The 57,671-nt window shown below is 31.5% G+C and carries 60 protein-coding genes; 41 read left to right on the forward strand and 19 right to left on the reverse strand.

The window, feature by feature from the left end:
- The first annotated feature begins 183 nt into the window (after positions 1–183).
- The 10 genes from VW161_RS02680 (at position 184) to VW161_RS02725 (ending at position 12,167) form a co-directional block, all read left to right on the forward strand.
- Positions 184–411, forward strand: coding sequence for an AbrB/MazE/SpoVT family DNA-binding domain-containing protein (locus tag VW161_RS02680; RefSeq protein WP_304163180.1), 228 nt, complete (start codon positions 184–186; stop codon positions 409–411).
- Positions 408–848: a type II toxin-antitoxin system VapC family toxin gene (locus tag VW161_RS02685; protein ID WP_304093829.1), complete on the forward strand. Its 441-nt coding sequence runs from the start codon at positions 408–410 to the stop codon at positions 846–848. Before VW161_RS02680 ends, VW161_RS02685 begins: the two co-directional genes overlap by 4 nt.
- A 295-nt stretch (positions 849–1,143) precedes the next feature.
- On the forward strand, positions 1,144–1,389 hold the full coding sequence (locus tag VW161_RS02690; protein ID WP_304086139.1) for a DUF5654 family protein: 246 nt from the start codon (positions 1,144–1,146) through the stop codon (positions 1,387–1,389).
- Positions 1,390–1,531: 142 nt separating this feature from the next.
- Positions 1,532–2,323 (forward strand): zinc ribbon domain-containing protein, encoded by a 792-nt coding sequence (locus tag VW161_RS02695; protein ID WP_325192687.1) that lies wholly within the window; start codon positions 1,532–1,534, stop codon positions 2,321–2,323.
- A gap of 403 nt (positions 2,324–2,726) precedes the next feature.
- Positions 2,727–7,232 (forward strand): hypothetical protein, encoded by a 4,506-nt coding sequence (locus VW161_RS02700; protein WP_304102227.1) that lies wholly within the window; start codon positions 2,727–2,729, stop codon positions 7,230–7,232.
- Between the two features lie 328 nt (positions 7,233–7,560).
- On the forward strand, positions 7,561–8,280 hold the full coding sequence (locus VW161_RS02705) for a (5-formylfuran-3-yl)methyl phosphate synthase (protein WP_304102230.1): 720 nt from the start codon (positions 7,561–7,563) through the stop codon (positions 8,278–8,280).
- Positions 8,281–8,409: 129 nt separating this feature from the next.
- Positions 8,410–9,903 carry an IMP dehydrogenase gene (gene guaB, locus VW161_RS02710; RefSeq protein ID WP_304094447.1) on the forward strand — a complete coding sequence of 498 codons (1,494 nt, stop codon included), beginning with the start codon at positions 8,410–8,412 and terminating at the stop codon, positions 9,901–9,903.
- A 244-nt stretch (positions 9,904–10,147) separates the two neighbouring features.
- On the forward strand, positions 10,148–10,396 hold the full coding sequence (locus tag VW161_RS02715) for a hypothetical protein (RefSeq protein WP_304086129.1): 249 nt from the start codon (positions 10,148–10,150) through the stop codon (positions 10,394–10,396).
- Positions 10,397–10,579: 183 nt separating this feature from the next.
- Positions 10,580–11,347, forward strand: a complete 768-nt coding sequence (locus VW161_RS02720; RefSeq protein WP_304094446.1) for a hypothetical protein — start codon at positions 10,580–10,582, stop codon at positions 11,345–11,347.
- Between the two features lie 91 nt (positions 11,348–11,438).
- Entirely contained in the window at positions 11,439–12,167 is a 729-nt protein-coding gene (locus VW161_RS02725) for a molybdenum cofactor guanylyltransferase (RefSeq protein ID WP_304094445.1), read from the forward strand.
- Positions 12,168–12,218: 51 nt separating this feature from the next.
- Here VW161_RS02725 and VW161_RS02730 read toward each other — a convergent pair whose 3' ends face one another.
- The 3 genes from VW161_RS02730 to VW161_RS02740 all read right to left on the reverse strand — a co-directional run bounded on the left by VW161_RS02730 (position 12,219) and on the right by VW161_RS02740 (position 14,678).
- Complete coding sequence (locus tag VW161_RS02730; RefSeq protein WP_304086123.1) at positions 12,219–12,782, reverse strand: methyltransferase domain-containing protein; 564 nt, start codon at positions 12,780–12,782, stop codon at positions 12,219–12,221.
- 38 nt (positions 12,783–12,820) lie between these two features.
- Positions 12,821–13,378 (reverse strand): UbiX family flavin prenyltransferase, encoded by a 558-nt coding sequence (locus VW161_RS02735; protein WP_304086121.1) that lies wholly within the window; start codon positions 13,376–13,378, stop codon positions 12,821–12,823.
- 79 nt (positions 13,379–13,457) lie between these two features.
- The gene (locus tag VW161_RS02740; protein ID WP_304086152.1) at positions 13,458–14,678 is read right to left on the reverse strand and encodes an HD domain-containing protein; all 1,221 of its coding nucleotides are present in this window, start codon (positions 14,676–14,678) and stop codon (positions 13,458–13,460) included.
- A 476-nt stretch (positions 14,679–15,154) separates the two neighbouring features.
- Between VW161_RS02740 and VW161_RS02745 the strand changes: the two genes are divergently transcribed.
- Together VW161_RS02745 and VW161_RS02750 are read left to right on the forward strand one after the other, a co-directional pair.
- Positions 15,155–15,361, forward strand: a complete 207-nt coding sequence (locus VW161_RS02745; RefSeq protein ID WP_295607146.1) for a TOBE domain-containing protein — start codon at positions 15,155–15,157, stop codon at positions 15,359–15,361.
- 55 nt (positions 15,362–15,416) lie between these two features.
- Positions 15,417–15,623, forward strand: a complete 207-nt coding sequence (locus VW161_RS02750; protein ID WP_304094444.1) for a TOBE domain-containing protein — start codon at positions 15,417–15,419, stop codon at positions 15,621–15,623.
- 269 nt (positions 15,624–15,892) lie between these two features.
- On the opposite strand, the gene VW161_RS02755 is transcribed toward VW161_RS02750, so the two are convergent.
- Positions 15,893–16,330 (reverse strand): molybdenum cofactor biosynthesis protein MoaE, encoded by a 438-nt coding sequence (locus VW161_RS02755; RefSeq protein WP_304086118.1) that lies wholly within the window; start codon positions 16,328–16,330, stop codon positions 15,893–15,895.
- A 148-nt stretch (positions 16,331–16,478) separates the two neighbouring features.
- Positions 16,479–17,015 carry a nicotinamide-nucleotide adenylyltransferase gene (locus VW161_RS02760; RefSeq protein ID WP_304086117.1) on the reverse strand — a complete coding sequence of 179 codons (537 nt, stop codon included), beginning with the start codon at positions 17,013–17,015 and terminating at the stop codon, positions 16,479–16,481.
- A gap of 339 nt (positions 17,016–17,354) precedes the next feature.
- Here VW161_RS02760 and cofH point away from each other — a divergent pair, with 339 nt between their 5' ends.
- Positions 17,355–18,476, forward strand: a complete 1,122-nt coding sequence (cofH, locus tag VW161_RS02765; RefSeq protein ID WP_304086115.1) for a 5-amino-6-(D-ribitylamino)uracil--L-tyrosine 4-hydroxyphenyl transferase CofH — start codon at positions 17,355–17,357, stop codon at positions 18,474–18,476.
- A 651-nt stretch (positions 18,477–19,127) separates the two neighbouring features.
- Here cofH and VW161_RS02770 read toward each other — a convergent pair.
- Positions 19,128–19,766 carry a DUF447 domain-containing protein gene (locus VW161_RS02770; protein ID WP_304086113.1) on the reverse strand — a complete coding sequence of 213 codons (639 nt, stop codon included), beginning with the start codon at positions 19,764–19,766 and terminating at the stop codon, positions 19,128–19,130.
- Positions 19,767–20,003: 237 nt separating this feature from the next.
- Between VW161_RS02770 and VW161_RS02775 the strand changes: the two genes are divergently transcribed.
- The 6 genes from VW161_RS02775 (at position 20,004) to VW161_RS02800 (ending at position 24,923) form a co-directional block, all read left to right on the forward strand.
- Positions 20,004–21,713: an ATP-binding cassette domain-containing protein gene (locus tag VW161_RS02775; protein WP_304086112.1), complete on the forward strand. Its 1,710-nt coding sequence runs from the start codon at positions 20,004–20,006 to the stop codon at positions 21,711–21,713.
- 82 nt (positions 21,714–21,795) lie between these two features.
- A complete protein-coding gene (locus VW161_RS02780) occupies positions 21,796–22,206 on the forward strand; it encodes a universal stress protein (protein WP_304086111.1) in 411 nt (136 codons plus the stop codon).
- Positions 22,207–22,310: 104 nt separating this feature from the next.
- A complete protein-coding gene (locus VW161_RS02785) occupies positions 22,311–22,469 on the forward strand; it encodes a rubredoxin (protein ID WP_304086109.1) in 159 nt (52 codons plus the stop codon).
- A gap of 54 nt (positions 22,470–22,523) precedes the next feature.
- A complete protein-coding gene (locus VW161_RS02790; protein WP_295607161.1) occupies positions 22,524–22,679 on the forward strand; it encodes a rubredoxin in 156 nt (51 codons plus the stop codon).
- Positions 22,680–22,762: 83 nt separating this feature from the next.
- Complete coding sequence (locus VW161_RS02795; protein WP_304086107.1) at positions 22,763–23,260, forward strand: ferritin; 498 nt, start codon at positions 22,763–22,765, stop codon at positions 23,258–23,260.
- 706 nt (positions 23,261–23,966) lie between these two features.
- A complete protein-coding gene (locus tag VW161_RS02800) occupies positions 23,967–24,923 on the forward strand; it encodes a malate dehydrogenase (protein ID WP_304086105.1) in 957 nt (318 codons plus the stop codon).
- 118 nt (positions 24,924–25,041) lie between these two features.
- On the opposite strand, the gene VW161_RS02805 is transcribed toward VW161_RS02800, so the two are convergent.
- The 7 genes from VW161_RS02805 to hisS all read right to left on the reverse strand — a co-directional run bounded on the left by VW161_RS02805 (position 25,042) and on the right by hisS (position 32,873).
- Positions 25,042–26,067, reverse strand: a complete 1,026-nt coding sequence (locus VW161_RS02805) for an acyltransferase (RefSeq protein WP_325192694.1) — start codon at positions 26,065–26,067, stop codon at positions 25,042–25,044.
- A gap of 118 nt (positions 26,068–26,185) precedes the next feature.
- Positions 26,186–26,620 carry an acetolactate synthase gene (locus VW161_RS02810; RefSeq protein WP_304086101.1) on the reverse strand — a complete coding sequence of 145 codons (435 nt, stop codon included), beginning with the start codon at positions 26,618–26,620 and terminating at the stop codon, positions 26,186–26,188.
- A gap of 14 nt (positions 26,621–26,634) precedes the next feature.
- A complete protein-coding gene (locus VW161_RS02815; RefSeq protein ID WP_304086099.1) occupies positions 26,635–27,936 on the reverse strand; it encodes a phenylacetate--CoA ligase family protein in 1,302 nt (433 codons plus the stop codon).
- Positions 27,937–28,023: 87 nt separating this feature from the next.
- Complete coding sequence (locus VW161_RS02820) at positions 28,024–28,794, reverse strand: sugar phosphate isomerase/epimerase family protein (protein WP_304093384.1); 771 nt, start codon at positions 28,792–28,794, stop codon at positions 28,024–28,026.
- A 77-nt stretch (positions 28,795–28,871) separates the two neighbouring features.
- The gene (locus VW161_RS02825; RefSeq protein WP_304093414.1) at positions 28,872–30,950 is read right to left on the reverse strand and encodes a PINc/VapC family ATPase; all 2,079 of its coding nucleotides are present in this window, start codon (positions 30,948–30,950) and stop codon (positions 28,872–28,874) included.
- A 169-nt stretch (positions 30,951–31,119) separates the two neighbouring features.
- A complete protein-coding gene (gene hisI / locus VW161_RS02830; protein ID WP_304093386.1) occupies positions 31,120–31,533 on the reverse strand; it encodes a phosphoribosyl-AMP cyclohydrolase in 414 nt (137 codons plus the stop codon).
- A gap of 29 nt (positions 31,534–31,562) precedes the next feature.
- A complete protein-coding gene (hisS, locus tag VW161_RS02835; protein ID WP_304102236.1) occupies positions 31,563–32,873 on the reverse strand; it encodes a histidine--tRNA ligase in 1,311 nt (436 codons plus the stop codon).
- 417 nt (positions 32,874–33,290) lie between these two features.
- On the opposite strand from hisS, the gene VW161_RS02840 reads away from it, so the two are divergent.
- The 13 genes from VW161_RS02840 to VW161_RS02900 all read left to right on the forward strand — a co-directional run bounded on the left by VW161_RS02840 (position 33,291) and on the right by VW161_RS02900 (position 44,407).
- Positions 33,291–33,854, forward strand: a complete 564-nt coding sequence (locus VW161_RS02840) for a DUF2115 domain-containing protein (RefSeq protein ID WP_304093390.1) — start codon at positions 33,291–33,293, stop codon at positions 33,852–33,854.
- Positions 33,855–33,914: 60 nt separating this feature from the next.
- Entirely contained in the window at positions 33,915–34,445 is a 531-nt protein-coding gene (locus VW161_RS02845; RefSeq protein ID WP_304093392.1) for a DUF2115 family protein, read from the forward strand.
- Between the two features lie 104 nt (positions 34,446–34,549).
- On the forward strand, positions 34,550–35,452 hold the full coding sequence (aroE, locus tag VW161_RS02850) for a shikimate dehydrogenase (protein ID WP_304086087.1): 903 nt from the start codon (positions 34,550–34,552) through the stop codon (positions 35,450–35,452).
- Positions 35,453–35,489: 37 nt separating this feature from the next.
- Positions 35,490–36,248, forward strand: coding sequence for an ATPase (locus tag VW161_RS02855; RefSeq protein ID WP_304093394.1), 759 nt, complete (start codon positions 35,490–35,492; stop codon positions 36,246–36,248).
- 111 nt (positions 36,249–36,359) lie between these two features.
- Positions 36,360–36,773: a hypothetical protein gene (locus VW161_RS02860; RefSeq protein WP_304093396.1), complete on the forward strand. Its 414-nt coding sequence runs from the start codon at positions 36,360–36,362 to the stop codon at positions 36,771–36,773.
- Positions 36,774–37,097: 324 nt separating this feature from the next.
- On the forward strand, positions 37,098–38,708 hold the full coding sequence (gene pyrG / locus VW161_RS02865) for a glutamine hydrolyzing CTP synthase (RefSeq protein WP_442919851.1): 1,611 nt from the start codon (positions 37,098–37,100) through the stop codon (positions 38,706–38,708).
- A 257-nt stretch (positions 38,709–38,965) separates the two neighbouring features.
- Entirely contained in the window at positions 38,966–39,544 is a 579-nt protein-coding gene (locus tag VW161_RS02870) for a ribbon-helix-helix domain-containing protein (protein WP_304086081.1), read from the forward strand.
- Between the two features lie 453 nt (positions 39,545–39,997).
- On the forward strand, positions 39,998–40,858 hold the full coding sequence (locus VW161_RS02875; protein ID WP_304086146.1) for a prepilin peptidase: 861 nt from the start codon (positions 39,998–40,000) through the stop codon (positions 40,856–40,858).
- Positions 40,859–40,871: 13 nt separating this feature from the next.
- The gene (locus VW161_RS02880) at positions 40,872–41,321 is read left to right on the forward strand and encodes a hypothetical protein (protein ID WP_304086079.1); all 450 of its coding nucleotides are present in this window, start codon (positions 40,872–40,874) and stop codon (positions 41,319–41,321) included.
- A 270-nt stretch (positions 41,322–41,591) separates the two neighbouring features.
- Positions 41,592–42,416, forward strand: coding sequence for a hypothetical protein (locus VW161_RS02885; protein WP_304086077.1), 825 nt, complete (start codon positions 41,592–41,594; stop codon positions 42,414–42,416).
- Between the two features lie 24 nt (positions 42,417–42,440).
- Entirely contained in the window at positions 42,441–43,022 is a 582-nt protein-coding gene (locus VW161_RS02890; protein WP_304086075.1) for a zinc ribbon domain-containing protein, read from the forward strand.
- A gap of 42 nt (positions 43,023–43,064) precedes the next feature.
- A complete protein-coding gene (locus tag VW161_RS02895) occupies positions 43,065–43,748 on the forward strand; it encodes a TIGR00289 family protein (protein WP_304086073.1) in 684 nt (227 codons plus the stop codon).
- Positions 43,749–43,855: 107 nt separating this feature from the next.
- Positions 43,856–44,407, forward strand: coding sequence for a hypothetical protein (locus VW161_RS02900; protein ID WP_304086071.1), 552 nt, complete (start codon positions 43,856–43,858; stop codon positions 44,405–44,407).
- 57 nt (positions 44,408–44,464) lie between these two features.
- On the opposite strand, the gene VW161_RS02905 is transcribed toward VW161_RS02900, so the two are convergent.
- Positions 44,465–45,037 (reverse strand): hypothetical protein, encoded by a 573-nt coding sequence (locus VW161_RS02905; RefSeq protein WP_304086070.1) that lies wholly within the window; start codon positions 45,035–45,037, stop codon positions 44,465–44,467.
- 280 nt (positions 45,038–45,317) lie between these two features.
- Here VW161_RS02905 and VW161_RS02910 point away from each other — a divergent pair, with 280 nt between their 5' ends.
- The 3 genes from VW161_RS02910 to VW161_RS02920 all read left to right on the forward strand — a co-directional run bounded on the left by VW161_RS02910 (position 45,318) and on the right by VW161_RS02920 (position 47,849).
- Positions 45,318–46,199 (forward strand): DUF1002 domain-containing protein, encoded by an 882-nt coding sequence (locus VW161_RS02910; protein ID WP_304086068.1) that lies wholly within the window; start codon positions 45,318–45,320, stop codon positions 46,197–46,199.
- Between the two features lie 257 nt (positions 46,200–46,456).
- Entirely contained in the window at positions 46,457–46,978 is a 522-nt protein-coding gene (locus VW161_RS02915; protein WP_304102245.1) for a hypothetical protein, read from the forward strand.
- A 274-nt stretch (positions 46,979–47,252) separates the two neighbouring features.
- A complete protein-coding gene (locus VW161_RS02920) occupies positions 47,253–47,849 on the forward strand; it encodes a thymidylate kinase (RefSeq protein ID WP_304104837.1) in 597 nt (198 codons plus the stop codon).
- A 92-nt stretch (positions 47,850–47,941) separates the two neighbouring features.
- On the opposite strand, the gene VW161_RS02925 is transcribed toward VW161_RS02920, so the two are convergent.
- Both VW161_RS02925 and VW161_RS02930 read right to left on the reverse strand, forming a co-directional pair.
- Positions 47,942–48,484 carry an AAA family ATPase gene (locus tag VW161_RS02925; RefSeq protein ID WP_304086062.1) on the reverse strand — a complete coding sequence of 181 codons (543 nt, stop codon included), beginning with the start codon at positions 48,482–48,484 and terminating at the stop codon, positions 47,942–47,944.
- Between the two features lie 147 nt (positions 48,485–48,631).
- The gene (locus VW161_RS02930; RefSeq protein WP_304086060.1) at positions 48,632–49,378 is read right to left on the reverse strand and encodes a 4-phosphopantoate--beta-alanine ligase; all 747 of its coding nucleotides are present in this window, start codon (positions 49,376–49,378) and stop codon (positions 48,632–48,634) included.
- A gap of 205 nt (positions 49,379–49,583) precedes the next feature.
- On the opposite strand from VW161_RS02930, the gene VW161_RS02935 reads away from it, so the two are divergent.
- Positions 49,584–50,078, forward strand: a complete 495-nt coding sequence (locus tag VW161_RS02935) for an SseB family protein (protein ID WP_304086057.1) — start codon at positions 49,584–49,586, stop codon at positions 50,076–50,078.
- Positions 50,079–50,132: 54 nt separating this feature from the next.
- Positions 50,133–50,474: a hypothetical protein gene (locus VW161_RS02940; RefSeq protein WP_304086056.1), complete on the forward strand. Its 342-nt coding sequence runs from the start codon at positions 50,133–50,135 to the stop codon at positions 50,472–50,474.
- 81 nt (positions 50,475–50,555) lie between these two features.
- Here the strand turns inward: VW161_RS02940 and uvrC are convergent, their stop codons facing one another.
- A complete protein-coding gene (uvrC, locus tag VW161_RS02945; RefSeq protein ID WP_325192688.1) occupies positions 50,556–52,400 on the reverse strand; it encodes an excinuclease ABC subunit UvrC in 1,845 nt (614 codons plus the stop codon).
- A gap of 225 nt (positions 52,401–52,625) precedes the next feature.
- Here uvrC and VW161_RS02950 point away from each other — a divergent pair, with 225 nt between their 5' ends.
- On the forward strand, positions 52,626–53,681 hold the full coding sequence (locus VW161_RS02950) for a hypothetical protein (protein ID WP_304086052.1): 1,056 nt from the start codon (positions 52,626–52,628) through the stop codon (positions 53,679–53,681).
- A gap of 40 nt (positions 53,682–53,721) precedes the next feature.
- Here the strand turns inward: VW161_RS02950 and VW161_RS02955 are convergent, their stop codons facing one another.
- On the reverse strand, positions 53,722–54,576 hold the full coding sequence (locus VW161_RS02955; protein ID WP_304094916.1) for an ion channel: 855 nt from the start codon (positions 54,574–54,576) through the stop codon (positions 53,722–53,724).
- Between the two features lie 345 nt (positions 54,577–54,921).
- Between VW161_RS02955 and VW161_RS02960 the strand changes: the two genes are divergently transcribed.
- Entirely contained in the window at positions 54,922–55,953 is a 1,032-nt protein-coding gene (locus tag VW161_RS02960; protein ID WP_325192689.1) for a hypothetical protein, read from the forward strand.
- 206 nt (positions 55,954–56,159) lie between these two features.
- Here the strand turns inward: VW161_RS02960 and VW161_RS02965 are convergent, their stop codons facing one another.
- On the reverse strand, positions 56,160–56,411 hold the full coding sequence (locus VW161_RS02965; RefSeq protein ID WP_304086048.1) for an NADH-quinone oxidoreductase subunit I: 252 nt from the start codon (positions 56,409–56,411) through the stop codon (positions 56,160–56,162).
- Between the two features lie 149 nt (positions 56,412–56,560).
- Here VW161_RS02965 and VW161_RS02970 point away from each other — a divergent pair, with 149 nt between their 5' ends.
- Complete coding sequence (locus VW161_RS02970) at positions 56,561–56,920, forward strand: hypothetical protein (RefSeq protein WP_304086046.1); 360 nt, start codon at positions 56,561–56,563, stop codon at positions 56,918–56,920.
- 184 nt (positions 56,921–57,104) lie between these two features.
- Entirely contained in the window at positions 57,105–57,587 is a 483-nt protein-coding gene (locus tag VW161_RS02975) for a tetratricopeptide repeat protein (protein WP_304086045.1), read from the forward strand.
- Positions 57,588–57,671: the final 84 nt, after the last annotated feature.

Below are 57,671 nucleotides of genomic sequence, written 5' to 3' on the forward strand. Positions count from 1 at the left end.
TTTTTACACATTTGTGTTTATTCACAATTTCGCACTTTAAAAATTTTTATAATGTCTAAAGTCTAATATTTCATTGTAAAATAAATTATTTTTGACTAGTAAAATAAAATCATCATAGTAACTTTTATAAAGTATAGTAAATATAATATTACATAGCAATAATTAAAAAGTATGGTGATTTTTATGGTTATTGAAACTAAAGTCTATAAAAAGAATCAAACTACAATTCCCGCAGTATATAGAAAAAAGTATGATGTTCAGCCGGATGATATAGTTGAATGGGAAGAGAATGATCGTGGAGAAATTGTAGTTTCTTTCAGGAAAAAATTATCCTTTAGGGACATGATGGGATCAGGAACTGTAAAGACTAAAACAAATGCAGTTCAATTGGAAAAGGAGTTATATGAATGAGCAAATTATTATTGGATACTAATTTCATTGTGGCTGCCATTCTACCGAATGATGAGTTGCATGAGAGGGCAGTTAAATTGGAAATTAAAGAGAATTTAACTGTTTCAAATGAATGTTATGTTTCCAATCAGATTGTATCAGAAGTAATGAACATATTAGGTCAAAAGGATAGTGTTGAAGTAGCTAAAAATACCTACAATATGATGAAAGATAATTTCATTTGGATCAATGAATATGAAATTCCAGATTTCAATGATTCAGTGCTTAGCACATATAAGCGTCTTAATCGAAGAAGAGATAAGGATTTAAAGGCAAAGCATAAATTGGGATTCACTGACTGCTCAATTATAACTACTGCAAAATTGTTTTCGTTAGATTCCATAGTCAGTTTTGATGAGAATTTTCTAAGAAATGATATGGTGGATATTATTTATTAGATTATTTTTTATCAAATTTTACAATATTTATCCTAGTTAATGTTTTTATTTTATCATTTATGTTTATAATTTTCACTTATTTTTAAAATCTTAACTGAAAATTAAGCAAATCTTATTTTAATGTAATAATATAACTGTATTTTAGTAATAACTTTATATATGGATAAATTGCATAATATTAAATAACTAAAAATTAGTCAATTCTATTTAACTGAAATTTTATGAGTGAATTTCCTTATTGAAGTTAAAATTGCTAATTTTAGTTGTTTTTTTAAAAATATTATGGAGATATATTATGGTAGCAAAAACTGTTATGAAAACTATTATTACCTTAGTAACCACTGCATTCGGTTTAGTTGCAGGTTTAGCATGGAACGATGCAATCCAAAAGTTAATTGAAACTTTAGTAGGTACTGGAGACGCACTTAGCGGATTATTCATTTATGCTATTATTGTAACTATCTTAGCTGTTGTTGTAACCATCATTCTTGCTAGAATGGCCGCTAAAATGGGTATTGAAGTAGATGATGAAGTTAAATGAGAATAAGTAGTTTTTATTATTCTCTTTTTTTTTACTTTTTTGATATTATTTTATATTTTTTTAATGTTTTTGAAAATCTTTTTTTATAATTATTTTTTATAATTTAGTATTTTGTTGAATTGTTTGTTTAAGGGGGTTGAAAATGGCAAAATATTGTGGAAACTGTGGCAGGGAACTTTCTGATAATGCAAAGTTTTGTCCTAATTGCGGTTGGGAATACATTCCAAGATACAAGGCCGATCACTATTCAAACTCACAAGCAAAAGAAGAGTTTGATGGTCCATTTGATGATTTTGATAACAGAAGCTCTACAAATCCTTTTGAAAGCTCTTCCAAAAAGAGTTCTGGAAATGATAAGGGAAACATTGGAAATGAAGAGAAATTTCCTTTTAAAAAGGTATGCATAGCTCTTTTCATTCTATTGATGCTCTTTTCAATAATAACATTTTTTGCCTATGACAGCAATAATTCAAGCGATTATGACACTTCAGTTCTAGAGGACAGTGCAGACAATATCTCTCTTGATAAATACAGCTACAATATGAATCCTCACGAAAATTGGGGCAATGAGCCTTATAACCTGTCAATAGATAGGAATGCTTATCTAAGCGGAGAAGGTGAAGCTCAGCTGATTGACTCAAACCATTCATACAACATTGAATCAGATGGATTCAACATCACAGAATATGAAACCTATTACGTGAATGTGGATGATAATGACTGGTATGTATTGGACATTTTCAAATGCGAATTCGAAACTCCTTCCCAAAGGCAAGTCTATTCAACAGATATGGATAATGGAGATCCAATTCTCATTTATGCTGGAAAAGGAGAATATTCTGGCTATGGAATCATAATTCCAAGTTCAAGTGATAATTCCACTTATAAGAATCTTGACTTCTTGGAGTCTATTTTCTATTATGAGAATGAATAATCCTAATTTTTTTACTAAATTAGTTTATTATTTATAATTTTTTTAACTATTTTTAATTTTAATTTTAATTTCAATTAATATTGATTTAATTTAATTAATTCTAATTTAAATACAACATATCATTTATTTGATAAATTACTCTTTAATTATAATCTTATTTTAATATTAAAATAATATTTTACTTTTAAATCAATTTTAAACCTATAAAAACTGTTTAATTTATAAATGATGACTAACTATCTATTTTTGAAGAGAAATATTTTCTAAAAATTCTTTTTCAATATTTTTTTAATTTCAGTCATTTTTAAGATTTTTATTGTTGGGAATTCTTTAGGGTTATTTTTCTTCTAAATTTTATGAGGTGTTATGTACATTGAAATTAAAAATTATATGTTTAATTTGTATGATTCTCTGTGTATTTTTAACATTTTCAACTGTTAGTGCAACTGATTTGGAGGATTTAAGCTTTAATTCAGTTGCAATCGATTCACAGTCTGAATCTTCCTTTACAAATTTAAATGAAGATATAAGTGATAATATTGTAAATAGCAATGAGGATGAGGATTGTGTAGGATCTATGAATGAATTATCCAACTTGGATGGGGATTACAGTCCCAATTTAAGTTCTATTAATTCAGATGAGAGTTCTCTAAAATCTAGTATCAGCCCTAGTGGAAATACATTCAGCAGCATTCAAAGTTCAATCAACAGTGCAAAATCCGGTGATACAATCAATCTAAACGGAAAGACATTTACCGGAAATGGGACAGTCATTATAGTTAACAAATCCGTAACTATAAGTGGTGGTTCTGGAGATGTTAGAGCAACTTTAGATGCAAAAAAGCTATCTGGAATTTTTAGGGTCACCGTTCCTAATGTAAAATTAGTAAACTGCAATTTCATTAATGCAAATGACAAGGCAGTCTACTATCTGGAAGGCAATGGACAAATAAGCAACTGCAATTTCAATCATAATAATGCAAGCACATTCTGTGCGCATATTTATGTTTATCCAAACACTACAAATTTCCTCTTGGAAAACTCTAATTTCTATAACGGATTTTCATGGAAATATTCGAATGTGGCTATAGCTGCAAACAATGTTACAGTTAGAAATTGCACATTCATTAACAATACCGTTAGGAACAATGAGAGCATTCAGGCTTGCGGTGGAGGATTGCAAGTAGGGGTTTCAGAAACAATGATCAATAAGGGGACTGTTGAAAATTGTCTATTCATCAACAATTCAGCCATTTCTGACAATGAAACCACTCATGCAGGTGCATTTTGCTTCCGTCCTGGAATAAAGGTTTCAAATTCCACTTTCATCAATAATTATTGCAATAGAGTGGGAGGAGCCACCACATTGCATTCAGATGGTGACATAATCGATTGTATTTTCATAAATAATAGTGCTGGAATTTATGGAGGTGCTATAAGTACTGGTTTTGAGGTAAACAACATTAGCGTAAATATCAATTCATGCATTTTTGAAAACAACACTGCTCCTATGGGCGGTGCGATTCAAGTAAAAGGAAACAATGTAAGGGTTATTAACTCTACATTCAATGAGAATAAGGCTACTGGCACTGATGGTGGCGCATTGTTCATAATGGGAAATGAGGCAATAATAGTCAATTCCACATTCAATGAGAATTTCGCTAAAAACATTGGTGCTGGAATATTGATTAATGGAACAGACGTTTCAGTGTTGAATTCAAGCTTTGATGCAAACCGGGCAAGCTATGGAGCTGCCGTTTATGTGGTTGGATCAAATTCGAATATTTTCAGTTCTAATTTCACAAATCATAAACTGGTGAATGGTTCTGTATACATTAAAGGGCCTAACACATATGTTTATGACAGCAATTTCAAAAACAATTCATGTGAAAATGGAGCTGCAATTTACATTAAAGGCTCTAACAGCAATCTGATATTGAATAATCTAAGCTTCAACAATGTAAGCAAGAAGGGAGGGGCAATCTATATTGAAGGTTCAAATGCCAACATAATTGCTTCTGATTTTTCAAATAACTCTGCAATTCCGAATAAGTCTGATATCATCAGCGGATTAGGTGGAGCCATCTACATTAAAGGAGATAACAATACTGTTGATTCATCTAATTTCATATTCAATACCGCTCGTAACGGTTCAGCCATTTATACAGATGGGTCAAAAATGACATTATCCAATACCAATTTTGATAAGAATCAAGCTTGGTCATATATTTTGGATTCATATGTAAACCCTGCTATCAGCTATTTCAATGAAAGCGACATTTTAATTAACTTGACTTTAATTGGAGGCAATAATATTGCAAATGCAATCTATAATACTGCATCAATAGATGAAATCTACTTCTATAATGTGAGTTACATATCTTCAAAAGGTCAAAAGATAACAGGAAATGATGAGATACATCCAGTTGATGGGGCGCAAAACAGCTTGAACGGCAGTCTCTTGTATCAGGATGATAGAGAGGATAACCAATTGGTTAATATAATCATTTATAAAGAGATTTCTGATAGTGAACAAGCAGGATTATCTTCTATTGATGAAGTTTCTGATATTATTTCAGGCAATGAGATTATCTTGAATGAAACATTTACAACTGGCATTCTTGGAGATATAAAATTCAATATTAGTGATTATATTGACAATCCATTAAGTCCTGGAAAATATCATCTCTATGCTGAACATTTTGAAGATGATTATTACAAGGAAATAGATGAAACAAATGAATTTGAGGTCATTCCTATTGTTGATGTAGCTATTGACATTGTATCAAGCAGAGTGAATGTTGATTTCAACAAGACAGTTAAATTCACTATTAAAGTCAAGAACAATGGTCCGAACAATGCAACTGGAGTGAATGTAAGTGCAATCATTCCAGAAAGGTTGGTTTACTTTTCTTCTGTTTCTTCAATAGGCACATATAATCCTGATGATGGCATTTGGGATATTGGAAACTTGGGTGTTGGTGAAAATCAAACTTTGGCCATCAATGTTCAAACCAATAAAACAGGACTTATTGACTATCCTGTAAATGTATCATCCATTGAAGAGGATTCCAATCTTACAAATAATTTGGACAATAAGACCATTAGGGTTCTTATGGCAGACTTGGCGATTACAGTCAATGCATCTGAAGAGATTGTAAATCCTGGTGATGTTGTCAATTGGACAATAACCGTTGTAAACAATGGGCCAAACAATGCAAGCAAAGTTGTTGTCTTATTGGATTACCCAGATGAGGAATTGATATATTTAAACAGTTCTAATGACACTTTCAATCAGACTGAGAATAAATTGGAGATTCCAAACTTATTGGTTGGAGATGAAATCAGTTTTGTTATTTCAACCAAAGTGAATTCTTCTGATAAACCATTGGTTCTCAATGCAAATGTAAGTGCAGATACATATGAGCCTATTGAATCCAATAATCATGATTCAGATAGCGTTGATGCTTTGCCTATATGTGATTTGATAACTAAAGTGAGTGTATCTGAAAGTCCTGTAAATAAGGATGATGTTGTGGAGTGGATTGTTGTAGTTTCCAATGATGGCCCTGATGATGCAGTTAATGTCACCCTTTCGTTGTCTGATTTGGAATCATTGGATTTGATTGTTTTGAATGCTTCTGATGATTCATTTGATTTGAGAGATTATGAATGGATAATTGGTGATTTAGAGAGTGGTGAAAATGTTTCATTGATTATCACAACAAGAGTCAATAAATCTGATGAGGCCATAACAGTAACTGCTGATGTTGAAACAAGCACATTAGAGTCTGATTATGAAAACAATATTGATAATGACTCATTGATAATCAATCCTGTATGTGACTTGATAATCAATATCGATGCATCTAATGATACAGTTAACTATGGAGATGTTGTGGAGTGGATTGTTGTAGTTTCCAATGATGGTCCTAATGATGCTTCCAATGTTTCAGTCTCATTGTCTGATTTGGAATCATTAGGATTGATTGTACTAAATTCTTCTAATGATTCTTTTGATTTGGAAAATTATGAATGGATTATTGGTGATTTGGAGAGTGGAGATGAGATTTCATTAAACATCATCACAAAAGCTAACAAATCCAATGAGAACATCATCGTTCTCGCTGATGTGGAAACAAGCACTTATGAACCAAATAAGGAAAACAATCATGACAACGATACTTTGGAAATACTTCCAATTTGTGATATATCTGTTACCAAAATAGCAGATAAGAATCCTGTTTACGTTGATGAGGTTGTAAATTGGATAATAAATGTCACCAATAATGGCCCGGATAAGGCAAGTGAAGTGATTGTAAACGGCAGTTTTCCTGAAAGTTTGGAGTTTGTCATATATGAATTGACTAAAGGCGATTTGGAAACCGTTACAGATGATGGTAATATCGTTGAATTAATTTGGGAAGTCGGTGACTTGGAGAGCAGTGAGTCTGCTTTATTGGTCATATCATCTAAAGCATTGGAGGAAGGAACAGTTGTAAATAGCGTTAGTGCAAACTCTTTCACTCTAGATAGGAACCAATCCAATAACTTTGATTCAGCAAGTGTTGATGTTATTTTGAATGAAAGTGATGATGATAATCCTGATGGTCCTGAAAATCCAGATAATCCTGATGATGTAAAACCGGAAGGCACTGATGATCCTGAAAGCGATCCAAAAGAGGGTGAGGATTATGATGAGTTCTCATGGGATGACTATTTCCCAGATGATCTTTTTGGAAATGATGATAAAGGTTTAGATAAGAATTTAGATTCAAAATCAAATGGAAATCATGTCAAAAATTCTAAAAAGCCTATAGATATTCATAAGAAAAAGACAGGGCATCCATTAGCTTTAGCTATTTTATCTATATTTGCATTGTTTTCATTAGCTATTAGAAAAAATTAAATTTTATTTTTGGAGTTATTTTTAACTCCTTTCTCTTTTTTTAGTGATTTTTTCACATATTCCTTACAATGGTCATTTCCATTTTTTATCTAAAGTATTTAAAGGAATATAAAAATAAAAAGTATTTATATTATTATTTATAAATATATAAATAATCTAAAATATTTATATGATATTATTTTTTATAAAATTAATAATAATTTCATTATAAAAATTTTAAATAAAAATTAGTTAATTTTAAATAATTAAAAGGTTAACTAATTGTAATAATTAAATATTAATTAAATTAAGATAACTAATGAAAATTATATAGTTTGGAGGAATATATTTGCTTTTATTAATTAGTCCTATAAATCATGATGAAGCTATTGAATCCATTGAAGGTGGAGCAGACATAGTTGATGTAAAAAATCCTAAAGAAGGTTCCCTTGGTGCAAATTTCCCTTGGGTTATTAAGGATATCAGAGAACTTACTCCTGATGACATGCTTGTAAGTGCAACTTTAGGAGATGTTCCATACAAGCCTGGAACCGTATCTTTAGCTGCTATGGGTGCATTGGTTTCTGGTGCAGATTACATTAAAGTAGGATTATACGGTCCAAGTAACTATGAAGAAGCTTTAGAAGTAATGGAAAACGTAGTTAAAACTGTAAAGGATACAGATTCTAATGCTATTGTTGTTGCTTCCGGTTATGCTGATGCTCATAGAGTTGGAGCTGTAAGTCCATGGGATATTCCTAAAGTGGCAAGAGATGCTGGAGCAGATTTGGCTATGTTAGACACTGCTGTTAAAGATGGGCACACTTTATTTGATTACTTAGATATTGATGATTGTAAAAAATTCACTGAAGAAGCTCATGGCTATGGATTGAAAGTAGCTTTAGCAGGTTCTGTTAAAAAAGACCAATTAAAACCATTATATGACATTGGATGTGATGTAGTTGGTGTTAGAGGAGCTGCTTGTGTAGGTGGAGACAGAAACACCGGACACATTGATAGAACTGCTGTAGCTGAATTAAAAGAGCTCGTTAAATCCTTTGAAGAATAATTTCAAATATTTTTTAAATATATGCTTATAATTATCTTAATTTTCTTAAATTAGGATAATTTTTTTTAAATCATTTTCATTAATTTTTAATTACACTTTTATTTTTTACAATTTTTAGGAGGAAAAAAATTGCAATTTTCAGATAAGATATATAATGCAAAACCTGGTTACACTTATGATGATTTTTTATTAGTTCCTAACGCTTCCTGGATTGAAGCAAAGGATGTAGAAACTAAAGTAAACTTAACTAAAGACATCCAATTAAATATCCCTATTATGAGTGCTGCAATGGACACAGTTACTGAAGCAAATTTAGCTATTGCACTTGCTCAAGAAGGAGGAGTCGGTGTTATTCACCGTAACATCACTCAAGAGGCACAAGTGGAAGAGGTTAAAAAAGTAAAAAGCGCTGAAGACATTACCGTACGTGATGTAGTGACAATCAGTCCTGAATCTTCCATTGAAACTGTCCAAGACATTATGGAAAACGAATCAGTTAGCGGTCTTCCTGTTATTGAAAACGAGAAGATTGTTGGAATCATCTCTAAAAGAGATGTAAGGCCTTTCCTAAAATCTGATTCCAAAAAATTAGTCAAGGACATAATGACCTCTGAAGTTGTTACAATCAAAGAGAACACCCCTTCTGAAGAGGCATTGGATATCGCTTATGAAAACAAGGTTGAAAGATTGCCTGTTGTTAGTGAAGATGGTGATTTGGTAGGTATTCTTACCATTAAGGATATCTTAAATCAAGATCAACACCCTAATGCTGCACTTGATAAGAATGGTAAATACTTAGTTGCAGCAGCTTGTGGTCCTTTCGATTTGGACAGAGCTATGGCATTGGATGAAGCTGGAGCAGACATCATTTCAATCGACTGTGCTCATGCTCATAACATGAATGTAGTTAAATTTGCAGAAACCATCAAGGACAATATCGATGCAGACTTATGTATGGGTAACATTGCAACCCGTGAAGCTGCAGAAGACTTGATTGCTCATGGTGCAGACGGTCTTAAGGTAGGTATTGGTCCTGGTTCCATTTGTACTACCCGTATTGTCGCAGGTATCGGTGTACCACAGGTTACAGCTATTGCAGAAGTGGCAGATATTGCTAGCGAAGCTGGAGTTCCTGTCATTGCTGACGGAGGACTCAGATACTCCGGTGACATTGCAAAAGCTATTGGTGCCGGTGCAGATGTTGTAATGCTTGGTAACTTGCTTGCAGGAACCTTGGAAGCTCCTGGTGACATAGTTACCATGAATGGTAGAAAATACAAAACCTACCGTGGAATGGGTTCCATTGGAGCTATGACTGGTGGATCCGGTGGTGGAGCAGACAGATACTTCCAAGAAGTGGATAAAGGCACCCACATGAAACATTCAAAATTAGTGGCTGAAGGTGTAGAAGGTGTAGTTCCATATAAGGGAACTGTGGCTGAAGTTGTATTCCAATTGGTTGGAGGATTAAAGTCTTCCATGGGTTACTGTGGTGCTCGTGACATCCAAAACATGAAGGAAGTTGCTCGTTTCGTTAGAATCACTGCAAGTGGTATCAAGGAATCACATCCTCATGAATTGATGATCACTAACGAAAGTCCAAATTATCCAAATTTTGAATAATTGGGACTATTAATTTGAATTTAGAATAATCTATCATTATTCTTTTTCAATTATTTTTTAAAGATCATTTTTATTTTGATTTGTTGTTTTTTAAATCAAATAATTATTTTTTACAATTCTAAATAGAATTGCTTTTTAAAGTCTTTAAATAGTAGATAAAATATTTTAAAAAAATTATTTATTCTATTTTTAACAGGTTTTATAAAATATTTTAAAAAATTTACTATAAAGGAGAGATTATATTATGTTAGATTTTATTAAAAGACTTTGGAATCCTGTTGCATTTTGGATTAGTTTTATGATGAGCATTATTATGCCAATCATTTTTGGTGTACTTCCATTTTATTTAACTGGAAATGGAATTTCAATGGAAAACTGTTTAATCTTATGGCCTTTAAGATGGCTAGTGGCTTATTTATTAATCAATACTTTTGTTAAGGATACTGGTTTGAAATTAGCTGCTAAAGTTTTTAAATTTGACCCTGGTTATTAAATACTTAACGAATTTAATTTCCACTTCTTAAAACGAATACTTTATTAAATTAAAGGAATAAACTACTATATAAATTAATTAACAATTATTTGCTTATTTGATTAAAAAGTCTTATACTGATTGATAATTTGTATAATTTGTATAATTTTTATAATTTTTATAATTTTTATTGGAGTTTATAAAATGAGAGAAAACAACGAAAGAAGTTGGAAAATCAGATTTGCAATAATCATGTTTGTCTTGGCAGTTGCCATCTTTTTAGCAAGATATCTTATCTTTGGAGATGGTGAAGAGATTATTGCTTATCTTTGGAAACATATAGGTTTCATTCCAATTGACATATTGATTGTCGCATTCCTGCTTGAAGGCATAATGGGCAAAAAGGAACATGAAGCTATTTTAGAGAAAATAGACATGCTTATGGGTACTTTCTTCTCAGAAATTGGAAATGATCTTTTAGCTGAGCTCAGCAAAGTCAATAAGAACAAGATCAATACCGAAAACCTAAAGGATATCAGAAACTGGGATGAAAAGGATTTCGATAATAAGATGAAGGAATTGAAAGAAAATGGGCTTGACTTCAAAGTGGATATTCCGCCAGAAGAAAGAGAGGAGTTCTTAACAAATTTTCATTCAATTCTTGTTGAAAAAAGGGAATTTTTAGTAAACCTCATCAACAACCCTAATCTTTTGGAAAAAGATGAATTCTCTTCACTCTTGCTTGCTTTATTGCATTTGGATGAAGAGCTTTCCCGTAGAGGTGAATTCTCAGACATTAAAGATGCTGATTTCAATCACTTAAACGGTGATATGAAGAGAGTATACACTAAATTGGTGTATGAATGGGTTTATTATTTAAAATACCTTAAAAAATACTATCCTTACATGACTTCACTTGCTATCCGTACCAATCCATTCGATAGCGAAGCGGATGTTCATGTAAAGGAATAGATTAATTCAATGATTAATTGATTTTCAAATTTCAATTAATCAAACTTTTCTTTTTTTAATTTAATTCACTTTTATTTTTATAGTGATGTTTATGAATGGTCAAAAATTGTATTCTTGCATAGTTTTATCAGGAGGAATGAGTAGAAGAATGGGTCAGGATAAGGGGTCTATGATTATTAAAGAGAAACCTATGATTTTACACATACTTGAAAGATTAAACTATAAAATAAATGATGCTACAATTGTTTTAAATGATGCTCAAAGGATAGCTGATTATCAGTCATTACTTAATCAGTATTGTGATGATGATATTGAAGATAATTTTGATTATTCATTAAATTTTGTTGAGGATGAGATTAAGGGAAAAGGTCCAATATCAGGAATCATGACTGGGTTGAAGAATATAAAAACAGATTATGCACTTGTTTTGCCTTGTGATTCCCCTTTTATCAGTGAGGAAAATATAGATGCAATGTTTAAGCTATTGGATGAAAACTTGGAATCTGATATTGATGCAATCATTCCATTTCACATAAAATCAAATAAGGACAAGTTCAAGGATAATGATGAATTTAATTTTGATGATGCAAGTGAAATGACCGTTGACATGAAAATAGCAAACTCTGAGCCATTGCATGCAATATATAAAAAAGAGAATTTGAATAAGATTGATGAGCTTTTAAAAGAAGATAACTTATATGTAAAGTCATTCATTAAAGGCTTGAAAAATCCTTGCTTTATAGAAGTTGACAATAGGGTTCTCTTTGAAAAGGACTTTAGAAACTTTAACAGAAAAGAAGATCTTGATGATTTAGAGTAATATCAATTAATGTCTTTTTAAAGCTATTTTTCATATAACTTTTTTTTACAATCATCTTTTTTTAGCAAAAATGATAGTCATTGGATTTTGACTTTCCATTTTTATTCCCTTATACAATAATTGCCCTTTTGTAATGTTTACTTGGGTGATTTGTGGATTGTAATTCAATTCATCCAATTTATTGACTACATTCACTTCAATGTCAAGGAAATTGGTTAAAATAAGTATTCTGCCTTTAGAATTAATTTTTTCATGGACAATATCTAAGATTTCATTGTAATTGTCATTCTTGGCATGTAGTATAGCAATATCAAAATTTTCTATTTTTTCAATTGCAGATAAGTCATTCTCATTCATCAATTCAACATTATCGATATTTCCATGCTTTTTAATATTATTTTCACTTATTGTGATGGCTTGTGGACTTTCATCTATTGCATATACCTTTTGAGCAAGATTGGAAAATTCTGATGAGATCTCTCCAACACCGCAATTGATGTCTAAAACAATATCTGAATCATTTACATCAGATTTATAGATTATGATTGATCTGATTTCCTCTTTTAGGAATCCTGATATGTCACATGTTGTTAATAAATCAAAGTCATTAATCATATTTCCAACTCAAAAGAAATTATTTATTGGGTATTTGATTATGGTTTTTCCCATCTTTTAAACATTTCATTGTCTATTCTTAAAACATCCAATACTTTTCCTACAATAAAGTCAGTCATGTCCTTGATGTCTTTAGGTTCATGGTAGAATGCAGGCATTGCAGGTAGGATAATTCCTCCCTCTTTAGAGATTCTAAGCATATTTTCAAGATGAACATCCCTTAATGGGGTTTCTCTTGGCACTAAAACAAGGTTTCTTCTCTCTTTCAATGCAACATCCGCTACACGGCTAATTGAGTTGGATGCATAGCCATTAGCTATTGCAGATACGGTTTTCATGGAACAAGGGATGATAACCATGGAATCGAATTTAAATGAACCGCTGTTGATGGATGAATCGATCTCATTCGCTTCGAAATAGTGGTCTGCCAATGATTCAATCTCTTCTAAATTGCAATCGTTCAATTCATATTTCATCACTATTTTAGCTGAATCGCTGATTAATAATCCTGTTTCTACATTAAGTTCTTTCAGTGCCTTTAGCATTTCAACTCCGTAGATTACTCCACTTGCACCTGTAATAGCTATTACTATCATCTTATCCTCTCTTGAAAATAATATTAATCTTATTTATGATATAATTATATTTTATTTATTGTTATTTTTATTATTTAATTTAAAACAATGTAGACTGTTCAAAATGAATTGTATCAAATTTATTCACTCTTTCTGGCAAATCAATGTAATTGTCTAGCTTTAACCTATTTATTTTTCCCATATCTTCCTTAGGAACATAAAGTGCAATATCTGCTGAATTGAACCTTGCACTGCTTAAAGCACCCACTATGCTTGAAATCTCGTTAAGATGGTATAGGTTTTCTCCAAAGGACACCCATGTTTTCATCTCATCAAAACTTGGATATTCAGATATGTTTAAGATAACGTAATTTCTGTCTAAACCGAAGTCTTCACTGATTTCCTCTTCTGCCTTAGCCAGTTTTTCCTTTTCAATCTTAAATATTTGCTCAGGGTTTTCAAATCCATTTACAGGTTCTGATCTGGCTACCTTCAATAACTGTCTGTTGTCAATGCGTTCCATTATGTCTCTTGAAAATCCTTCAGAGCTTCTGCACATGCTTATCATGTCTGAATCATCGTATTTGTACATCTCATTAGGATTTACAATGTCTTGACTGATCATATGCCTTAGGCATCTTCTAAACATTGCATTGATGATTCTTGTAGTGTGGTGCTGATAAACACTTGGATACATTAGATAACGGGCTGTAAGTGCTGCTTCTGCAGCTTGAACACCTTTGATGTCCAATATCAATTCTCTCTTTAGCTTTAAGTTGCTTATGATACGTTCAGTATCGATTACTCCATAAGCCACCCCAGTGTAATGTGAGTCCCTAATGAGGTAATCCATACGGTCCATATCCAATTCTCCAGAGATGATAGGGCCTAATCTGCCTTTACCGTTAATGATATCGACAATTTCTTGTGTGTTGAATTTTTCTGATAGCTTGTCTGCCAAGCTGGTTTTTGTCACTATAAAACCGGTTAACTCTTCATGAGGAACATCAAAAACAGCTTCTGAAACATGTGAGAATGGGCCATGTCCTGCATCGTGCAATAAACCAGCCATTCTAACCAATTCCTTGTCATGTTCATCCAATTCCAATTGTTCAGCAAGCTTTGATGCAAGATGCATTGTTCCAATGCAATGCTCAAAACGAGAGTGGTTAGCTCCAGGATAGATCAATGAAATGAATCCTAATTGCTTTACCCTTCTTAATCTTTGAACTTGTGGGTAGTCCAATACTTCCACTTCAAATTCAGTTAGCGGCAAGTTTCCATGGATACTGTCTCTGATGAATTTTTGGCGTGACATAATAACACATCTTAGAATTTTGAATTTTTAAAAATTATAATTTTATTTCTCTATTTTTTAATTCTTTCATTTTTGATTTTCAAATCTTAAAATATTCAACAATTATCTAATCATATTTTTAAAAGACTTATTTAATAAAGTTTTCTAATATTTAGACTAATTTAATCTTTTTATTCCCATTTTTTTGCTAGTTAAATTAAAATTTTTCAATTTCAATCAATATTTTCCTTTTTTTGAAATTTTTAATCTCATTTTAATATTGTTTTCATTGAAATAATTTTTAGTTTTCTCTTTATAATGTAATATTATTATCGATTAAAAAAATTCAGATTTCCTTTTTCGATATGTAAAAAAATCGTAATCGTAAAAAACTATTTTAATTGCTTTAATAGTAATATTTATATAGTATTAAGACAAATTACATTATATGCAATTATCGAATTGTATAATTATTGATAAATTCATATCGAGGTATTATTATGGAAATTAGTGCAAGAAACGGATTAACCGGAAAAGTCGAAGATGTAAAATTAGGTGAAGTCATGGCAAGTATTAAAATTGAAATAACCGAACCTGGTGTCATCACTGCAGTTATTACCAGAGAATCTGCAGAAGAATTAGACTTAAAAGAAGGAGACGAAGTAAAAGCTATTATCAAATCTACTGAAGTAATGGTAGCTAAATAAGTTTAATAGTTTTAAAAATTAGAAAATTAATAATTTTATTTTTATTGGTGATAAAATGGAAATTAGTGCAAGAAACGGTATTAAAGGAACTGTTGAAAGTTTAAAATTAGGTGCTGTAATGGCAAGCATTAAAATTAAAGTAGAAGATCCAGCTTTACTCACTGCAGCAATTACCAGAGAATCTGCAGAAGAATTAGAATTAGCTATTGGTAATGAAGTAAAAGCTATTATTAAATCTACCGAAGTAATGGTAGCTAAATAGATTTATTCTATTTACTTACTTTTAACTTTAATTTTAATAAAGTTTAGAAATTTATAATTAATAGTATTATTTAAATAGTATTTAGATATTTTAATGGTCTGTTCTGTTAAAATAAGTTTTTAGGTAATTTTATAGATTTTGTAAAATCTATCTCTTTTTAATCTTTTAAATATTTTAAAAAAAGCTTTTTTTTTTTTAATGATTAATAATATTTTTTCGCATTGAAATAATTAATAAGTTTATTTAATAAAATAGTAATGGGGGAAGAATTATCCTCCTGCCATTATAACTTTAGTTCCTTGATTGGAAAGCTCTTCTTTTTTAAAGTCAATTTCATGTTTAACTCTTTCAATAACTTCTGTGAGAGCTTCTAAGGTTTCGCCTCTATGAGGTCCGAGAACAACTACAAGGAATAATTGATCTCCTGTGTAGAACTCTCCAATATAATGGATAACGCTTATTTCAAATACTCCATGTTTCACTTTAGCTGTTTCTACAATGGATTCGATATCTGCTAATCCCTTTTCCTTATCTGGGAGAGTTAATGTAAGTTTATCTACAGTCTTGTTTTCTTCTGTTCCTCTTACGATTCCTTCAAAACTGTAAATTGCTCCAGCTTCATCAACTCTTTGTGATTTTTTAATGTCTTCAATTAAGTCTCCAATAGTGAAGTATTCTTCGTCTTTCTCTACAATTTTTATTACCATTTTATCATCCTAATAAATAATGAATAAAAAATTTAAGTTTGATACTTAAAGTTAATTTGTCTTATTCCATTAATATATTTAATTTTTTTATTAATAAATATAACTATTGTTATATAATTTTTCTAAAAAAATAGAAAATGAATAAGGATCATTTTTCACTTAATTCCTTTTTGCTCAATTCTTTGATCCTGCATACTCCATCTATCTCGTCAATGACATCTGCTGTAGCTTTAGGAACAAGAGATCTCCAATCTCCATCATTTAAAATTCTATCTCTTATTTCAGTTCCAGACAAGACTTCCCTATCAAATAGCTCTGGCTGATAGACATCGTATCCATCTTCCTTGAACAATCTTTTTACAAGAGCATTTCCGCTATATACATTACTGAAAGGAGGAGTCAGCATCTTGACTTGAGCAACCCACAATGCATTTCTATTGATGTCTTCAATAGGTATGATGTAATACCTTTTAGGGTCGATATCTGCATCATCCAATGCTTGGGTCATCATCATGATCCTTTCACCTGCAGTAAATGGGTCCTTTAGCTCATGGCTTAACTGAGCGCTTCCAATACCAATTACAACTTCATCAACAAAATTCAATGTCTTTTCTATAATTTGGATATGGCCATTATGAACAGGTTGCATTCTTCCAATTAATAAGCCACGTGTTACGTTCTTCATTGTATCTCTTTTTATTCCTTATAATATTAATATTTGATTATTTGATTTTTATTAAAGAATAAGTAAATTAGAGAAATTTATAAATTCATTGATTTTTAATGAGGAATAAGTAAATTAGTAAAATTTAAAAATTGCTAATTTAAATTAAATGTATAAAAATAATCATTTTTACCTTAAAATGTCTGATTTTTTACTTAATTTAATTAATAAATATTTTCTAATCTTTATTAATAATTTAATCACTTTTTAGTTAAAATTAAATCATCTAACCTATTAAAATTAATTATTTTTTTCAATTCATAGAAAACTTTATATGTTATATGGAACTGATTTAAAATTATGTACGATAGAATTAATGTGGCATCCAAAACTAAGAAGATTTTAGATAGCGCTTTTGATGAGCCTATCTCAGTTGAAGATGGGAATTACTTAATGAACCTAAAGGGTTCAGAAATTTATCCGCTTTTGGCTACTGCAGATGCGGTACGTGAAGAGATTGTTGGTGATAAGGTCACTTTCATCAATAACTGCAACATCAACTTCACAAACATCTGTCATGTACGTTGTGGATTTTGTGCTTTCGGTAAGGATCCGGATGATCCTGAAGCTTATTTATTAGATGATGAAGGCATATTGAATAAGGCTGAAGGCAGTTACCGTGATGGGGCACGCGAATTCACATTGATGGGCGGAGTCCTTGAAGATGCAACAATAGAATATTATGAGCATCTTTTGAAATTGCTCAAGTCACATTACCCTAAAGTGGAAATCCATGGATTTTCACCAACCATGATTAGAGATGCTGCACTAAACAGTGAAATACCTGTAGATGAAGCGTTTAAAATATTGAAAAAGGCAGGTTTAGACACTTTACCTGGAACTGCTGCTGAGATATTGGCAGATCGTTCAAGAGAAATAATATGCCCTAAAAAGGTATCAACTCAAGAATGGATTGATGTAGTGAAGATAGCTCAGAAAGTTGGAATAACCGGTTCTGCTACCATGATGTATGGTCATGTGGAAACCATTGAAGAGAGAGTTGAACACTTAGATATTCTTAGACAAATCCAACTTGATACTGGAGGATTCAATGAATTCATTCCAATGACATTCATGCATGAATACTCCCCGATTTTCCTTGAAGGACAAAGGGATTTGGGAGCTACAGGTACTCAAGATTTAAAGCTTTATGCTGTTGCTAGATTAATGTTTAGAGACATCATTCCTAATATTCAAGTCTCTTGGGTAAAAATGGGCTTTAGATTTGCTCAAGTTTCACTTTTAGCAGGTGCTAATGACTTAGGGGGCACTTTGGGTGGAGATGAATTGTCTGCAGCTTCTGGAGCTCCAGATGGTGTTAATGCAAGCATTAGAGACCTAACTAAATTAGTCAATGACTTGGGAAGAGTTCCAATAGAAAGAAACTCCACTTATACTGAATTCTATCCAATTGAATTCTAAATTACTTTTTTCTATTTTTTTAATCTAATTTAATAGGATGAAAGGATATCTAAGGCAAATCAAACTGTTAACTTTTTGTAAAATTCGACTATCGTGAAACTACAGTTCATTCAATGAAAATTAGGATCCTTTGAATTATGAAAAGGATAACAAGTAAAACTTGTCTCAAAGTCATGACCATACTTTCACCTCCTTTCATTGAAAAGATTGTGATTTTTTAAGATATCGAAACCTTAATAATTAGTTTAAATTTATTATTTATATGTTTAACTAATTTTATGGCTTTTAATTTCAGTTTAATTGTCATATTGCATTTATTTCGTAAAAAATAGTCTTTTTAAGAAATTTATTTTAAAATGCAATAAAATAAGATTTGATAAATTATCGAATTATAAGAATAGGATAGAAAAATTAATTGAAAATAGTTTTCAAAAAAATTAAAAATAGTATATCAAATGTTAACGGAATCCAAAGAAATTTGGATTCATTAACATCTCCTTCTTTTCAACAAAATGGAGTTTATATAAAGGTGTAAACCCTTAAATTATTTTAAGATTTATATTATTTAAATCTTATCAATTATGAAAGAATTAAGTTTATTTTACAGTAAATATTGCTTTCATTTCGTTATTTTTCAATTTTTAAATTAAATTATAACTCAACTCCTTTTTCAATTATCCTTTCCTTCAAGTCTTTCATTGCCTCTTTAACTTCATCCTCTGCAACTACATCAATTAGTCTCTCGTTTTCCTTGAATTTCTTGATATATTCATCCTTTTTCTCATCATCGATTATATCAATTCTTGAATAGTCTACAAGAGATTCCAAAAATGCGAATATTCCTCTGTTTAGAGCTTTTGTTCCAGGCTTATTGATTATGATCTTTATGGATTCTGCATTGACGATGCTGAATTTAGCTCCATCATTCACATGGTCCTTTCCTATTTCCTTATCTTCAATTGATTTTACAAGTGCAATGAAGTAAGCGTCAGCATTTTTCATATATACTATGTCATCATCCTTAACAAACTCTTTAGGCTCTAGATTGCCATATAATGAACGTGCAAATACACTTGGATCACTTGTAATGTTTACAACAAAAATTCCGGTTTCCTTAATGTTTTCCAATGTTTTGCTTCCTTCAAATATTCTCCCAAGAACTGCATAGTCATCTACACATTTGAGTCCTATTGGAGCTGCATCCATTTCACCTGCCTTGTTCATGGTGGTGTAGATTGTTTCATATTTTCCTCCAGCCTTGATTCCAATGCTTTCTAAACTAAATGACATTATTAATCTCCTGTTTGTTAAATTAAACAAATTTATTTCTGTTTAAAATATTTATGAATATTTTATTCATCTTAATTCTTATATTTAATTATTAAATGATTAATGAAAAGGTTTTAAATATAGGTAATTTAATATTATATAATGTATAAATATTTTAATAATATTTAAAATTAAACAAATTATTAATTTAATTATTCTAATTAATAAGAATCGTTTAAAAATTCAAATTGTGGTATAATGATAAGTATTAAAAACCTTTCTAAATCATATAAATTAGAGAATGGGGAAGAAGTGAAAGCCCTAAATAACATTAATCTTGAAGTTAAAGAAGGAGAAATCGTAGGTATTTTAGGAACAAGCGGTTCCGGTAAAACAACCCTTTTAAGAATATTAAGAGGGGTGGAAAAATTTGATGAAGGTGAAGTTAGAGTAGAAAGATACACCTTAAAGCCGGATTCAACTCAATTTTATTTCAATCAAGTGAAAAAGGAAACTGCAATTCACTTGCAAAGGTCTTTTGGTATTTGGCCTGAAACCGTACTTGACAATGTAGTAAGAAAGCTATATGGTGCAAAATACGGTGATGAGGCAGGAACCGACTTTGAATTGGCTCATGACCAATTCGATAAGGAAGCTTATGAGCTATTGGAGCTTGTAGGCCTTAAGGAAAAGTCCGGTCACTTGGCTTCCGTATTAAGCGGTGGTGAAAAGCAAAGACTTATCATGGCAAGACAGCTTGCTAAAAAGCCTAAAGTAATGCTTCTTGACGAGCCTGCTACAATGGCATGTCCTAAAACCAAACAGGAAATCTTGGATGCTGTTAAAAAGATCAATGAAGAGTTAAACATCACTATTGTTTTAGTATCCCACTTACCTGAGGTTCATAAGTTCTTGGCTGAAAGGGTAATCCTTTTGGAAGATGGTGAAATAGCTAAAGATGGAGATGTTGATGAGATTATCGATGAGTTCCTATCTGACATTGAAGACCCTGTTGACATTGAGCTTGAATCCACAGATGAAACCTTGATTAAAGCATGCGATTTGGATAAAAGGTTCTATTTGCTTAAAGGTAAAGATGTTTTGCACATGAAGGACATCAGCTTTGAAGTAAAGAGAGGAGATATCCTATCTTTAGTAGGTCCAAGTGGAGCAGGTAAGACAATTCTTCTTCGTATGTTAGGGGGTATGGATGTGCCTGACAACGGTGATGTATTGTTCAAGCTTGACAAGGACGGAGAAACCAAATGGGTAGACATCAGAAAAGCAAGCCTTGACAGGATGGAAGTTAGAAGAAACATAGGTTTCATGCATCAGGAATTTGCATTAGTCTATTGGGCTACCGTTCAAAGCCAATTGGCTAAGAAACTTGGATACAAAAGATTTGATATGGTTCAGGAAGCAAAAGAAAGAGCTAAGGAAGAAGGCTTGCCTGACATCTTGCTTGATGCATTGTATCAATTAACTGACCTTCCAGAAAGGGAAGCTAAAGCTCGTCTTGAGCAAGTTGGACTTGAACCAAGTATTTTAGATGAATTGTTCCCTAAATTCCCTGAAGCAGAAATTGCAGAGCAAGTTGCAGACTTATTCGAAGCGCTTGACTTGCCTTTAGACATTTTAGGAAGAAGATCATTTGAATTATCAGGTGGTCAAAAGGTAAGGGCTATGCTTGCACTTGTGCTCGTATCCAAACCGGATATCCTATTGCTTGACGAACCGTTTGGAGACTTGGATCCAAAAACCTTGAGGACAGTAACCAACTCTCTTAAGAGAATCTGCAAGGAATTCGGAACTACCATTGTAATGGTTTCACACAATACAGACTTCATTAGGGAATTAAGTAACAGGGCTATCTTCATTGACCAAGGTCTTCTCAAGGATGACACTAAAGATGTTGATAGGTTAGTCGATGACTTCATTGGATTCTGTAAAGCTGATTACTTGATGTAATCAGTTAAATTTTTATTTTTTATTTTTAATTTTTTAGATTATTTTTTCAATCAATAATTTTTATTCTTTTTAAGATGATAGTATGTTTAAGAATATTTTAGTTGCTAGCGATGGTTCCAAATGTGGAGACAAGGCAGTGGATTTAGCTATTGATTTAGCAAGCAAATACGGTGCAAAGATCTCTGCTTTATATGTTATGGATTTTGCTCTTGACTTTTCATATGATGACTTGGATGATGCTGGTGGAGCAGTCTTGGATGAGATTACAGCAAAAGGGAAGGAAAAGGATGTTGTTGTAGTGGAGCATATCATCACTGCAGATCCTATTCATGATATGGCAACAATGATTAGAAAGATAAATCCTGACATTGCTGTCTTTGGAGCTTTTGGAAAGTCTATGGAAACGCAAGAGAATATTGATTATTCTAAAATTGGCAGTGTAGCTGAAAATGCCTTAAAAGTCTCTAAAGTTCCTGTAATTTTAGTTAAATAATTATTGCTTTTTGCTGTTTTTTAAAATAAGTTGTAATAAAATAAAACAATTTATATATTATTAGAATTAAATATATTATTAATTAGTTATTGGAGGTTAACACTATGGCTGAATACAAATGTACTATTTGCGGATACGTATATGACACTGAAAAAGGCGAATCTAGAAAAGATGTTGCTGCAGGAACTGCTTGGGAAGACGTAGCTGATGATTTCAGATGCCCTTTATGTGGTGCAGTTAAAAACATGTTTAAAGCATTATAATTGATTTAAACTTTATGATACTACTTTCTTAAAATTTAATCGAAGGTGAATAAAATGGTATTTGTATGTGATATTTGCGGATACGAATATAATCCTGATGCTGGTGACCCAGATAATGGCGTTGAACCAGGCACTGCTTTTGCAGACTTACCGGATGATTGGGTTTGCCCATTATGCGGTGCAGAAAAAGGAGATTTCGTAGAAGAATAAATAAATTTTTAAATCATGATTATTAAATTATCATTTCAATTTTAATTTAATAAATTTTTATTTTTTTAATTTTAGGTGTTATTATGGTAAATGAAAAAATGGAAGCAGCATTAAATGCTCAATTAAACGCAGAAGTATATTCTGGATACTTATACTTATCTATGGCAGCTTACTTTGAAGACATCGACTTAGCAGGATTTGCTAACTGGATGAGAGTACAAGCTGCAGAAGAATTAGAACATGGTATGAAATTCTATGATTACATCATTAGAAGAGGGGCAAGCGTAACCCTTACTGCAATTGAAGCTCCACAAACTGAATGGGACTCTCCACTTGCAGCATTTGAACATGTTTTATCCCACGAACAAATGGTTACTGGCTTAATCAATGATTTAGTTGACTTAGCTATTGAAGAAAAAGACCATGCAACCAACAACTTCTTGCAATGGTTCGTAGAAGAGCAAGTTGAAGAAGAAGAAAACGCTATGGAAAACTTAGCAAAACTCAAATTAGCTGGCGACGACAACTCTTTATTATACAAACTTAACGAAGAGTTCGCAGGTCGTGGCGGTGAAGAATAGATTTGATCTATTCTTTCTTTTTTTATTTTTTAATTTTATTCTAATTTATATTTTTAACTATTTTTATCAAAAAATATAATTTTATTTAAATCCCTTATTTTTATGAAATAACCTCAATTTTATTGAATAATCATAATTTAACAATTAAAATGAAAGTTAACTGTTAAAAAAACTATAATATTTATTTATAATAAAAATTAAGTATCAATTAAAGGTTTTTCATGCCTGCAGAAAATATACCCAAAACTGGGGGCATAAAATGAAAACTGAAATTGGAGAATTTCTTAAACATTCTTTTGAAGTCTTTAAAGAACATTTTAAAGATATTCTTGGATATTCATTAGAAATCTTGAAAATTTTCATTTTGCTAATGAAATAAATTTGAAACTTGTTGTTGAATTTTAAAAAAATTTTGTTTAATATTTTCATTGGGTAGTTTTTTTCCCTTCATAAATAAGTAAAGATTATATATTCTAAAAATATAATATTACTTAGAGTTTATTTCAAACTCCGGTTTATGGGAAAAATTTAAAGTTAAGAATTCTTTTGAATTCTTATACTTTAAGTTTTAAAAACTATCTTTTTTTATATTATTTTAAAATTAATTTTGTTTTATTTTTAGTAAACTATTTTTATTAGAAATAAAAGAATATAACTATATTAAGTATGTTATTTTAATCAAAAGTAATCTTAAGGAGGCAAAAACGTGGTAAAGGTAAGTGTAATGGGTTCAACCGGTGTAATAGGTAAAAACGTTACTTTCAAATTGGCTAGAGCAGATACAATAAGTGAAGTTGTATTGTTTGCAAGACCTGAAAGCATTGACAAGGCAAAGGGCCAAAGCTATGACATGTATGATGCATTGGCTGCTGAAGATATCGATTGTTTACTCATCCCATCCTGCAATTATGAAGATCTTGCAGATTCCCAAATTGTATTGATTTCTGCAGGTGCTCCAAGGCATGAGGGGATGAGCAGAAGGGATTTGGCTTTCATAAATGGACAAATTGTATCAAACTATGCCAGACAAGTAGCTAAATATGCTCCAGATGCCATTATCGTAGTTGCAACAAATCCTGTGGATGTAATGACCACAATTGCTTTGGACGCTTCAGGTTTCGATAGGGACAGGGTCATTGGTGTAGGAAACCACTTGGATTCCTTAAGACTCAAAAATTACTTTGCAAGAAGATTGAACATCAACAGCAGTGAAATCCATACAAGGGTTATCGGTGAGCATGGTGACAATATGGTTCCTCTTTTAAGTTCAACCACCATTGGAGGTATTCCTCTGAAATACTTTATTAGAGAGGTGGAATTGGACATTAAGGAGATCATTCATACTCTAAGAAATGCGGGAAATACAATCATTTCAAAGAAGGGTGCTACTGAATATGGTCCTGCCTATGCTATTTCTAATTTGATTATTACATTGATTACAAACTCCCATAAGATCTTGACTGTAAGCTTATACTTAGATGGTGAAATTGCTGGTGTCAATGGAGTTTCATTAGGTGTTCCTTCTGTTTTATCCAAAAAAGGAAATGCAATGATTGTTCCTATTCATATGAGTGATTATGAGACTAAAAAGTTCCAAGCTGCTGCCGAACAGATTAGAAAGCTTACAGAAGAAGTCAGAGAAAGTCTAAAAGAATATAAATAAGCTTATTTTTCTTATTTTTTTACTATTTTTTACTATTAATTTTTCTTAATTTTTAAACATTTTTACCTAATTTTTAAATATTTTGCCTATTTTTAAATATTAACCTAATTTTAATTAGCTATTTTACTCCAATAATGTTTTTTAAGTAAGGAACATTGCTGAATAGATATAAAAATCCCATTGGAACAAATAGGGTAACTAAAAGCAATATGATTGTCCAAAGATTGTAAGGCATTGTATTTTCAAAGATTTCAATTGTAACGGACAGGACTGCTACATGGACCAGATAGATTCCATAGTTGTACTGAGCCACTTTTGTAATGAAATCCCTTATAATTCCTTTTGGATTTAAATTAATGTTCTTAAACAATAGGAAGACTCCTGCTGCATTCAATGCCATGAATAGTGCATATCTGTCAAATCTGTAGATTAATGTTGTGCTGGAGAATAGGTATGAACATACCATCATGGATCCAATTGAAAAGAATATTAACAGTATTGCAAAGTATTTTTTGTTCAATAATTCCCTTTCAGTATATCTAAGGTAATATCCAAGGACAACAAGTCCGATAGGGCTTGTAAAGTAGCTAAGCTTTATTGGAAACGGCATCTTTAATGTAAAGTCAAATATGCATGTTATTAGCCAGAAAAACAGGAAATATTCCAATTCATTATTTTCTGAATGCTGTATCCATTTATTGAAAACAGGCATGATCAGGTATGTTCCAAGTATCATCCAAAAGAACCAATCCTGATAGAAATAGTTGTTTTTGCCTAATGCCCCTAATGTAATCAAGCTAAAAAATCCACTTATTTTCAACGGATGTATGAAAGAATTGATGAAAACCAGACAAATTGATAGGAAGAATAACCAAAAGAGGAATGGGTAGATTATTCTTGGCAATCTCTTTGATAAGAATGACTTTATTGTCCAGTCCCTGCCTAATGACAAGGCTCCAGAGAGCATTAGAAATAGCGGAACTCCTACTCTGAAGAAATTAATTATAAATGAGCAGACAAACCAGTTCAAGCTTGGAATTGCACCATAATCTGCAACTATCAAATGTCTGGTGCCTCCATCAAAAACATGGACTAAAATTACTGAAATGATTGCCAATGCCCTCAAAGCATCAAAATAGAAGATATGCTTTTCATTTTATCAAATAAAAATTTTTTCTGTTTGATTTATTTTTAAAATCCAATCAATAATGTTTAATGGATATATTAAATTATTAAAAAAAGAAAATAAAGTTTATAATTGATTATAAATTATAAACTTCTTCTGCAGGCACTAATGGTATTTTATAAGCATTTAAAATTGATACCAATTCATCCAAATCTTTGGACTGTAATAAAAGAATAGCTTTTTCAGACTTTTCATGAGTAAATGCATAAAGGTATTCAAGGTCTATTCCCTCATCTTTCAAGATTTTTAGGATTGATGAAAGTCCGCCCGGAGTGTCATCTAGTTCCGCTCCAATGATTGGGGTGTTTTTAACGATGTAATCATTGCTTTCCAAAATTTCCTTTGCTTTTATAGGGTCTTGAACTACCAATCTTAAAATACCAAATTCAGTTGTGTCTGCTAAGAATAATGCTCTGATGTTTATGTCATTTTGAGCAAGCAAATCTAAAACATGATACAATTTCCCCATTTTATTTTCTAAAAATATAGATAGTTGTGTTATCTTATACATATTGTCTCCCCTGATTAATGTAAATTACGTTTGTCAATTACTCTTTGTATTTTGCCTTTTGTGCTTCTTGGAATGCTTTTTGGTGCAACTAGGCTAACGTTAACTGCGATTCCAATCTCATTTTGAATGTATTCGCCGATTTTACGCTTTACACCGATCATCTCTTTAATGTCATCTGAGAAGAGAGATTCAGAAGCTTCAACCTTGATTTCAATTTCATCCATTATGTCCGGACGGGTAACGATGATTTGGTAGTGAGGCTCGATGTCACTGACCTTAAGAAGTGCCTTTTCGATTTGTGATGGGAATACAGCAACTCCCTTAACCTTGATCATGTCATCAGATCTTCCAGTGATCCTTTCCATTCTTGCAAGGGTCCTTCCACATGCACAAGTGTCATAGTGAAGTGCAGTGAGGTCTTTTGTTCTGAATCTGATTATAGGCATGCTTTCCCTTTCAAGGTTGGTCAATACCAATTCTCCGTGAGTGCCTTCAGGCAAGGTGTTTCCAGTATTCGGGTCAATGATTTCAGGATAGAAGAAATCCTCCGCAATGTGCAAACCGTTCTGTGCAGGACATTCCATACCTACACCTGGACCCATCAATTCGGTAAGTCCGTAGATATTGTAAGCCTTGGTCTTGAATGTGTCTTCGATTCTCTCTCTCATTTCAGCTGTCCACATTTCAGCTCCAAAACCAATTGCCTTAAGGCCGAGTTTTTCAAAGTCTATTCCTTCCTCTTTAGCCACTTCTCCAAGGTATATGCCATAGGAAGGGGTGAAAATAAGGCAGGTAGTTCCAAAGTCTGCCATGATTTCGACTTGCCTTCTTGTTTGGCCGGTTGAAATAGGGATGATTGTTGCCCCTAATCTATGAGCCCCATAGTGAACACCGAATCCTCCTGTAAACAATCCGTAACCATGAGTGTTCTGTATGATATCGTCTTCATCAAGACCCATCATGGTAAGTCCTCTTGCAACGATTTCTCCCCAATTGTCAATGTCTCCTTGGGTGTATCCGCTTACAACAGGCTTTCCAGTAGTTCCAGAAGAGGAGTGTACCTCTATGATTTCCTTTTTATCAACTGCAAACATTCCAAATGGATAACATGCTCTTAAATCATCTTTAGTAAGGAATGGCAACTTTTCAATATCCTTTAAGGTTTCTATGTCTTCAGGGAAAACATTTGCTTGAGTGTACTTTTCGGTATAAAATGGGATCTTGTCAAATGCCCTTTTTACAGTAGCTTGCAACTTCTTCAATTGAAGTTCAAAAATGTCTTCTCTTGACATGCATTCAATTTCTTCATTCCACATATTCTAACCTTTTTGTTTCTGTGTAATTTTAGTAATTTTTATAATTGCAATATCTAATTCTATTATGTATTAATTTCTATAAATATTTTATATCAATCCTAAATTTTTCATATATTCAATGCTTTTTTCGATTGAATCTATAGAATATAACTCCAACATATAGATGCCATCATAGTTATTCTTAATAAAAATATCAAAGAACTCATTTACTGGAAAAGTCCCTTCACCTAATGTACGATGTGTGTCACCATCACCAAGATTATCATGGACATGTATGTGTTTAATGGAGTTGAAGTAAATTTCATCTGGAGTGAACCCTGCAGTATGGGCATGACCAATATCTAAAGTCATTGGAAGCTCAAGTTCTGTCAATGTTTCGTTCAATAAGTTCACATCATGATACATGAACCCTTCTATATGAGGTAAGTTCTCAATGCATGCATTGGCGCCATTGTCTTTTGCATAATCACCAATGTCCTTTAGGGAATCCTTAGCTATTTCATAGATTATATCTTCCTTGCCTCTACCACTGAATGACACTATTCCTGGATGAACAACTACAATGTCACTATCAATCATATTTGCCAAGTCAATTGACCTTTTGATTTCATTAACTGATAGTTTTGCTAATGCTGAATTCAGTGAAGCGATGTTCAGGTCAATGAATGGGGAGTGGATTGTATATTCCAAGGAATATGAGTTGATCATATCAATCATCTCTTCATCATCATTCAATTCTCTATATGGGTAATCATGCAATATTTCTACATATTCTATGCATTTGCTGCTATCGAAGTATTCCAATGCCTCTTCCATTGTAATGTTCTCTGTAGCCAACATTGAAGCTCCTATTTTCATATTTTGCCTCTTTTTCATTATTTAATAAATATAATTATCTTAGATTGATATAATGGTTTATAGAAGTTATTCCACTATCAATCTCTAACTCTTGCAATAACTCTTAATCCCTTATCCAAACCATCTATGATTTCTTCAGTCAAGTCAAGGTTCTTATGAAGCTTTACATAACCTCTTTTGCCTACAGTTGCTGTAAATAGGTATTTGTCCTCTAAAAGAATGTCAAAAGCACTGCCGACATATTTTTTGCCGATAGGCAATACGATATGGTCCTTTCTTATTTCAGGATAGAGCTCAAAGACTTCATAGTAGAATTCAGAGGTTTCTCCTTCTTCATAATCATCAAATTCATCTGACTCTTCGCTTAAGTCATAGTAATTGTCATTGCTGTAATCCTTTTTGCCTTCATCGATGAGGTAATTATCAATATTGTCATTATACTCTTTCAATTGGGACTTTTTGGACTTCTTATGCTTGTCTTTCTTAGCCTTTTTGGATTTGGACTTCCCGGATTTTTTTGAAAGTCTTTCAGCAAAACTGTCAGGTGCCTTTTCAAGAGGTTCAACATTCATGCTGATTCCAATCTCATTTTCAAGTTCAGCTATTCTTTTACCTCCTTTTCCAATGATTTTAGGAATGTATTTCTCGGTTATGTAAATGTTTACTCTCCTATCGCTTTCCATGCTCACTTCAATGGCTGCCTTTGGAGTTATCCTTTTCATGGTTCTTAGGATTTCCCTTTCCGCTATCATTTGGACAGGAGTCTTTTCCTGATTCATCTTTGCCTTTTTGGACTGTTCCACCATTCCAATATCCATTACGATAGTCTGTTCACCATAAGTGTAAATCTCGTTGACTAATGTTCCTGTTTCAAAGTCCCTTACTTCAATTACAGGTCTTGCAAGATCTCTTTCTTCCATTCCACTTGGAACCTTTACAGTAAGCTTGTTTTCATAAATGGCTGATATTTCACCGTCTTCAATATAGATTGTAGTGTCTACGATTGATGGAATTGTACCTAAGTCAACTCTGCTTGCAATCCTTTGAATTGCATCGATAGGCCTTGTTGCATGAACAACACCAATCATTCCGACACCTGCAAGTCTCATATCTGCAAATATCTTGAAGTCATGGTTCTTTCTAAGCTCATCGTAAATTGTGAAGTCAGGCCTTACTAACAATAATATGTCTGCAGTGTTCTCCATATCCCCTTCAAGAGGTGCATATTGGGTAATTGTGTCTCCAACCTGCAAGTCTCTTGGAGATTCCATTGTTTTGACCACTTTGTTTAGGTATTCATCATAGAATTTAGCTATTGCCTGTGCAAATGTACTTTTTCCTGCTCCAGGTGAACCTGAAATGAGTATTCCCCTTGCACTGTTTGTTAGCCTTTCAATCAATTGACTTGATAAGTGGTATTGGTCAAGTGAGACTTCAGCAACAGGCCTTACAGCAGTTATTTCCAGCGCTTCTGAGAAAGGAGGTCTTGCTATTGATATCCTAAGGTCTCTGGATTGCACTACAATTGCACCTTGCTTGTCCACTTCAAGGTATGTTTTTGCATCATACCTTTCCTTTTCAAGGATTTCCTCTGCAATAGCTTCCAACTGCTTGTATGTGAATTTTTCATCTGCGAGCTTCACAAGTTCAATATGTCCTGGCTTTCCCTTTTTAGCCATAGGAACAACATTTTCCTTTAAATGAACACTCATTGTGTCATCATCAAAGAATTTGGCTATTTTCAAGTCTATTGCACCTTTATATTCCTGTGCATAGTATATGGTAGGAATTCCCTGCGCTTCAGCAGTTTTCGCTTGGATTTTATCGCTTGTTAAGAGTAATGCTAGTTCATCTTTAGCAACATCCCGGATTAATCCGTCTATTTCTCCAAGCTTTGCATTGTCCTTTTCAAATTTGGTAGGTCTTCTGCCGGTTATTTTGATTGATATTTCACCGATTTCAGCTAAATCCTGAAGTTTCTTTACATTCTTAAGGCCTCTGATGCCAGTTGGTCTTTGATTGTTAGCTTGATGTTCAAGTTCTGAGATTACAGCTTCCGGTATGATTATTTCAGGATAGTTCAATTCCTTTTCCTTAATGATCTTTTCCACATTTCCTTCAATGATTGCACTTGTATCCGGAACAATCCTTTTTATTTCATCATTCAATTCATCTTCATCATTATAATCGCTATTGTATTCATACTCATTAAAATTCATATTTTCACCTCCTTTGAGGTTTGATTAATTCAATAATTCTCATTTTAATAATCTTTTTATAGAGAGAATAATTTTATTATAAAATATTTTAACGATTTTCCTAATTTTATCTGTACATTTCCTTTGGATCAAATAATCTTTCAGAGATTATTTCAATATCATCATCGGTAAGATTGTCAATGTCAATATTCTCCTTATCAATATCTATTTGCCTAAAGAAGCATGATCTGTATCCTTCATGGCATGCTGCACCTATTTGCTCAACCTTCATTATGATTGCATCTGCATCACAGTCAATGTACATTTCCTTAACAGTCTGCACATTTCCAGAGTTTTCTCCCTTTAGCCATTGCTTTTTTCTTGAAGTAGAGTAGTAATGAGCCTTTTTGGTCTTCAAGGTTTGCTCTACCGCTTCCTTATTCATGAAAGCCACCATTAACACTTCATTAGTTTCATAGTCTTGGGCGATTCCAATCACCAGGTCTTCTCCACCCATATTGAGTCTGAAATTTAATTCCATTTTTTCACCTTTTTTTTAGACATGGATTCTTAACTACTGAATTCAATTGCGGTTTTTATGAAAGGGGCAACTTCATTTATTGGCATTTGCCCTTGCTCTCCAGTTTTCATATTCTTGACTGTTACTTTTCCATCTTCAAGGTCACGTTCTCCAACAAGAACCGCATATTTCACTCCAATCTTATTTGCATAAGCTAAAATCTTCTTGAATTTCTTTCTGGACAAGTCAACTTCAGTAGCGATATTGTCTTTTCTAAGAGTTTGCGCAATCTTAAAGGCTTCATGTCTTGTAGAGTCTGAAATAGCTGCAACATATGTGCTTACAATAGGTTCAAGTTCCATTTTGCCGTTCAATTCCTCGATTGCATTCATCAATCTGTCAAAACCTAATGCAAATCCAGTGGAGACAACGTCTTCTCCACCGAATAGTTTAACGAGATTGTAAGTTCCTCCACCGCATACTTGCTTTTGTGCACCAAGACCTTCCACATATACCTCAAACACTATTCCAGTATAATAGTCAAGTCCTCTAGCTACACCAAGATTTAACTTGTAATTGAACACTTGGAAACTTTCAAGAGTCTTTACAAGTTCCTTGAATTCTTCAAGGGCCTCTTTGGTTTCTTCGTAAGGAGACACTAGTTCATCTATGGCTTCAATTATTGAAGAGTCACCAACCATATCCATCAATTTGAACAATACCTCATTGAGTTCTGGCTTGTCCTTGATGATAGGATTGTCTCCAACAAGGGATTCTTTCAATAGCTCTTTGTCACCCTTATCGATAACAACCATAATCTCTCTTTGTGTAGCTGTATCAATATCAAAGTGATTGAATAATCCTCTGATTATTCCTAAGTGATTTACATTGAATTCTGCAGTAGTGATTCCAAGCTTTTCTATTGCATCGTTGCACATGGCTATCACTTCAGCTTCACCTTCAGGGGTCTTTGCACCAATCAATTCACATCCGAATTGCCAGAACTGTCTGAATCTACCTTTTTGAGGTCTTTCATATCTGAAACAGCTTCCATAGTAGTAAATCTTGATTGGCTTGGATGTCTTTTGAAGCTCATTCAAGTATAATCTTGCAATAGGGGCAGTGATTTCAGGTCTTAAGGCAAGGTCTCTGTCTCCCTTGTCCTTAAAGTTATATAATTGATCTACAATTTCCTCTCCTGATTTAGTGGTGAATAGTTTTAAGTCTTCAAATAAAGGTGTTTGAACTTCACAAAAACCATAGTTTTCAAATACATTTCTTAAAATGTCTTCAGCGTGTTTCCTTTGTCTCATTTCTTCAAAAAGGAAGTCTCTTGTTCCCCTTGGTCTTTCAAATTCCATTATTGATTCTCCAATGTTTTTAAGTAATTTTTATCAGATTAATTTTTCGTAAAATGTTTTTTATAGTTAATCATTTAACAATATTATATTTAATATTTATTTTATATAATATTTTTTAAATTATTATATGCTCTTTTTTTATTTTAAACTCTTTTTTCTCTTTTTTTATAAAATTTCTAGTAATTTTTTTAGAGTTTTTAATTATTTATTATCTTTACCACTTTAAAAATAATTTTTTTAGAGTTTTTAATCATTTATTCTCTAAAACGCTTTTAAAAAATAATTAAACTAAATATATTGAAATCTCATATTATTGATTAAAAAAGTATATGATTTTATAATAAATTATTTTTGATAATACATAAAACTTTAAATGATAAAATACTATAAATTATTATAAAAAATTAAGTGTGAATTATGTTTGAAGAATTGCATGAACTCTTAGAGGATAAAAGGATTTCAAAGAATGGGCTGTTGGCTATTTTAAAGGAAAAGGCTCAAAAGATATCTGTTTTCGATTTGATGGATGCCCATCAGTATATACTTCAGGATGTGGCGTTTGTACAGGATAAATATCAGGATGACTTCCGTCAAGCTTATGTTAAGCAATTCATTGGTCATATAAACAATATTAAAAATGACAATACAGATTATGACAGCAGGGGCAAAAAGGAGAGAATTGATAAAAAACAGTTTGAAAAATCATTAGAGGATTTGCATAATGTTTATGATGGCGTGAACTTTGACAAGGATAAGGTACAGCTTATTTACTGTTTGGTTTCTTTATATGCCACTTTTATATTGGAGGAACCTATTCATTCACTGGACACTCCTTTCCCAGGCAATTTGAAGATTAAGAAGTTAGGTAAGTTTTATTATTGTCCTGTCAAGGCAACTCAAAAGAATACTGAAGGGGCAGTTTGCAATATCTGCATTTCACGTGAGATCGATTATGATCCAGAGTTAAATGCCAGCAGTTAGGGATTATTTTTTTAAAAATAAGTATTTTATAGTCATATAATATTAACATGTTGTGATAGGATGTTTGAAAAATTTAATGTGTTGATAGATGAAGATGATAAGATATCAAAGGATGATCTTATGATTGTCTTAAAGGAAGAGCTTACTGATGTTTCTGTTTTTGATATGATGATCATATCTGCTGAAATCATTGAAAACAACAAATATGTTCAGGAATCCTATCAGGAAAAAAGCAAAAAGATTTACATAGACTTTTTCTTAAACAGAGTCAAGGAAATAAGAAGCAATGATACTGTTTATAATGATTATTTCAATAGGGATGACTTTGTAGAAAAATTAAACAAATTAAAAGATATTTACAAACTTGTTTCTAAAGACAGAAAAAACAAAAGTCCAATTATTGATTTGGTGGTATGCCTTTACACTACATTTGTGCTTGATGAGCCTATTCATCCTATTGGAACTCCTTTCCCTGGCTCATTAGAGGTTATAATGGAAAATGGAGTTTATTATTGTCCGGTTAAAGAGGCCAATATTGATACTCCAAATTCTGTATGCAGACTTTGTATAGCTGAACAGTTGGATTTTTAATTAATAGTATGCAGACTTTGTATAGCTGAACAGTTGGATTTTTAATTAATATTATTGGAATTTTTATAATTATAAAATTATTAAGTTTTTAAAATAGTGATACTATGGTAGATGGAAAAACAAGGATTTTGGGAGTTATTGGAGATCCTATTGAACACACTTTCTCTCCAGCAATGCAAAATGCTGGACTTGATGCTTTAAACTTAAATTACATTTATCTTCCATTTCATGTCAAACCAAATGGATTGAAAGAATGCATTGAAGGTGCAAAGGCTATGGGCATACAAGGTTTGAATGTTACAATACCACATAAAACCAATGTCATGAAACACCTTGATGAAATCGATCAAGTAGCTTCAATGATTGGTGCAGTAAATACTATTCAATTCATTTCTGATGAAAATAATGAATCCAATCAAAATAATGAAATCAATGTTACAACAAAAGGATTCAACACTGATGGATATGGATGTCTCCGTGCAATTAATGAAAAAACTTCAATAAATAAGAAAAAAGTTACTATCACGGGTGCAGGTGGAGCAGCAAGGGCAGTTGCATTTCAGATAGCAAGCAGTGGAATTGATGAGTTGTCAATATTGAATCGTAATTTCACCAAAGCGGAATCACTTGCAAATGATTTAAGATCCAATTTAAGCAATGCAGGAATTGATATTAGTATAAATAGCTGTGAAATGGATTATCTGAAAAAAGAATTGGACAGTTCAGACATATTTATAGACACAACACCTATTGGAATGTATCCTAATGTGAATGATAAGCCAATAGCAAGTGCAGATATGCTTCATGAGGGTCTTGTTGTAAATGATATAGTTTACACTCCTATGGAAACATCCTTGATAAAAGAGGCTAAAAAAGCCAATGCACAAGTTGTTTATGGATATGAGATGCTCTTGTATCAGGGAATCAGAAGCTTTGAGATATGGTTAGGTAGAGATGCTCCAGCAGATGTGATGGAAAAGGCATTATTGGATGTTTTAGGTATTTAAGTTTAATTTTTATTTTAATTTTTTTTTTAGTGATAATATGGATGATTTTCTATCAAGTTTTGTTTTGAATGAGGAAAAAAAGGAACTTTCTGATTCAAAGAAGGATGTCATGAAGTTCTTAAAGCAAATAGGTGTTGATACCCGTTTTGTCAGTTTCTTTGATGATGGTGGAGACATTAAGCTTTATATAGAAAATCTCCGCTTTTCAAAGTTTTCCAAAAAAAGAAGAGAAACATTCAACAGGCATTATCCTGATATGATGGTTGTAAGATCATCTCTTTTTCAAAAGATCTGTTCAAGGTCTTCAAAGACATTGGCAGAGTCATTAAGTCCTAAGGAAAGGATTCTCATTCCAAGAATGGATAATGATTACAACAAGTTTTTATACATAGTGATTGAGCCTTATTCAAGAAAATATGGCATAAGATTCATTGAATATGATGAAAACATCAGTGCAGATGGCTTTGATTCTGTCATTTCTCCATTGAACCTGAATCAGGAAGTGAATCATATCCTGAATGATATCTTTGATGGAAAGGGAATCGAATGGGATAGGAAATTGGACTTATCCAATATTTATGATTTTGACTTAAAGGATAAGGACATCATATTTCCATTTATCAATGTTCCACAAGAGTGGATAAATGACTTTTTAGGAATTGAAAAGGAATATGAAATAGACTATGAAAACGAAGACATTGCAGAGTCATTCATGGGATTCCTAACTGAGATCAATCCTCAATTCAAGGAAAATGTATTGGCGGCATCTTCATTTTTGGAAAGTCATCAAAAGTAATAAAATTTTAAATAATGGAAAAATATTAAACATAGTTAAATAGAATAAAAAATATATATCGAATTAATTAATTATTTAATAATATTTTGTGATTATATTTGAGGTTTTAATATGGCAAATGAAATTACTGCAGAATTAAATGATGAGCAATTTGAAAGATATCAAATCATGCAAGAGAATGAATTGAGCATTGGTGAAGCTATAGACTTGATTTTCTATTTGCGTGACCATTATGGAGTCCGCAATGATCAGCTTCTTGAAGAAAGGCTTGAACAGTTAATCCTCAGAAAATCAGAATTAGAATCCGAGATGGAAAACTCGGATAAGGATTTATCTTCAGATTTATCTAAGATTGCTGCTGAAATGGATATCCTTGAAAAATTAAAAGACACTACATATGACTTTGAAGCTAAAGAGGAAATCCTTGAAAAAGAATATGCTGCTATTGATGAAACTTATGAAATGAAGGTTCAAGCACATAAGCGTGGAATCAAATGGGGTAAATTCTTCAATAGCATTTTATGATTTCAGTTTTTTATCCTTTTTTCTTTTTTTATTTTTACTTTTTTTAAAATTTACACTTTTTTAATATATTTATCTTAAAGCCTTTATTTTGCTTATTTTTTGATTTAAACTATTTTAAACACTTTTTTAATATATTTGTACAATAGCAAAATTCTTTAAATTTTTTCAGATTTTAGATTCATAAGATAACTTTTATATAATAAATTAAACTAATATTTTATTGAGTAGTTATTATGGACTTTCTTATAAAAAAATTATAAGAAATTCCAATCAAAATCAAATTATTAAATTTATTAGGAGTGGATTTGTCTGACAAAATATATTATAATTACTGGTGGAGTAGTTAGTTCCATTGGAAAAGGAATTACCTCTGCATCCATTGGCCGTATATTACGTTCCTACGGCTTGAAGGTTGCAGCTATTAAGATTGACCCATATTTAAACTGGGATTCTGGTACTTTAAACCCATACCAACATGGAGAAGTGTTTGTAACTTATGACGGTATGGAAACTGATCTTGATTTAGGTCACTATGAAAGGTTCTTGGACATAGAGCTTCCAGGAATATCCAACATCACTACCGGAAAGGTCTATCAATCAGTTATTTCCAAAGAAAGAAAAGGTGATTTCTTAGGAGCTTGTGTTCAAATTATCCCTCATATCACCAATGAAATCAAGGAAATGGTACGTGAAATCTCCGCTAAGAATGACTATGATGTCGTTCTTGTTGAATTGGGCGGTACCGTGGGGGATATTGAAAGCCAACCATTCCTCGAAGCGTTAAGACAATTGAGAAACGAGGAAGGCTCTGAAAACGTTATGTTTGTACATGTAACATTCGTTCCTTACTTGGAAGCTGCTGGCGAATTCAAGACAAAACCAACTCAACACTCTTCAAAAGAACTTAGAAGCATGGGTATCAACCCTAACATGATCGTTTTAAGAAGTCAAAAACCTATTGATGATGACTTGAAAAGGAAAATCGCTCACTTCTGTGACGTTGAATTTGATGCTGTTGTAAACACTCCTGATGCTCAAACAATCTATGAAGTTCCTTTAGTATTGGACAGGGAAAACGCTGGCCAGTACATTTCCAACAGAATTAATTTAGGAATTGATTTTGAAAATGACAAGAATACTCTTAACGAATGGGCAGAAATTGTAGATTCCCTTAAGATTCAAGATCCGGTGGTTACCATTGGTATTGTGGGAAAATACGTTGAATTGGAAGACGCTTATATAAGTATCAGAGAATCCTTGCACCACGCAGCAGCGAAAATTGGCGCTAAAATGAAAATCGTATACCTCTCATCTGATGTGGATGTGGAAAATGAGGAAGAATTGAAAGCTTTCCATGAGGAACTTTCCAAGCTTGACGGTATTCTTATTCCTGGAGGATTTGGTGACCGTGGTGTAGAAGGTAAGTTAAGTGCTGTTGACTATGCAATTGAAAATGAAGTTCCTATTTTCGGTATCTGTTTAGGTATGCAATGTATGGTAATTCAATTTGCAAGAAGAATCGGAATGGACAGTGCAAACAGCAGTGAATTCAAAGATGACCTAGAATACCCAGTAATTGACATGATGGAAGAGCAAAAGAAAATCAAGAATATGGGTGGAACCATGCGTTTAGGTGCTTATGACTGTAAATTGATTGACGGCACCAAAACCAAAGAGGCATATGGTGAAGACTTGATTCAAGAAAGACACAGACACAGATACGAATACAATAACGAATACAGGGATGTATTAACTGAAAACGGTCTTGTTATTGCAGGAACAACTCCTGATGATTTCTTGGTTGAAATCGTGGAATTGCCTGATCATCCTTGGTTTATTGGATGTCAATTCCATCCAGAGTTCAAATCAAGACCAAACAATGCACATCCATTGTTCGCTTCATTTGTAAAGGCATCTTTTGAAAACAAAGAATAGAACAAACTTTTAGAAAAAGTTTGATCAAAATTCTTTCTTTTTTTATTCTATTTTCACTATTTTTTTTAAATTTTATATTATTTTTTAACTATTTTTAAAATTAATTTTGATTTTTTTCACTAATTGATTTTACACAATTGTGATTTTGTGCAATTGTGCAATTGAAATTTTTATTTTTTTCGCATTTCAAATCATTTTATATTGAATCAAGACCTATTTAATAACATATTCACTTAAAAAAATATTAAAGGGGTAGTATGAGCGAAATAAGTAAAAATAATAAAGAAATAGGAAAAACAATTGCTACAAAGGTTCCAATAAACATCCATAATCAATTGATGAATCTAATAGAAAACGGCGATTACTTAAGCATTTCAGACTTTCTTAGGGAAGCAATAAGGGAACAGTTAAAGACTTATAAGGTTGCTAATTTTAGAGAAATCAATTATTTTGATGCAAAGAAGGAAGTTGTAAGCTATTTCATAAAATATGATGATTGCTTTCTGGATGAGATAGCTATCGATCTGGAACTTGATTTCGAACTGGTTTTAAACATAATCAAAGACCTTATGGAAGAAGGGAGGATTGTAAAGATTTCAAATGAGGAACTCTTTGAAAAAAGAGGAATTGATAATTTGGATGTTTATCGCTCAAAGGATAATGATTCAGTCTATAAGATAGAAGGAAAGCGATTTATTGTCGAATCAAGATTCAAAGATTATGAATTCATCACCATAAGACATAATGCTGATTATAAATCCGTTTTTAAAAACAATGGAATGGTGCTTGAAAACGCTTCAGTAATATTGTCTGAAGCCTATTCCTTTATAAAATAGATTTTTTAATAATTCTTTTTTTATTTTTTTTAAATTTTTTATAATTTTTCATTTTGATGATACTTTTTTAATTGATTAATAATTTGCAATATGATTTTATTTTTTCGATTTAACATCAATTTACATTTTAAAATAAATATAACAATTAATTTGTACTTCAAAACTTAAAAAAACTATTATATTTAAATATAATGAAAAAATAATAATCAATTGTCTTATAAAAACAATTTAAATAATTTAAATTGATTTCTTAAGATAAAAATCCTATTTTATTAATTTCTATTTCTATTTATAGAAAATAGGGTCCTAAAATAGGATTGTTGCACTAATTAATTAGTAAGACTTGGAGGTTTCCTCTTGTATAATAGTATTTTTATTGGGAATATTCTGGATTTAACTATAAATCATTCACTTGGCAATTATCATCTTTTAATCAAATCATGTCAAATACATTTGTTCGTAATACTGTTAATTCTTTCAATTGCTGATTATTATGATTTGAAATTTGGAATAATTCCTAATAAATTAAGCTTGATTATAATTGTCTATGGATTGATTTTTAATTCAATATTGAGCCTATGCTTTAACAATTCATTGATTTTCATATTTTCAATAGCTTTAACTGCTTTAATCACAGCTATTTCATTTATCCTGTGGCATATTGGATTTTGGGGAGGTGGAGACTTTAAGCTATTCATTGGATTGTCATTAGGATTGTCCTTTTTAGACTTAAATAATCTAAACTTAAATTATTTCTCAAGCTTAAACATTCCCATCTTTAATCAATGGATTTTTTATCCAAAGATTATTTCAATACTTCTAAATGGCATTCTAATAGCCTTGGTGTTGATTTTCATATCAATTTCTTATGAATCAATTAAAAATAAAAAGCTAAAACATTATTCAAAATTATCTATTTTAGATTTTAGCTCAGTGTTTAGCAAATTAACCACTAAAACTGTAGATATTAAAAGTTTATCAGAAGGAATGGTCTTGAAGAAATATTACTTCAAGAATCAGATTGCATATGATAGGATTAATGAACTAAAGAACAAAATCAATTCAAATACCAATTTAAATGCATTTAATGAGGGTGATATTTATTATTTCTCATCATCAAACAGTATGGGTTTGACAAAAGAGGATATAAAATTGATTAATGGATTATACAAGATGGACATTATCAAAAATCATGATTTTGAAATTAGGGCAGAAATTCCATTCATGCCTTTCATAACCCTCGGATATGTAGGTTTTTTATTCTTTGGAGATTTCATAGCCATTATTTCAGGTTTTATAAAAATAATGTTTTAGTTAGGTAAAAACAATGAAAAATATTTCTATAGGCAATAAAGGCCAATTGTCACTTGAATATGTCTTAAGTTCCATGATAGTGATCTTAATCATCAGCCTAATATCTGTTCCCATATTATTGACTGCAATGGATTATTCCAATGATATATTGGATTCAATCAATTCCAAAAGCGAACTGTCTAAAATAACTGATGCAATTGACTTTTGCTATGCCTCTGGAAAGGGGTCTAAAAGAACTGTATTGGTTGACTTTAATCGAAATGTGGATATCAGACTGTATAATGACGGCAAAAATGGATTGGCTTTGATAAATTTGAACTTATCTGACAATTCACAAGAAATCACAAGGTATTTTGATTATAATGGATTAAATGAAAACATTCATTTATCTAAAGGGTTTAATAGGATTGCAGTAAAATGGGACGAGAATTCAAATGTGATTGAAGTAAAGAGATTGATTTAATACTTCACCGTTTCATAATGCTTTTTTAACAGAAAATTCTCTTTTCATAAAATATATAAATTAAGTTTTTTATATATAATATTAGAATAATAATTCTTAATTTTAAAATATTTATTATAAAATTGTTTTAAAACTTAAATAAATTTATTAATTTGTTTTTATTTTAAAAATTAGGACTTATTTAATGTAATATTGATTTATAAATTTATTTAACTCTCTAAAAACTGAATTAAGATAAATTTATATTTAAAATTGTTAAAAGAGTTGATTATGATGGATTTAATTACTGGAATAATATTTGTAATCCTATTCATTATAATTATGGTATTTGCCTTTTCCATGGGTATTCTATCTCCATATGTTGGTAGAAAGGAAATCGTATCCATAATCTTAATAGGATTTGTTCTTGGCGCTATCGGAGGATACTTCTTCATTGACCCTATTTACGAAGAAAGCCCGTATATTATAGGTAATGTTCAAGGACTTTTTACATTGGATAGTGAAGTGATTTATCTAAACATTCCATCAACTTCAAACATCAGTGATGTAACAAATAAGATTAGCAATTTAAATGGAGTTAATTCAGTTTCTACAAACGGATTTGAGTTGAAAACAGGGTTCATCAAGAACAGCACAAAGATTTATGTGGAGAATCATTTAAGAAGCGATTCTGAGATTGAATCCTTTAAGGTAACCAACAATTCAGTTACTGTAGACTTAAAAAATCCTGCAAGTTCAACCACCACATTAGGTTCTCTTGTAAATTGGCTAAGCAATAGGGCTGGAGTAGGCTCTGAATTCGCTTTCGTCCATATACAAGTTCATGTAAATTCCAATGATGTGGAAGAGGTCAGGGATTATTTAAATGAAAGCAATTACAACATAATCTCTATTGAAGGGCCTGTACAGGATACAATACATTATTTTGAAGATCATTTGGCTCCAACTTATGTTATAATGTTCATTACAGGGCTTGTGGGAGTAGCTGTAGCTATTGCAGGAGTCTTTGTTGAACCTTTAACCAAATTCACTAGAAGATTTAAAAAAGACCAAAAAGAAAGAATTAGAAGTAGAAGCAATAGAAGAAGACGTTAATTAGTTTATTTAAAGGAGGATAATATGTCTAAATTCTGTCCGGAATGCGGTTTTGAGCAACATAATGATAATAATCGTTATTGTTCCAATTGCGGTTTTGACTTTTACAAAGTGGAAAACAATATTAAATCAGCTGACAACTCAAGTATTGTTGTTCCTATAGATTCTGATGAGAATTCTGTTTCCAAGACTCTAGGTTCTGTAGATTCTAAGGCCATTGAATCCAGTTCCACCTCTTCTTCAACAACTTCAACCGCTAAAGGCCCTTCCAGTTCAAGCACCAAAAGCTCAACTGGTTCAAGTCCAAAGACCACAAAAAATTATACATCCAAATCATCAAGTAACGATTTTTTATCTAAATTAACATTCAATAAATGCTTTTTAGCATTTGCAGTGATACTGATAATATTTTTTATTATTGGAATGTTCGCCCAATTGGACCCGGAGCCTTCCTCGGATAATGGATTGACTTCATTTATGGAAAGATCAAATAGTTATGGATTATCTGATTTTATTGAAGATTCCAATAATTATTCCGATGATTATGATTACGATTATTTAAATTATGGTGGAGACGGCGATTACGCAGATCGTGTAGAGAATTGAAATTTAATACTATTTTTTATTAATCTAAATTTGGTGTAAATAATGAAATCTGCTGTTTTATTTTCAGGTGGAAAAGATAGTGTTATGGCTTTAAATTATGCTATAAACAATGGGGATGATGTAGAATATCTTCTTTCAATCAAGTCCCAAAATGATGAGTCATACATGTTTCACGTTCCGAATATCCATTTAACCGATTTGCAGGCAGAAGCTATAGGAATTCCTATCATAGAAGTCAAAACTGCGGGGGTAAAGGAAGAGGAGCTTGAAGATTTGAAGGAAGGATTTAAGCAATTGAAAAGCCTTGGAATTGAAGCTATCTACACAGGTGCATTATTTTCCACTTATCAAAAATCCAGAATTGAAAGATTGGCAGATGAGATTGGCATTGAAGCCATTTCACCATATTGGCATAAGGATCCTAAGGAATATATGGATTTGGTTATTGATTCCGGATTTAAGGTTATCATCAGCGGTGTTTTTGCTGAGGGTCTTGATGAATCATGGCTCGGCAGGCTCATTGATGAAGAGGCATTGGCAGAACTTGAGAAAATCAGCGAAAAGACATATCTCCATCTTGCTTTTGAAGGAGGAGAGGCTGAAACATTAGTTATTGATGGCCCTATCTTTAAAAAAAGAATTGAAATATTGGATGCAGATATAGATTGGCATGTTAATAATGGCACATATAATATAACAGATGCAAGATTGGTAGATAAGGAATAATTGCAAATCTTTATATTTAACAAAAATTATCCATTAGTATAACGTATTGGGGTGATATTATTTCAAAAGGTTTTAAAAAAAGCATATTAACTATTTCACTTGTTTTCATGATTCTTTTCTCATCTATAATAATCATTGATTCCATTTCTGCAGAAGAGAATGTGCCAAAAGGTTTTGAAACTTACTATATGAGAGGATATGGATTCAATGTCCCAAGTTCATACAAGCTGATTAATGAAGGATGGGATGAAGTTAATCGCTTGAATTACATGAACTTTCAAAAGGGCAGGAATTTTGTAAATATCAGTCTGGAAAGACATTCATCAAGTTTCAATAAGAATGTAATGGATGGATTCAGCTCCTTTAAGTTGAATGATGAGAAACTGTATAAGACCTCAATTTCTGGAATAACCGGATTTTACAATAAGAGGAATAAGGTAAAAACATTTGTTTTTGCATCTGAAGATGATATGATCTATTTGCACATAAAAGGGCCAAGTGTCTCTCATGTGGTTTCATCCATAACCCAAAGGGATTATAGGCCTTATCACAGCAATGAATATGACTTCGATGATGATGCATATTATGAATCAGACGCTTATGATGACTCTTTTGATGATTCTTTTGATGATGCGTCTTATTACAATTACAGATGGTAATTAATTACCATTTTTTTTTTTAAAAAAGTAGTATAATTTGTTTTTTTTTAATTATTTCTAATAAACAATCTTATAATCTATTTTATTCTTTTCTCTTTTTAGAGAATCCATTTTAACAAGGTCAAAGATCAATTTATCTTCGGTTAACCTTTCCCACATCTTGTATATCTTTTTTAGGAAATCCTCATCCAAATCCATTTTTTCAGCTATGATTGGACATTGATAAGTCATGTCATCAACATCATAAATCAAATGCAACTTGTTTTCCTTATCAAAATGTGGGCTAAGAGGAAAAGACCTACATTGAATGGGCCTTAATCTTCTATTGCAGTGTGGTGGATTGGTGCATTTTATATAATAGACTTCCCCATCCCAAGAGTCTGGATATTCGATCTCATCAGTTGTTTCATAAAACATCTCAAACCAATCTGATTCGTTTTCAAGCATTTCCTCTTCTCCAGGAAGCAAATACAATACCATTTCTGCCAATTCATCATTTCTTTCACCATTTTCAACAGTGCAGCAGATGGAATTGCATAGCTCTCCACAATTGAACTTGCCTAATGGAGATGCATTATTGGTCATATTATATATTTTCAAATAATCCTTTTTTCTTATAGAACATTTCATTTTTTCACATTTTTTTCTCTTGATTAGATAATATTTATGTGTCTTTTTCTTAAAAAGTTATTGATTAGAAAAATGGTTTATCAAATAATTCATTTCTTTAAAAGAACATTTTTAAATCATTATTTCATATGAATTCATGCACTAAAGACTTTACATAAATTCTAATTTTTTTACAAAAAACAGCCAGTTTCCTTATAAAACTTTCGATTATGTAAAAAATAGATTACATTTATATACTAGTTTAACAAAATAAGATTATGAATTTATAAGAGGTGATAAAATGAATAAAAGAATTCTAGCCATATGCCTTGCTATATTTATGGCATTCGCGGTTATTCCAACTGGATTTGCAGACAGTTCTAATCAAGTTGTAATAACCTATGGTGAAACTGCATATATGAATCAACAATACAAATCTATGGTTGACGATTATTTTGCAAGCAAAACTAATGTAGATATAAACAGCATAGAATCAAAAGTAATCACTGCTGGAGATGTAAACAAGATTTCCGGTGGTTTCTCAGGAAAATATTACAATTCAAACCAAATCTTTTCCTCTGCTCTTCTTGACTTGAACCAAAATGGGGAAATTACTGTAGATGTGGACAGTTCAATCACTACAATCACTCCTGAAATGTACATGTCAGCACTTAAGTCTGCAGGTATTCAAGGGGGACATGTCTATGTGACAAGTCCAGTGAGTGCTACTGGTGAATCCGCTCTTGCAGGTATTATGGATTGTTATGAGGAAGCTACTGATGTAGAGATCCCAGATAATGTTAAGGAGGCAGCAAACCAAGAGATTGCTACTCAAGCAGACATCATGAACAATTCAAATGTCAGTGCAGATGACTTATCCAAACTAGTGGATGATGTAAAGGAAAAGGTTAGTGAGGAAAACATCACTGATCATGCAACCATTGTAAACATTATCAATGATTACAGTACAACCTACAATATCAACATATCTGACAGTGATATTGAAAACCTTGCTCAAACAATTGAACAAGTGCAATCTGTGCAGGATGATGCAAATGCCTACAAAGAGCAAATCAGCGATTATATGGACAGTTCATCTTCTGGCAATGGATTTATAATGGATGGATTTTCCTTAGATGGTTTGTTCAATAGCATATTAAGCATTTTCAATATAAATCTTTAAAATAATTAAGTAATCTGATTATTACTTAAATTATTTTTTTAATCTTTTTTCTTTTTTTAATCTTCAAGATCTTATTTTTCTTTTCTTTATAACTTGTTTTTCTCTATTTTCTCTATTCTGCTCTATTTTTAGCTTTTTTAGCTATTAAAAAAATATCAAAAATTATTTATTAATAATGTTACATATCTAAAATTAATTAATTTAATGATCTGATAAATCCATGGTTTATTAGTTATTTAAATTAAGGAGGAAATACAATGAAATTTAATAGGATTGCAATTATAGCTATTTTGGCAATTTTAACTGTTGTTTTAGCAGGTTCTGTATCTGCTTTTGACTTAGGTTTCTTAAGTGGCGGCGACAGTGAACCTCAAGAGATAACTGTTGGAGGAATTGACTTCAGCATTCCTGCTGGATTTGATGAAAATGAAGAATACAAAATGGTCAATGAGAAAAGCAACACTTCTGGTATTGACTACTACATGTCTTCTGCTGGTTTTGAAGATGATTCAAAACAAAAAGCTATTTATATCTTAGTGGGAGATTATGATGAGTATAATGTAACTGATGAGATAATTGAATATGTTTTAGATGATATGGACTATGAAAAGAAAACCATTAATGGCCATGATGGTTATTTGGTTCAACAAAGCACTTCAAGCAGTTCATCTTTAATGGCAGTGGAAGAACCTATCTGCATGTTCGTTTATGAGGAAAATGGTGATCTTGTTTTCCTTGGAGCTACTGATGATTCATATTTCAGTGATGTTATTATATAATAGTTAGATTTTTATTTTTTTCATTTTTCTTATTTTTTATATATCTCTGTTTTTTCTATTTTTTCACTATTTCAATAATTTTATAAAACTTTATAATGTATAATCAATATATTACTTAATTGGGTTATATAATTCTAATTTTCAAGAAAAAATAGGATTAAAAATATGATTAATTAAATTAAAATAATTATTGATAATTTTAATAATTATTATCATAAACTATATTTTAATTAATCATATATTCATTTATTTTAATTGTCTGTGAGATGTTTCAATGAAGAGGTTTATTGCTATAGATGGGCTTGATGGTTCTGGTAAAGATACGCAAGCTAGACTTATTGGGGAGAAATATGAAAATGAAGGAACAGTCATCATTCGTTCACATCCAACATCAGACAACATCTTTGGAAGAAATTCAAAAGCTGCTTTGGAAAGAGGAGGTAAACTCAATAAGATAATAGCCACATTATGTTATGGAGCAGATGCAATAAGGTCTGTCATCAAGTATTATGGAAAGGCAGATACAGTTATTTTTGTCAGGTATACATTAGCTGTATCATACTTGAACAAAGCCATTTTCCTACCTGTGTACAAGCTCGTTTGCTTTGCACTTCCTGTTTCTGAATATTTCTTCTATTTGGATGTTTCTCCTGAAAAGCTCGTGGAACGTGTACAGAAGAGAAATGAAAAGGAAGAGATGTTTGAAAATTATGAGGCATTTGTCAAGGTAAGGCAAAAGGCCGAACCTGTTTTATACAATTGGCATGTAATTCCAGCAGATGATTCACCAGAGGAAATATTTGCAAAAATAGAGATTATTCTAGATGAATTGGACTCAAAGTTATTAAATGAGCCTAAAAAATTAGAATAGTTATATACTTTTTTTTTAAAAATAAGTTAAAATAGTAAAAATAGTTATAAAAATAGCAAATAAAAAAATAAGAAAAGTAAATAAAAATGGATTTAATCCATTTCTTTTTCTATAAATTCAGCAACTTTTTCTTTGAATTCTTCAAGAGAGCATTCATTTTCGATTAAATAATCGGTAGTTGATACAACATCACCAATACCGAAACCTAATTCTCTGTTTTCCCTTATCATAAACTCATCAAAATTAGTTGTGTCGTCTTCTCTTCCTCTTAAAGAAATTCTTTTGAATCTGGTTTGAGGACTTGCATAAATTGAAACTGATATGAAATTATCAAAGTTTTCTTTAAAAAGTTCAATTTCATATGGGCTTCTTATTCCATCAATCAAAACGGTTTTAATAATGTTATCCTTTTCAAAAAGATCTTTTATTTTTTGTACAGTTAATTCAGCCACAATGTATTGTCCAAATTCTTCTCTTAAAGTTTTAGCAGTTGTACCTGTATCTTCCCCTCTTTCTGCAGCCTTTTCTCTAATTATGTCACCCATACTAACTACAAGTGCACCTTTTTCCATTGCAGTGTCGAAAAAAATACTTTTTCCAGAACCTTGTAAACCAGTTACGCCTATTACTTTCATTATAATCCCATTTAAAATATTATTTTTATATATTCGTTATTTTGTAAAAATATTACTTATTAAAAAGTATATTTATATTTTTAATTGTTATTAAGTTTATCTTAAATTTGTAATAAAAAATAAATTAATCTAAAAGAATAATTCTTATTATTTCAATTTAATGGATGCTAAAGAATCTTTAAGATTTTGTTCATTGGAGAAATTATTAACAATATTCTCTAAAAATTCCTTGTCATCTGCCTTTCCGGATTCCTTAAATTCATTTGCTATTTGAGTCATCAATGGAACTGCCCTTACAATATTGTCTACAATGCTTATGGTTGACATTTTGGCGGTTCTTGAGAGAGGATTCAAGTCTATGCAAATGATTTTCTTGCCGTTTTGAACCAATACCTCTGCTCTATCTCCATCCTCAAGAGGAACAATCATAACATCTGCGATATAACTTCCTTCTTTGCTTGCAGTAGCTCTTGGGCTGTTTAGGTTGTCTATATACAAGAGTTCATCATCATTTGTGCCGAGAATGTCTTCCCATCCTCTTTCCTTAAACATTCTTGTAATTATTTCAACTCTTTCTGGAGTTCTATAGAACAGGTTGATTTCAATTTTAGAATCTGTTGCCTTTGCAAGCTCTATGATTTCATCAATAGCTAATGCAGTTGTATTTCCATTCACTGACAATACAGGATTTTCAGCAAGCAATATGGTTGCAACAGCTGCTTCACATGCCTTTTCAGCGGTTTCTGTAGTTTTCTCTCCTATCAAGTAATCGAATGTTTCCCCTCTTCCATGGGCAATCATTCCAGAATCTGCCAAATATCCTTCCTTAAAGGCATTCTTTACTTTATCTCTTAATAATAATGATTTGTAACGTGGATGAGTTTTAGGTATCATATATATTAATATGGTTAAATTGATTAATAAAAGTATAGTTAAAGGGATTTTAGTCAATTGATTATGAATGTAATAATAATTAGAAAAATTAATTGTATTTATTTATATGATAAGCAATAAACTATAATTAATTGTTAATTATTTGATTAATTTGCTATTTAATTAAAATTTTTAAGAATTTTTAACAAATTTATGGAGAATTACTATGGATGAAAGAGTTGAAAATCCGGAACTTAAAGAAATCATGAAAACCAGACCTGAAGAAATGAATGAAGATCAATTGGAAGCTTTTGTAGATGCATTTATGGAAGCTACTTTCATCATTCCAGCTGAATTGAATTCAGATGTTGAAGCTCTTGAAGGAAAAACAGATGAGGAAATAGCTTTAGATGAAGAGATTGACCTTGAAATCATGAAACTTGAAGATGAGGATGGAAATGTTCTCTTCCCAATTTACACTGATGATGATGAGCTTGAAAAATTAGCTGCAGAAGAGGATTTTGACGTTTTCGGATTAGTCATTTCTGCTGAAGACCTTGCAATGCTACTCGCTGAAACCGAAGAGGATGATTTTGATGGTGTTGTAATCAATCCATTCCATGAAAATGCTGTAGAACTTCCATTGGAAGCTATTTTCGAGCTTTATGATTTTGAAGAATGTGATGACCCTGATTGTGATGACCCAACTCATAATCATTAAATAAAATAATAAAGACATGTTGTTTAGCAGATTTAGAAGAAAAATAATGATCTAATGGTTAAGAACCCATCTGAAGAAGTCTTAAAAGCCCATAATGATGCTGAAATAATCATTAAGGAGAACAATATAGACAGGTTCCTATTGAACATGTTTATGGAAAAGAAAGGAATCAATAAGTTCCATACCACTCCAGAGCTTGTAAATGGGTTCTTGAATTCAGATTGGTTCTTAAACCTTGACCTTAAATGTCTGCTTCAAATAAACGATGAATCAAAAAGAATTCGCACTAATGCTTTTTTAACTAAAAAAGAGATATTTTTCAAAGAAAAAGAGAATATGAAAATAGACGTAGACGATATCATGGATTGCAGAATCGACGGAAAAAAGTGGATATAATCTGTGATAGCGTCTCTTATAAGGTCATGTTCACTAATAAGAACTTGGCAAAGCTATTCTTTGATTATATCTCAAGATAATTTAGTCATTTGTTTCCTTATGGAAATATTCATAAACATTGTTTGCTGCTTTTTCATTCATTCCATTAACTTCTTTTATCTCATCGATGCTTGCATTTTTAATGGATTCTAAATCTCCAAAATGTCTTAAAATCTCTATTTTTCTTTTTTTACCTATACCAACAATATTATCCAATGGAGATTCCTCAATCTTTTTGGACCTTAATTTCCTATGGTATGTAACAGCGAATCTGTGGGATTCGTCCCTAACTTGCTGAAGCAAATGCAATGCTTCATTGTCTTGAGGGATTCTTATTGGGAAACTGCTGTTTGGAATATAAATTTCTTCAAATTCCTTCGCAAGACCGATTATAGGTATATGTGTAAGTTTGTATTCTTTCAAAACATCAACAGCCATGCCTAATTGTCCTTTTCCACCATCAATAACGATAAGATTTGGCTCTTCTCCTAATTTTAATGGAACGATTCTTTCAGTTTCCGCTTCGTTCTTTTTCAGGTGTTCCTCATTGATTCTAATCTTGTCATAATGTTCCTTAAGAGGCATCAATCTTCTCTCAAGAAGTTCCTTCATCATGGCAAAATCGTTAGGTCCTGGAGTGTTCATCTTGAATTTCTTATATTGCTTCTTATTTGGCTTTCCATCTAAAAATGAAACCTTGGAACCAACTGCCAATTTTCCTGAAATGTTAGAGATGTCGTAACCTTCAATCACTCTTGGAAGCTTTTCAAGCTTGAGATACTTCTTAAGCTCAATCATTGAGTTTTCCATCTTTTGCTTTTGATTCTTTATGATATCTGCATTTTTACTTGCCATTCTAACTAATCTTAGTTTATTTCCTTTCTGAGGGACTTTTATAGACACCTTGTTACCCCTTAAGTCGCTTAGCCATTCTTCAATAAGCTTGTCATCATGTATATCCTCTTCGATTAAAATTTCTTTAGGAATGTGCCTGTTTATTCCATAGAATTGCTTGATGAATGCTGAAATGACTTCATCAGAGGTTGTGTGCTGTGAACCGTCCATAAGGAAATCGTCCTTTCCAATGATCTTTCCGTTTCTGATGTTCATCACCACCACAACTGCATTTTGAGTGGTGTATGAGATTGCAATGATGTCTTGGTCAAGCTCGTTGTTCAATTCAACGAATTGCTTGTTCATCACTTCCTCAATGGAACTGATTTGGTCTCTAATGACAGCTGCTTTTTCAAACTCCTGATTTTTAGCAGCTTCTTTCATTTCTGATTCAAGGTCCTTGATTATCTTATTGTACTTTCCTTGGAAGAAAAGGTCTATCTTCTTGATATGCTCATGATATTCCTCTTTTGAAATGCTTCCGTTACACGGAGCGTAACATAAGTCAATCTGACTGTTCAAGCAAGGGCCGTCCATTCTTTTGCAGGTTCTTATTCTAAAGAGCTGCTTAAGGAACTTGACAGTTTGGCGAACTGCAGTAACATCTGTAAAAGGACCATAATATGAACCTTTTTTGCCTATATCCCTTGTAATGACTATTTTTGGAAAATCCTCATCTGTTATTTTTACATAGGGGTACCTTTTATCATCCTTTAAGCTGATGTTATATCTAGGCCTATGCTTTTTGATTAGATTAGCTTCTAAAATAAGTGCCTCTTTTTCAGTATTTGTTACAATGTATTCGAGGCTGTTGAAATGGCTCATCAAGACTTGGGTCTTAGGCCTATCAAGGTTTTTTTGAAAATAGGATCTCACTCTGCTTCTAAGAGATTTTGACTTTCCCACATAGATGATTTCCTCATTCTTGTCCTTCATTATGTAAATTCCAGGCTTTCTAGGAAGTTCATCTGGTGAGTTAACTTTTGTTGACATTTTAATACCTTGATAATTGTTTATTGATTTGATTTTTATTTAGTCTTGATTCTGTTATAATATGCTAATTGTTTTATAATAATATTTTTAATTATTCTTAACTTATAATAATTTTTATTTTTTATAAATCTTTGCCATAATATAAAATAATTCAAATTATTATTTGAAAAATTTTATATAAATTGAAAACATATACTTATATGATTTATTTTAAGGGGGAATCATATGGAAAAATCTGCTTTTAGCACTTTAGAAAAAACTTTTTTGATACTGCTTTCATTGTTTCCATTTATTAATGGAATGACTTTTGTTTATATGGGGTCAAAAGAATCCAATTTTAAATGGATTATTGAAGCTTTAGTCTATGAATTTCCTTGGTTTTTACAATTTTTATTTGCCTATAACGATGACCTTGCCACTACATTTGCAGGTTTTGGAATATTATTCATGTTCATATGCCTTTTAAGAACAGTATATGTCTCTTTCACCTATAAAAAAGAAATTGACAGTAGTTTTAGACCAATGAGGAAAATATCAAGCTCATTTTGGGTAGTGTTTTCTCTAATCATGTTCTTGAACGGTGTAGGGTTAATCATTGTAGGGTATAGAAGAAATGTTCAAAGATGGGTTTTAGAAGGTGCCTTATTTGAATTCCTTTGGATTCTATATTTCGTTACATATAGTATAAATGATGGAATTATAAATTTCTTCATTGCAATAGCTGTGATAGGATGGATATTGTCAATTGCAAGAACAATAATGATTTACTTTGAGGAAAAAAGAATGGATAATCTCTCATTTAGCCCATCACCTCAACCTGTAGTCAGCACACCTGCTCCAGATATCAGTCCAAAGCCAGTTGAAAATGCTGTTGTTGATATTATTCCTGAATTTAAGCCATATAAGGCTCAAATTGATAATCAAAAACAAGCCTTTGATAAAAAAGAAGAGAATATTACTGACTTAATCAATAAACGATTTGAAACTGGAGAATTAGCCCATAATCGGTTTATGTCAGTTATAGATAATTGTCATAAGTTATTTTATCACCAATTCAATTCTGCTACAAGCATTATTGAAATGGCTCCAGAATGCAGTGAAAGATTGGATGAAACCGTTAAGGATAAAATCAGCATCATGGAATCAATCAATGATGAGATGAATAATCTTATAGAAGAGCTTATAATCCATGATAGTGACAATGAAAAATCAGAAGAGGACCTAAAGGAACTCTTTGCAAATATGGATAATCTGATAAATTCAGTAAAGGATTATAAGTAAATAATCCTTTTTTCCTTTTAAAAAATAGTTTTTTGTTTTTTTAATTCTTTAAGCTTTCATTTAAAGTTTCAATCTCTTCTTTTAATTCTTTATTAATTCCTTTCAATTCAATTATCTCTTTTTTAAGTGATTCAAGATCATTGTCTATTTTATAGACTTTGCTATGAACTTCATTGAGATTTTTCTTGTTTGAACTTAAAGTCTCTTTTAAAAGTTCAATGTTATCGTCATTTTCTGTAATGTTGAAGTCTTCATTCATCAATATTCTTCTTGCAAAATATGATACGATAGCTCCTGTAACTGTACTGAATATCAACACTCCAACAATCAATGTTATGAGTCCAATTATCTTTCCAGCACCTGATTGAGGCAATATGTCACCATAACCGACGGTTGTAATTGTTGAAAGTACAAACCATAAGCTGTCAAATAAGCTGTTTATGCTTGGATCAAATAGATATAATCCAAGTGTTGAAGCAAGTACAACAAGCAGGGTAATGCCGAATATTTCATCCAAATGGGTCTTTTTCAAGAAAAAGTCAATTGTTTCAAAAAACTGTGAAAAGAGAGCGATTACCTTAATGAATTTCAAAACCTTGAAGACTCTTAAAAGAGAGTTATTTAAGACAAATGGCAGCATGATCAAATCAAATGGAATTGCAGCTATCAGTTCTGTCCAGTTTTTGATTAAGAAATGCTTCTTGTCATCGCTATCAAAATATCTAGTTAAGAAGTCAATAAATAGAATTATGCATAAAATTGTATCAAAGACAATTATGCTGTAATATAGGTTTGCCCCTACATCTGAAATCAATGTTAGTGTTATCAGGATTAAATCTATTATAATAAATATTGATAAAAAGTAATTAAACTTGCTGTTTTGATAAAAGCTCATGTTTTGCCTCTGATAATTTTTATTTAGCAAAGAATTTAAAAAATTCTAATTCCTAATTAAAATTATTGTTTTATTCATTATAAATCTATTTAAATTTTCAAAAATATTCAAAATATATCTAAAATCATAAATTCAAAATCATAATTTTTCCTAATTTTTTTATAAATTTCAAAAAAAGTATACATTTTTGAAAAATAAATACAAAACATTATATACTAAAAATATTATAGTAACTTTAGGATATGGGAATGTCCTAACAAATACATTAGAAACTAATAGAAACTGAAATTTAATTAAATATTTAATTAAAAAAGCAATTTTGAAAGAATTTTGTAGGTGGAGGTTATGACACGTACTATTTTTCAAAAGATTACAAGCTCTTTATGGGTATTGATATCCTTTATTCCATTCTTTAATGGTTTAGGATTTGTTTATATTGGAAACAAATATGCAAATGCTCAATGGTTTGCAGAGGGAATAATTTATGAATTGCCTCTTATTTTGGGATTGTTGACTTTGCCAAATCTTACTGTATCAACTCCAATGTTCATATTTGGTACTTTAGCATCAATGGTTTCAATTGTCAGAAGCTTTATGGTAGATTATACCCTTCAAAAGGACTTGGATCAATCCAATGTTATTGAAACAAGCTTGGATGAAAAGATTGATGGTATCATCAATTCCTTATGGGTCTTAATTTCATTCATTCCATTATTCAATGGTCTTGGTTTGATCTATAAAGGTAAAACTGCACCAAATAAAACCTGGTATCTAGAGGGAATTCTCTATGAGATTCCTTGGATAATTGGAATTTTAGGCATAGGCTTTTCACAGGTCAGATTTGTTGCATTTGAAGCTGCAGTTCTTTTCTACTTCGTATCCATAATCAGATCCATAATGGTTGCCACTGAACCTGAGCCATTATATAATTATAGGGAACAAATATCCACTAAAGAAGCTGAATTTAAAGTTAAATCTGAAACAAAAGAAACTAAAGAAGCAAAACAAAAAGATAAATCTGCAGAAGTTAAAATGGAAGATGGGGTTGTTCCAGCATTCCAATTTTACAAAAAGCAGTTTAAAGAGTTAGAGGAATTATATCCTAAAAAGGAAAAAAGCACTTTGGAGTTAATTGAAAAGAGATTTGCTCCGCCTCAATTGACTTATTCCAGATTCAAGAGAGTTGTTGATGATTCTCATGAAACATTCTACAGCCAATTGAATGCAGGATATAATATTCTTGAATTGAGTACTGAATACAGTACTAAAGTAGAGGACGAGCTTAAAAACAAGCTTTTATTGTTAAATTCAATCATTAAAGGTTTAGATAAATTGTCTGAAGAATTGGTTCTAAACATTTCTCAAGTTGATACATGATCTGATGATGAGATAGACCATTTGTTTGATGAATTTAAAAGGGCAACTCGTTCTGTAAGTGCTTATGAATAAATTAATTTATGTTTTAATTAATTTATTCTAAATTTTTATTTATTATTTTTTTATTAATTATTTTATTATATTATTATTTTTTTATTAATTATTTTATTATATTTTTAGTTATTTTTTATTATATTATACTATTTTTATGGAAACATCTTTATAGCATTTTTAGGGCATCTGTTAATGCAACGATAACATTTAATGCAGTTTCCAGGATAAATATACCATTTTCTATTTTCCTTATCTACATGAATTGCATGGGTTGCACATGCCTTTTCACATTTTTTGCATAATATGCATTTTTTGCCATCCGCTCTAGGCTCTCCAACATTCACTGCTCTGGGAATGAACCTAAATAATGATTTTCCTCCAAACAATCTTCCACCTTTTCTCATTTTTAATCCTCCTTATCTATAATCTATTTATTTATAGATTTATATTTAACCAATATGATAATACATATGTAAAAATTATCAGTTTTTTTAAAATTCTAAAAATATATAAACTTTGGAAATAAATATTTAATTGAATAATGAGTGATAACATGACTATGAAAACAGGAAGTAATTTAAAGTTTAATGATCAATATGAATATTTAACATTCGATTTAGACCAGAAATTCCTATTAGGTGAATTGAAAGGAGAGGAAATAAGGGATAAGATGATTTCCGCTCAAGAAATATTGGATAATCACTTGGAAAACAATTACAGTCCTGGAGATGAAATAGAAATCGAAAATCCTTTTGAAGACCCAAGACTTAGGAAGTTCATTAAAGTAAATGAAGTAACGGATGATATGATTGACATAATTTATTATCAGCATCAAATCAATAAGGATGTTTATAAGTTTGTTACAATGTCTGAACCTCCTGTAAGAGGTCGTATCTTAATTCCAAAGGAATAAATTACTTCTTTTCATATTCTTTTTTTAAGTTTTTTCAATTATCTTGCTCCTTTTTACTATTTTTTTTAAAATATTACGCCGTTATGATAAATTTTATTAACACATGTTAACATATTTTAAAATAAGTAAAAATAATAAATTTTAGTTTAATATTTTTATAAATTATTCTTATCCTGGTGATTCTATGGAATTCGATGAATTGATGGAAAAAGGAAATCAATTAAGAAAAGAAAACAAGTATGAAGAAGCATTAGATGCTTATCAAGCTGCATTAAAGGCAGATAAAAGACGTCCTGAAGCTTGGAATATGAAAGCAAGTACTTTAGGTCTTTTAGGTCAAACAGATGAAGCTATTGAATGTTTTGACAGATCATTGGAACTTGACTTTGAAAATGAGAAAACCTGGTTCTTAAAGGGAATGACATTGTTTGCTGTAAATCGTTTCAATGAAGCGGATTCATGCTTTGATAAGGCAGTGAATGCAGACCCTCACAATCCGGTCTATTGGAAATACAAAGGAATGGTTTTAAGTCAATTGAACCAAAATGCAGATGCTTTGAAATGCTTGGATAATGCATTGGCATTAAACCCAGAAGACGATGCTGTTCTAGTATTTAGACATACTGTCATAGAAGCGTTAGAAAAAGAAGAAAAAGAAGAAAAATAAGTCGTAGGATCTTCCTACAACTCTTTTTTTTATTTTTAAATTTTTAGATTAAATTTTATAATCTCTTTTTTTAGACTATTTTTA

It is taken from the genome of Methanobrevibacter ruminantium, from assembly GCF_016294135.1.
Lineage (GTDB): Archaea > Methanobacteriota > Methanobacteria > Methanobacteriales > Methanobacteriaceae > Methanobrevibacter > Methanobrevibacter ruminantium_A.

Coding starts and splice junctions, on each gene's coding strand:
- VW161_RS02860 (WP_304093396.1), top strand. CDS start 36,360: ATGGCAAATGAAATTACTGCAGAATTAAATGATGAGCAATTTGAAAGA.
- VW161_RS02955 (WP_304094916.1), bottom strand. CDS start 54,576: ATGAGCTTTTATCAAAACAGCAAGTTTAATTACTTTTTATCAATATTT.
- VW161_RS02690 (WP_304086139.1), top strand. CDS start 1,144: ATGGTAGCAAAAACTGTTATGAAAACTATTATTACCTTAGTAACCACT.
- VW161_RS02815 (WP_304086099.1), bottom strand. CDS start 27,936: ATGTGGAATGAAGAAATTGAATGCATGTCAAGAGAAGACATTTTTGAA.
- VW161_RS02750 (WP_304094444.1), top strand. CDS start 15,417: ATGGAAATTAGTGCAAGAAACGGTATTAAAGGAACTGTTGAAAGTTTA.
- VW161_RS02920 (WP_304104837.1), top strand. CDS start 47,253: ATGAAGAGGTTTATTGCTATAGATGGGCTTGATGGTTCTGGTAAAGAT.
- VW161_RS02960 (WP_325192689.1), top strand. CDS start 54,922: ATGACACGTACTATTTTTCAAAAGATTACAAGCTCTTTATGGGTATTG.
- VW161_RS02940 (WP_304086056.1), top strand. CDS start 50,133: ATGGTTAAGAACCCATCTGAAGAAGTCTTAAAAGCCCATAATGATGCT.
- VW161_RS02730 (WP_304086123.1), bottom strand. CDS start 12,782: ATGATTAATGACTTTGATTTATTAACAACATGTGACATATCAGGATTC.
- VW161_RS02925 (WP_304086062.1), bottom strand. CDS start 48,484: ATGAAAGTAATAGGCGTAACTGGTTTACAAGGTTCTGGAAAAAGTATT.
- VW161_RS02790 (WP_295607161.1), top strand. CDS start 22,524: ATGGTATTTGTATGTGATATTTGCGGATACGAATATAATCCTGATGCT.
- VW161_RS02870 (WP_304086081.1), top strand. CDS start 38,966: ATGAGCGAAATAAGTAAAAATAATAAAGAAATAGGAAAAACAATTGCT.
- VW161_RS02735 (WP_304086121.1), bottom strand. CDS start 13,378: ATGATAGTAATAGCTATTACAGGTGCAAGTGGAGTAATCTACGGAGTT.
- VW161_RS02890 (WP_304086075.1), top strand. CDS start 42,441: ATGTCTAAATTCTGTCCGGAATGCGGTTTTGAGCAACATAATGATAAT.
- VW161_RS02840 (WP_304093390.1), top strand. CDS start 33,291: ATGTTTGAAGAATTGCATGAACTCTTAGAGGATAAAAGGATTTCAAAG.
- VW161_RS02785 (WP_304086109.1), top strand. CDS start 22,311: ATGGCTGAATACAAATGTACTATTTGCGGATACGTATATGACACTGAA.
- cofH (WP_304086115.1), top strand. CDS start 17,355: ATGTACGATAGAATTAATGTGGCATCCAAAACTAAGAAGATTTTAGAT.
- VW161_RS02725 (WP_304094445.1), top strand. CDS start 11,439: ATGAATGGTCAAAAATTGTATTCTTGCATAGTTTTATCAGGAGGAATG.
- VW161_RS02970 (WP_304086046.1), top strand. CDS start 56,561: ATGACTATGAAAACAGGAAGTAATTTAAAGTTTAATGATCAATATGAA.
- VW161_RS02685 (WP_304093829.1), top strand. CDS start 408: ATGAGCAAATTATTATTGGATACTAATTTCATTGTGGCTGCCATTCTA.
- VW161_RS02820 (WP_304093384.1), bottom strand. CDS start 28,794: ATGAAAATAGGAGCTTCAATGTTGGCTACAGAGAACATTACAATGGAA.
- VW161_RS02755 (WP_304086118.1), bottom strand. CDS start 16,330: ATGGTAATAAAAATTGTAGAGAAAGACGAAGAATACTTCACTATTGGA.
- VW161_RS02680 (WP_304163180.1), top strand. CDS start 184: ATGGTTATTGAAACTAAAGTCTATAAAAAGAATCAAACTACAATTCCC.
- VW161_RS02700 (WP_304102227.1), top strand. CDS start 2,727: ATGATTCTCTGTGTATTTTTAACATTTTCAACTGTTAGTGCAACTGAT.
- VW161_RS02975 (WP_304086045.1), top strand. CDS start 57,105: ATGGAATTCGATGAATTGATGGAAAAAGGAAATCAATTAAGAAAAGAA.
- VW161_RS02695 (WP_325192687.1), top strand. CDS start 1,532: ATGGCAAAATATTGTGGAAACTGTGGCAGGGAACTTTCTGATAATGCA.
- VW161_RS02720 (WP_304094446.1), top strand. CDS start 10,580: ATGAGAGAAAACAACGAAAGAAGTTGGAAAATCAGATTTGCAATAATC.
- VW161_RS02775 (WP_304086112.1), top strand. CDS start 20,004: ATGATAAGTATTAAAAACCTTTCTAAATCATATAAATTAGAGAATGGG.
- aroE (WP_304086087.1), top strand. CDS start 34,550: ATGGTAGATGGAAAAACAAGGATTTTGGGAGTTATTGGAGATCCTATT.
- VW161_RS02885 (WP_304086077.1), top strand. CDS start 41,592: ATGATGGATTTAATTACTGGAATAATATTTGTAATCCTATTCATTATA.
- hisS (WP_304102236.1), bottom strand. CDS start 32,873: ATGGAATTTGAAAGACCAAGGGGAACAAGAGACTTCCTTTTTGAAGAA.
- uvrC (WP_325192688.1), bottom strand. CDS start 52,400: ATGTCAACAAAAGTTAACTCACCAGATGAACTTCCTAGAAAGCCTGGA.
- VW161_RS02760 (WP_304086117.1), bottom strand. CDS start 17,015: ATGAAGAACGTAACACGTGGCTTATTAATTGGAAGAATGCAACCTGTT.
- VW161_RS02935 (WP_304086057.1), top strand. CDS start 49,584: ATGGATGAAAGAGTTGAAAATCCGGAACTTAAAGAAATCATGAAAACC.
- VW161_RS02795 (WP_304086107.1), top strand. CDS start 22,763: ATGGTAAATGAAAAAATGGAAGCAGCATTAAATGCTCAATTAAACGCA.
- VW161_RS02880 (WP_304086079.1), top strand. CDS start 40,872: ATGAAAAATATTTCTATAGGCAATAAAGGCCAATTGTCACTTGAATAT.
- VW161_RS02810 (WP_304086101.1), bottom strand. CDS start 26,620: ATGTATAAGATAACACAACTATCTATATTTTTAGAAAATAAAATGGGG.
- VW161_RS02900 (WP_304086071.1), top strand. CDS start 43,856: ATGATTCTTTTCTCATCTATAATAATCATTGATTCCATTTCTGCAGAA.
- VW161_RS02745 (WP_295607146.1), top strand. CDS start 15,155: ATGGAAATTAGTGCAAGAAACGGATTAACCGGAAAAGTCGAAGATGTA.
- VW161_RS02855 (WP_304093394.1), top strand. CDS start 35,490: ATGGATGATTTTCTATCAAGTTTTGTTTTGAATGAGGAAAAAAAGGAA.
- hisI (WP_304093386.1), bottom strand. CDS start 31,533: ATGGAATTAAATTTCAGACTCAATATGGGTGGAGAAGACCTGGTGATT.
- VW161_RS02910 (WP_304086068.1), top strand. CDS start 45,318: ATGAATAAAAGAATTCTAGCCATATGCCTTGCTATATTTATGGCATTC.
- VW161_RS02965 (WP_304086048.1), bottom strand. CDS start 56,411: ATGAGAAAAGGTGGAAGATTGTTTGGAGGAAAATCATTATTTAGGTTC.
- VW161_RS02905 (WP_304086070.1), bottom strand. CDS start 45,037: ATGAAATGTTCTATAAGAAAAAAGGATTATTTGAAAATATATAATATG.
- VW161_RS02915 (WP_304102245.1), top strand. CDS start 46,457: ATGAAATTTAATAGGATTGCAATTATAGCTATTTTGGCAATTTTAACT.
- VW161_RS02845 (WP_304093392.1), top strand. CDS start 33,915: ATGTTTGAAAAATTTAATGTGTTGATAGATGAAGATGATAAGATATCA.
- VW161_RS02715 (WP_304086129.1), top strand. CDS start 10,148: ATGTTAGATTTTATTAAAAGACTTTGGAATCCTGTTGCATTTTGGATT.
- VW161_RS02770 (WP_304086113.1), bottom strand. CDS start 19,766: ATGTCATTTAGTTTAGAAAGCATTGGAATCAAGGCTGGAGGAAAATAT.
- VW161_RS02950 (WP_304086052.1), top strand. CDS start 52,626: ATGGAAAAATCTGCTTTTAGCACTTTAGAAAAAACTTTTTTGATACTG.
- VW161_RS02895 (WP_304086073.1), top strand. CDS start 43,065: ATGAAATCTGCTGTTTTATTTTCAGGTGGAAAAGATAGTGTTATGGCT.
- VW161_RS02930 (WP_304086060.1), bottom strand. CDS start 49,378: ATGATACCTAAAACTCATCCACGTTACAAATCATTATTATTAAGAGAT.
- VW161_RS02780 (WP_304086111.1), top strand. CDS start 21,796: ATGTTTAAGAATATTTTAGTTGCTAGCGATGGTTCCAAATGTGGAGAC.